This window comes from Micromonospora sp. AB353, assembly GCF_049538395.1.
Taxonomy (GTDB): Bacteria; Actinomycetota; Actinomycetes; order Mycobacteriales; family Micromonosporaceae; genus Micromonospora; species Micromonospora aurantiaca.
The window spans coordinates 1-41088 of record NZ_JBMVFV010000053.1 but is presented as its reverse complement, the minus strand read 5'-3'; the positions used below and the strand labels follow the sequence as shown (position 1 = coordinate 41088).

Below are 41088 nucleotides of genomic sequence, written 5' to 3'. Positions count from 1 at the left end.
TGGCTGGGGCACGGTCGAGCAGATCACCGACCCCGAGTACTCCACCACCGCCTTCCTGAAGGGCCTCAAGCAGGTCGACGGCTGGCGCGACATGCCCCTGACCAAGGCAGCCCAGACCGTCCAGGTGTCCGCTTACCCGGACCACTACGCCCAGTGGGAGCAGCAGGCCGCCGACCTGGTGGCCGAGCACTGGAACAGCTGAGACAAGCGAAAGGCCGGCACCCGAACAGCGGGGTGCCGGCCTTTCGCACGACAGCGTCAGGTGGCGCTGATCGTGCCGGTCGCCAGCAGGCAGATCACCAGGCTGCCCAGCGCCACCCGGTACAGCACGAAGACGTACAGCGTGTGGTGGGCGACGTAGCGCAGCAGCCACGCGATGGCCGCGTAGCCGACGGCGAACGCGATGAGCGTCGCGATCACCATCTGCGCCACGCTCGGCGCGGCGGTGCCCGGTGCGGACGGCTCGAAGACGTCCGGGAGGCTGAACACGCCGGAGATCACCACGGCCGGGATGGCCAGCAGGAACGAGTAGCGGGCCGCGGTCTCCCGGGTGAGGTTGAGCAGCAGGCCCGCGGTCAGGGTGCCGCCCGAGCGGGAGACGCCGGGGACCAGCGCCGCCGCCTGGGCGAAGCCCATGATGACGCCGTCGCGCATCCGGAAGTTCTCCAGCGTACGGGTCTGCCGGCCCCAGTACTCGGCGAAGGCCAGCAGCATCGCGCCGATGATCAGCGTGCAGGAGATCAACCAGAGGTTCCGGCCGGCGGTGCGGATCTGGTCCTTGAAGATCAGTCCGAAGATGCCGATCGGGATGGTGCCGACGATGACGTACCAGCCCATCCGGTAGTCGAGGCTGGACCGCACCGAGCGGTCGACCAGGCCGACGAACCAGGTGCGGACGATCCGCCAGATGTCCTTGGCGAAGTAGATCAGGACGGCGGCCTCGGTGCCGAGCTGAGTCACCGCGGTGAACGACGCGCCCGCGTCCCGGCCGAAGAACAGCTCCGAGGTGATCCGCAGGTGCCCGGACGAGGACACCGGAAGGAACTCGGTCAGCCCCTGGACCAGGCCCAGGACGATGGCCTCGATCCAGGTCACTCCCCGACTCCGGACAGCTCCAGGGCCTCGGCGACGGTACGCAGGGTCTGCACCCCGCTGTCCCGGTCGGCCACGAACAGCGACACCGACAGCGTGGTCACGCCCGCGGCGGCGTACTCCCGCATCCGCTCGGCGATGCGCTCCTTCGGGCCGAGCAGCGAAGTGCGGTCGATGAACTCCATCGGTACGGCAGCGGCCGCGTCGCGCTGCCGCTTGGCCAGGTAGAGGTCCTGGACCTCGCGGGCCGCGTCGCCGTAGCCCATCCGGGAGGCGAGCTGGTTGTAGAAGTTCTGCTTGCGGCTGCCCATGCCGCCGACGTACAGCGCGGCGTACCAGCGCACCAGCTCGGCGCAGGTGGCGATGTCGTCGCCGACCACGACCGGCACGGACGGCACCACGTCGAAGCCGGCCAGTTCCTTGCCCGCCGCCGCCCGCCCGGCGCGCACCGAGGCGAGGTGCTCCTCGGCGAACTCCGGGGAGTAGAAGACGGCCAGCCAGCCGTCGGCGATCTCGCCGGCCAGCTCCAGGTTCTTCGGACCGACGGCGGCCAGGTAGATCGGGATGTGCTCGCGCGGCGGGTGGAAGCCCAGCCGCAGCGCCTTGCCGGGACCGTCGGGCAGCGGCAGCGTGTAGTGCTCGCCGTCGTACGCGACCTCCTTGCGGGCCACCGCCAGCTTGACGATGTCGACGTACTCCCGGGTGCGGGCCAGCGGCTTGGCGAACCGCACACCGTGCCAGCCCTCGGAGACCTGCGGGCCGGACACGCCCAGGCCGAGCCGGAACCGGCCGCCGGAGAGCGTGTCGATGGTCGCGGCGGTCATCGCGGTCATGGCGGGGGTACGGGCCGGGATCTGCATGACCGCCGAGCCCACGTCGATGCGCTCCGTCTGACCGGCGATCCAGGCCAGCATGCTCGGCGAGTCCGAGCCGTACGCCTCCGCGGCCCAGACCACCGAGTAGCCGAGCCGGTCCGCCTCCTGGGCCAGCGCCAGGTGGTCGAAGGGCGTGCTCCACGCCGTCTGGTATCCGAGGTTGAGCCCGAGTCGCACTGATCCTCCCACCGTCCGCACCACAGGTCGCATCAGGTTACGCAATGAGCGTGGCACCCTCGACGTCCGGCTCGCCCCGAACATGTCACACCGGGTGGAGGTCGCGCGGGAAGTTGACTGCGGCGAGGATATCCGTGACGCCGGGTTCGAAATAAGGTTCACGCATGCAACAGCGACCGCTCGGCCGAAGCGGGCTGGCGGTATCGCGGCTCGCGCTCGGCACCATGACCTGGGGACGGGACACCGACGCCGACGACGCGGCCGCCCAGCTGAAGAGTTACCTCGACGCGGGCGGCAACCTCGTCGACACCGCCGACGTGTACGCCGACGGCGACGCCGAGTCGGTGATCGGCTCCCTGCTGGGCAGCCTGGTGGACCGCGACGAGCTGCTGATCGCCACCAAGGCGGGCCTGCGGCCGGGCAGCCGCCGCCGGGACGGCTCGCGCGGGCACCTGCTGCGCACGCTCGACGCCTCGCTGCGCCGGCTCGGCACCGACCACGTCGACCTGTGGCAGGTGCACGGCTACGACCCGGACACCCCGCTGGAGGAGACGCTCTCCGCGCTGGACCACGCGGTGTCCAGCGGCAAGGCCCGCTACGTGGGTGTGTCGAACTTCTCCGGCTGGCAGACCGCCCGGGCCGCCGCCTGGCAGGCCGCCTGGCCGGGGCGCGCCCCGGTGGTCGCAGCGCAGGTGGAGTACTCGCTGCTGGAGCGCGGTGTGGAGCGGGAGGTGCTGCCCGCCTGCGCCGGGATGGGGCTGGGTGTGCTGCCCTGGTCGCCGCTGGGCCGGGGCGTGCTGACCGGCAAGTACCGCAACGGCCGCCCGGCCGACTCGCGGGCGGTGTCGCCGCACTTCGAGCGGTTCGTCGCCACGTACCTGGAGCCGCGCTGCTCCAGCATCGTGGAGGCGGTCGCCATCGCGGCCGGCGGGCTCGGCGTGTCGCCGCTGGAGGTGGCGCTGGCCTGGGTGCGGGACCGGCCGGGCGTGACCGCGCCGATCCTGGGCGCCCGGACCGTCGGGCAGCTGCTCGGCGCGTTGCAGGTGGAGCGGATGACGCTGCCGGAGGAGATCGTCACGGCGCTGGACGACGTGTCGGCGGTGCCGGTGGGCTACCCGGAGCGCGACGGCTGAGCCGTACGAGGGCGATCCGGGTCACCCGCAGGGGGTGGCGGAGGGCCCGCGACCTGGGCAGCATAGGGGCATGGACTACGAATACGCGCCGCTGCGGTTGCCCTCGAACGTCGATCGGCTGACCGCCGCGGCGCAGCTGGCGATCCAGGCCGAGTTCTCCGGCTGGGAGCTGGCCCGGGTGCGGCTCTACCGGGACGGCACGCGGCAGGTGGTGCTGCGGCGCCGCCTGGTCAACCAGTCGCAGCCGGGCCTGTCGTACTGACGACGGGCCCGTCCCCGGGGCCGCGCGACGCGGCGCCGCCCCGGGGACGCGCACGGCCTAGTGCGCGTGGTCGTGCTCCTCGTCGAGTTCCATGAACGGGTGCTCGTCGAGCCGGCCGACCAGCCGGTCGTCGGCGGCCGGCTGGAACGGGCCGACCGGGTCGTCGTCGTCGAACGACTCCAGGTCGACCGGGGTGCCGACCTCGCTGACCATCACCACACCGTCGAGCGGCTCCAGCTCCGGCACGTCGAGCGCGGACAGCGAGCCGTCGCCGCTCTGCAGCAGTTCCAGCACCGCCTCGCCGACCCCCTCGACCGGCGCCGGCTCGTCCTCCTCCGGGGTGCCCTCCCTGCGGGCCGCCTCGGCGGCGCGCAGCAGCGCGGCGACGCTGGGCACCCGGTAGTCGCGCCGCTGCCGCACCGAGATGACCCGCGGATGCGGGTCGGTGGGCTCGCCGCCCTCGACGGCGCCGAAGCGCTCGTCGGCCTCGTCCGGGTCGATCGACTCCACGTCCCAGGGCGTCACCTCGCCGAACGCGTCGAGCAGCTGCTCGTCGTAGGCGAACGAGGCGTTGTTCAACGCGACGTACGCCTGCCAGACGGCGTCGTCGTCGATCCGGCCCTGGGCGGCCCGGACGGCGGCCAGGTGGGCGCGGGCCGCGTCGATCACCCGCTCGAGGGCGGCGTCCAGCTCACCGTGCTGGTCGGTCATGTGTGGCAGTCCCTTCGCGATGGGGGGAGGTTCCGCGCCGGCGGCGCCGCGGCGGGCGCGGTCAGCAGGTACGGAGGAAGCGGTCCAGAACCCGCACGCCGAACTGTAGTCCGTCCAGCGGAACCCGCTCGTCGATGCCGTGGAACAGGCCGGAGAAATTGAGGTCGGCGGGCAGCCGCAGCGGCGCGAAGCCGAAGCAGCGGATGCCGAGCTGGGAGAACGCCTTGGCGTCGGTGCCGCCGGAGAGCATGTACGGCACCGGGTGCGCGCCCGGGTCCTCGGCGCGCAGCGCCTCCGACATGTGCGCCACCAGGTCACCGTCGAACGTGGTCTCCAGGGCCGGCTGGCGCTGGACGTACTCGATGGCGATGTCCGGGCCGACCAGCTCGCGCAGCTGCCGTTCCAGTTCCTCGCTCTGCCCGGGCAGGCTGCGGCAGTCGATGGTGGCGGTGGCGCGGCCGGGGATGACGTTGTCCTTGTAGCCGGCGGCCAGGCGGGTCGGGTTGGCGGTGTTGCGGACGGTCGCGCCGATGATGTTGGCGATCGGGCCGAGCTTGGCGATCGCGGTCTCCGGATCGTCCGGGTCGATCTCGATGCCGAGCACGTCGGAGACCTCGGCCAGGAACGCCCGTACGGTGTCGGTCATCACCACCGGGAAGCGGTGCCGGCCGATCCGGGCGACCGCCTCGGCGAGCGCGGTGACCGCGTTGTCGTCGTGCACCATCGAGCCGTGGCCGGGCCGGCCCTTGGCGTGCAGGCGCAGCCAGTCGATGCCCTTCTCGGCGGTCTCGATCAGGTAGAGGCGGCGCTGCTCGTCGACGGAGTAGGAGAACCCGCCGACCTCACCGATCGCCTCGGTGCAGCCGTCGAACAGGCCGCGGTGCCGCTGGGTGAGGAAGTGCGCGCCGTAGTCGCTGCCGGCTTCCTCGTCGGCGGTGAACGCGAGCACGATGTCGCGCCGGGGGCGGACGCCGGTGCGCTGCCAGTCGCGGACCACGGCGAGCACCATCGCGTCGAAGTCCTTCATGTCGATCGCGCCGCGGCCCCACAGGTAGCCGTCGCGGATCTCGCCGGAGAACGGGTGCACCGACCACTCGTCCGGGTCGGCGGGCACCACGTCGAGGTGGCCGTGCACCAGCAGCGCGTCGCGGCCGGGCTCGGTGCCGGGGATCCGGGCGACCAGGTTGGCGCGGCCGGGCGCGGATTCGTGGATCTCGGCGTCGACGCCGGCCTCGGCGAGCTTCTCCGCGACGTACTCGGCGGCGCGCCGCTCCCCCGCGCTGGTGTCGTTGTCGCCGGTGTTCGTGGTGTCGATGCGCAGCAGGTCGCGGCAGAGGTCGACGACCTCGTCGGTGGCGTCGGGTCGGGCGGGGGCGGCGTCGCTCGTCATCGCTTCCTTATACCAGCAGGTGAGGTGGTCGCGGGCCGCCGGTTGCCCGGCGGCGGTTTCGCGGCACGCCCGGCCGGGTACCGCCGGACCGCCCGGACATCGACTCCGGCCGTCACGAGGAGGGCACCATGACCGTCCCCCTGCCGCCGTTGCCGCCGGCCGCCGACGACGCGTACCGGCCGGGTGGGCGCAGCGTCGCCGACCTCGTGGACACCGAGCACCGGGCGCTGCTGGGGCTGGCCGACCGGGTCACCGACCCGGCGCTGGACGCCACCGGCCGGCGTGAGGTGCTCGACGTGCTGACCGCCGCGGTGTCCCGCCACCTGTCCGCCGAGGAGCAGTACCTGTTCCCGGCGGCCCGCGCCGCCATGCCGGACGCGGCGGAGCTGGTCGAGCGGGAGATCGAGGCCGACGCCGGGCTGCTGACCGCGCTCAAGGAACTGTCCGGCGCCGACGACCCGGCGGTCGCGGACGTGGCCGAGCGGCTACGCCGGCACGTCAGTCGCGTCGCCGCGCTGGTCACGCCGCTGCGCGAGGTGGCCAGCGACGCCGAGCTGATCCGGCTGGGCAACCGGTGGGAGATCGCGGAGGAGGCGGCGCCGACCCGGCCGCACCCCGGCACGCCCGCCACCCCGCCCTGGAACAAGATCGTCGAACCGGCCGTCGGCGTGCTGGACAAGGTGCGCGACGCGGTCTCCGGACGGCGTACCCGGCTGAGCGACCTGGAGCACCACCGCCAGGGGTGAGCCGATCGCCCCTTCCGTGTATCGGTTCGTGGTCCTACCGTCACGGTATGGATCTGGAGCTGCGACACCTGCGTGTGGTCTGCGCGATCGCGGAGACGGGGAGCGTGACCAAGGCCGCCTCGGCGCTCGGCCTGGCCCAGCCGGCGCTGACCGCCCAGCTTCAGCGGATCGAACGGGCGCTGGGCGGGCCGTTGTTCGAACGGGACCGCCGCGGCGCCCGCCCCACCGCGCTGGGCGAACTGGTGCTGGACCGGGCCCGGGTGCTGCTGCCGGCGATGAAGGGCCTGCGGGACGAGGCGGCCCGGATGGCCGGCGCGGGCGATCCGCTGCGCCGGTACCGCTTCGGCGGGGTGAACAGCCCGATCCTGGGGCGGCTGGTGCACCGGCTCGCCGCCGAGCGGCCGGACGCGCAGATCACCACGTACGGCTCCTGGTCGGTGGACGAGCTGGCGCAGATGGTGGCCGGCGGCCGGCTCGACTTCGCGCTGACCGGCGTGTGCGGTGACTCGACGCCGTCGGCCGGGTTCGGGCTGAGCTGGCGGGAGGTGGCGGTGGAGCCGGTCTGCGTGCTGCTGCCGCAGACCCACCCGCTGGCCGGCCGCGCCGACGTCGACCTGGTCGACCTGCGGCGTGAGCGGTGGGTGGCCGCGCCGGGCGACGGTTGCTTCGGCGACTGCTTCGCCGCCGCCTGCGCCCGCTCCGGCTTCACCCCGAAGAAGGTGTACGAGGCGGACGTGCGGGCCGCGCTGGACCTGGTGGACGCGGGCGAGGCGGTGGCGTTGTGCCAGGCCACGTTCCGTCCGGTGGCCGGTCTGGTGACCCGCCGGCTCGCCGGTACGCCGCTGCGCTGGCGGCTGCTGCTGGGCTGGCATCCGGACGTGCCGGCCGCGGCGGTGGCCGAGCCGGTGCTGGCGGCGGCGGTCGCGGCGTACACCGACGCGCTGGCGAACCATCCGGAGTACCTGGGCTGGCTGCTGGCGCATCCGGAGTTCGGCGTGCAGCCCAACGGCTCGGGTGGGGTGCGAATCGCCTGAACCCGGGTAACACCGGCGACATGACTGATCTGTATCCGGCCGCCGACCAGCGGGAGCTGCTGCGCCAGGCGGCCACCGCGCACACCACCGCCGCAGCCGAGGTGGAGGCGTTCCTGCGCCGGTTGCCGGAGGTGCCGGGGCCGGCCGACGTGACCGAGTACGCCAACCTGCTCAGCCGCGAGGAACGCGCCCGCGCCGACCGGCAGGCCGCGGCGGACGCGGCCGGGCTGCGGCTGCCCAGCCTGGAGTCGGAGTAGCAGCCGGCGCCCGGGCGGGTGGTCCGCCCGGGCGCCGCCGTGCCGGCTCAGCGTTCGACGAGTACGTCGTGACCGAGGTCGAGCAGGGCGTGGCGCCACTCGTCGTCGGCGTTGCCCCGGCGTGGCCGCTGCGCGGTCAGCTCCCGGATCCGGGTGATCGCCTCCCGCATCACCTCGATGTCCTCCGGCGTGAGGTCCACCTTGCGCTTGCGCAGCACGGCGAGGATCTGCCGGCCCGGCTCGGGCAGGTCCAGGTCCGGGCCCGGACCGAACGCCTCCTCCCCCGACCCGCGGGTCAGCAGCCACTGCCGCAGCGTCTCGGAGGACACGTTCACCTCGGCGTGGAAGTCGTCCCAGATCACCTCGACCTCGGGGTCGAGTCGCGCCTCGCGTACCATCACGCCTCCTCTCCCGGCGGCGGCCCGGATGCCGGCTCGCCCTCGTTGGGTGTGTGCTGCTTCAGGCCCTCCGGCGGCACCCGCACCCGGGACGGGTTCGCCGTCGGGGTCGCCTCGATCGGCTCACCGGCCCCGATGTCGTCGTCGGGGATCTCCTCGGGTTCGGTCATGTCCGCCCTCCGGTCCTTCGGTGGCGGCCCGTCCCGGCCCGGCCGGGACGGGCCCCGGCCGGTCATCGGGGATGGGACGTGGTGGCCGGCGTGTAGCCCCGCTCACCGGCGGTGACGTCGAAGACGAGCTGGTCGTCGCGGGTGTCGACGGTGACCTTCTGCCCGGGCGAGATCTCGTTCTCGAGCAGCATCCGGGACAGCCGGTTGTCGACCTCGCGCTGGATCACCCGGCGCAGCGGGCGGGCCCCGAACTCGGGCTGGTAGCCGTGCTCGGCGAGCCAGTCGACGCCGGCGGTGCTGAAGTCGACCTGGATGTCCTGGGCGTGCATGCGGCGGCGGGTCTCCTCCAGCAGCAGCCCGGTGATCTGGCGCAGCTGCTCGGCCTCCAGCCGCTGGAAGATGATCACCTCGTCGATGCGGTTGAGGAACTCCGGGCGGAAGTTCTCCTGGAGCCGGCGCATCAGCCGTTCCCGCAGCTCGTCGCTCTCCTGCTCGCCGGGCGCGCCGGTGGCGAAGCCGACGGTGCGCTGGGTGCCGGTGATCAGCTCCGAGCCGAGGTTGCTGGTCATGATCAGGACGGTGTTCTTGAAGTTCACGGTCCGGCCCTGGCTGTCGGTGAGCCGCCCGTCGTCGAGCACCTGGAGCAGGATGTTGAACACGTCCGGGTGCGCCTTCTCGATCTCGTCCAGCAGCACCACCGCGTACGGGCGGCGCCGCACCGCCTCGGTGAGCTGGCCGGCCTCCTCGTAGCCGACGTACCCGGGCGGGGCGCCGACCAGCCGGCTGACCGTGTGCCGTTCCTGGAACTCGCTCATGTCCACTCGGACCATCCGGTCCGCCTCGCCGAACAGCGCCTCGGCCAGCGCGCGGGCCAGCTCGGTCTTGCCGACGCCGGTCGGGCCGAGGAACAGGAAGCTGCCCATCGGCCGGTCCGGGTCGGCCAGGCCGGTACGGGAGCGGCGCACCGCCTCGGAGACGGCGCTGACCGCGTCGTCCTGGCCGATGATCTTCTCGTGCAGGTGCCCCTCCAGGCGCAGCAGCCGGTCGCGTTCCTCCTCGGTGAGCTGGGTGACCGGGATGCCGGTGGCCCGGGAGACCACCTCGGCGATCTCCGTCGGGCCCACCTCGGGCACGTGGTTGGGGCCCTCGTCGCCGCGGGCGCGGCGGACCTGGTCCTCCAGTTCGGCGAGCCGGTCGCGCAGCGCGGAGGCCCGCTCGTACTGCTCGTCGGCGACCGCCTGCTCCTTGTCCCGGCGCGTCTCGTCGAGCTGCTGCTCCAACTCGCGCACGTCCTCGGCCGGGGTACGGGTGCGCAGCCGTACCCGCGCGCCGGCCTGGTCGATCAGGTCGATCGCCTTGTCCGGCAGGAACCGGTCGGTGACGTACCGGTCGGACAGCTCACCGGCGGCGATCAGCGCCTCGTCGGTGAACCGGACCTGGTGGTGCGCCTCGTACCTGTCGCGCAGGCCGCGCAGGATCGCGATGGTGTCCTCCACGCTCGGCTCGGGCACCAGCACCGGCTGGAACCGGCGGGCCAGCGCGGCGTCCTTCTCGATGCTGCGCCGGTACTCGTCCAGCGTGGTCGCGCCGATCACCCGCAGCTCGCCGCGCGCCAGGGCCGGCTTGAGCATGTTCGACGCGTCCATCCCGCCCTCGCTGCCGGCGCCGCCCGCGCCGACCAGCGTGTGGATCTCGTCGAGGAAGACGATCAGCTCCTCGCGGTGGGCGCGGATCTCGTCGATCACCTTCTTCAGGCGTTCCTCGAAGTCGCCCCGGTAGCGGGTGCCGGCGACCAGGCCGGACAGGTCGAGCTGGATCACCCGCTTGCCGATCAGCGTCTGCGGCACGTCCCCGTCGCAGATCCGCTCCGCCAGGCCCTCCACGATCGCGGTCTTGCCGACACCGGCCTCGCCGATGAGCACCGGGTTGTTCTTGGTCCGCCGGGACAGGATCTCCACTGCCTGCTCGATCTCGTCGGCCCGGCCGATCACCGGGTCGATCTGGTCCATCCGGGCCAGCTCGGTGAGGTCCTGGCCGTACTGGTCGAGGGTCGGGGTGCCGCGGTCCGGTCGCGGTGCGTTCGTCGCGCCGCGCTCGGCGCTGGCCGCCTGCAACGACTCGGGCTGGATCCGGCCCGCGGCGAGCATCCGGCCGGCCGGCGACTCGGGATTCAGCGGCAGCGCCATCAGGATGTGCTCGGGACCGATGTAGTTGGCGCCCATCGCGCGGGACAACTGGTGCGCGTCGAGCAGCGCCCGCTTCGCCGCCGGGGTGAGCGACAGGTTCGGCGGCACCTCGCCGCGCGGCGCGCCCTCGCCGCGCCCGCCCAGCGCGCCCAGCAGCGCGTCCGGGTCGGCGCCGGCCCGGCGGACCAGGTCGCGCAACGGCTCACGCTGCAACGCCGCCCAGAGCAGATGGTCGGTGTCCAGGTCGTTGCTGTGCTTCTGGGCGGCGCGGCGGGCCGCGTCGGCGAGCATCTCCCGGGCGTCGGCGGTCATCAGGCGGGTGATGTCGACCCGGTGCGCCGGCCGGCGTCCCCCCTCGCCCCGGCCGAAGTATCGGGCCAGGAACTCGTCCCAGGGGTCGTTGCCGAAGTCACCCGGTCCCATCATCTCGTCCTCCGCAGTCAGTCGGCACGACCGGCACCCGGCACGCGCGGCACGGTCGGCGGTGGCTACCCGGCGGTCGGCGTGACAAACGCGACCGGATGGCAGGCTGGGGGCATGGAGAGCAGACCGCTGCTGGTCGTGGACGGCGCGAACGTGGTGGGCTCGCGCCCGGACGGCTGGTGGCGGGACCGGGCCGGCGCGGCGGCCCGTCTGCGCGACGCGCTGGCGCCCCTCGGGGACGCGGGCGTCCCGCCGGAGCTGCCGCCACCGGTGCAGGTGGTGCTGGTGGTGGAGGGCGCCGCCCGGCACGTGCCGCCCGCGCCCGGCGTGGACGTGGTCTCCGCGCCCGGCTCCGGCGACGACACGGTGGTCGATCTGGTCGCCGCCGCGCCGGAGCGGCGGCGGGTGGTGGTCACCGCCGACCGCGAACTGCGCGAGCGGGTCACCGCGCTCGGCGCGGAGGTACGCGGCCCGCGCTGGCTCGGCCGCTAGCCGCCGGTCCCGCGAGCGGGACCGCGGTGTCCGTCGGCAGGACCGCCGGCCGGGGTCTTCGCGCACGTCAACGCGGGAACCGGACACGAGGGCCGCAACCACGCGAGGGTGGATGTTCGTCCACCCGTTCCGATGGGTTGTAATGGAGATCTCTTTGCCCCCAGGAGGTCCCCGTGGCGAGCGTCGCCGAGCTGAAGGCCGCCATCGATGTCGCTCTCCAGCAGATCGGTGACGGCCAGACAGCGGTGCAGGCGGCCGGCGAGAAGCTGGCCGAGGCGCAGCAGACCCTGGCCGGCGCGCTGGAGGGCAGCGGCCACGAGACGGTCGAGGCGGCGCAGGCCTCGCTGACACAGGCCGGCCAGGAGCTGGAGGAGTGTCTGGCCGCGACACTGGTCGCGGTCGAACAGGCACAGCTCTACGTCGCGACGCTCTGAGGCCCGGCCGTGTCCATCGTCGAGGACATCGGCGCGCAGGTGCGCGCCGCCGCCGAGGAACTGCCGCTGGCGCAGCTCGCCGCCGCGCTGGAGAAGCTCGGCCAGGCGCAGGAGCGGCTGCGCTGGGTACGCCAGGAGTCGTCCGACCCGATGGGGGTGCCGGAGCTGTCCTCGGCCACCGAGCACGCCGAGACGGCCGGCTACGCGCTGCGCGTGGCGCAGGAGCAGCTCACCGCGTACCTGGCCGCGATCGGGCTGGCCCCCGACGGCGCACGGCCGGCACCGCCGGGCGAGCGGCCGCCGAAGCACGACACGCCGCGCGGCGAGGAGCCGCCCGCACCCGGCCCGGCCGCCGAGCCGGGCGAGCAACCGGCGGTACGGCGCTGGTGGGCGGTGCGGGTGGCGGAGCTGACCGGCGGCCGGGAGGGCGCGCCGGACGAGCCGGACGAGCGCGTCGTGGACTCCCACGAGCTGCTGCGCCGGGTGGCCGCCGGGGTCCGCTCCGGCGACCGGGACCGGCTGCACCGCGAGCTGCGCCGGGCGCACGCCGACGTGGGGCTGGGGCTGGCCGCGATCACCCCGCCGCTGCTGCGCGAGCTGGCCGGTGAGCTGCTCGGCCATCCGCCCCGCGCGGACGATCTGCCCCGGCTGCGCGGCGCGCTGGACTCCCGGGTCCGCGACCTGCTGCCCGGGCTGCCGCGGCCGGTGCTCGACACGCTGCTGACCCGGGTGTGCCGGATGCCCCCGCCGCGCCGCGACGACGACGCGGAGCAGCCGCACGCGGCCGACCCGGCGGTCACCGCCGGTGTGCTCACCGGCGTGCTGCTCGACCGGCTCGGCCGGGACCTGCCCAAGGACACCGACGATCGGGAGCCGTCCCGTGGCTGACGTCCGCGCTCGACTGGTGACGCGGGTCCGGGGGATGCTCTCCGAGGCCCTCGGCACCACCCGTACCCGGCTCGCCGCCGCCGAGGCCGACCTGGCCGCCGGGCGGGACCGGCTGGCCCGTACCCGCCGGGCCGCCGCGGCGGTGCCCGCCCGGGTGGGTGCCGCCCGCGACCGGCGCCTGGCCGAGATCGACGCCCGGCACACCGCCCGCCTCGCCGAGCTGGCCCGGCGGGCCGCCGCCGCGGCGCAGCGGGAGGCGCCCGGCGCGGCGTCCGCGCCGTGGGACCGCTGGCGGGCCACGCCCGCCGGCCGGTCCGAGCCGCCTGGTGCGTTGCGCGTCGGCACGGTACGCCTCGACGGTGCCGAACCGGTGCCCGCGCTCGTCCCGCTGCTCGACGCCGGGCACGCGCACCTGGCCGGCCGTGACCGGGACGGGCTGGCCGCCGTGGTGCCGGCGCTGCTGCTGCGCTCGGTCGGGCGGGCCGACCCGGGCGCGGTGCGGCTCTACGGGTACGACCCGGAGCACCTGGGCGGCGGGCTGGCCGGGTTCGCGCCGCTGGGCACGGCCGGGCTGCTCACGTTCGTCGGGCCGGGCGGGTTGGGCCGGCTGCTGGACGACCTGGTGGAGCAGATCCGCCGGATCAACGCCACGGTGCTCGCCGGTGAGTACGGCTCGCTGCGCGAGCTGGCCGCCGCCACCGGACGCCGCCCGGAGCCGTGGCGGGTGGCGGTGCTGCTCGGCGGCGACGAGCTGTCCCGGCACGAACGCGGCCAGCTCGACCGGGTGGTACGGACCGGCGCGGCCTGCGGCGTGCACCTGGTGGTCCGCGGCATCGAGCTGCCGGACGACCCGACAGTCACCCGGATCACCGTGGAGCCGGACGACGCCCGGGTGGCCGGACTGCCGGTGGTGCTGGACGCGCCGCCGCCGCCCGCCCTGGTCACCGAGACCTGCCGCACCGTCGCGTCCCGGGTGGCCGCCGGCCCGCCGCCGACGCCCTTCACCGACCTGCTCCCGCCGCCGGACGAGTACTGGCGGGAGGACTCCGCGCACGGCCTCAGCGCGCCGATCGGCGAGGGCCCGCACGGGCGGCAGGTGCTGCTCACGCTCGGCGACTACCCGCCGCACGCGCTGATCGGCGGCCCGTCCGGCACCGGCAAGACGAACCTGATCTTCGCCTGGATCGGCGCGCTCGCCGCCCGCTACTCCCCCGCCGAGCTGGAGTTCTATCTGCTGGACTTCAAGGAGGGCGTGTCCTTCGCCCGGTTCGCGCAGGGCCGGCGCGACCCGAGCTGGCTGCCGCACATGCGGCTGGTCGGCATCAACGTCAACACCGACCGGGAGTTCGGGCTGGCGCTGCTGCGCTTCCTCGCCGAGGAGCTGCGCCGGCGCGCCGACGCGGCGAAGAAGCACGAGGTCACCAAGCTGGCCGAGCTGCGCGCGGTGGACCCGGACGGGCACTGGCCGCGCATCGTGGCGGTGGTCGACGAGTTCCAGGCGCTGCTGGCCGGGCGGGACGTGGTCGCCCGGGAGGCCGCCGACCTGCTGGAGGACCTGGCCCGGCGGGGCCGGTCGCAGGGCATCCACCTGGTGCTCGCCTCGCAGGACGTGCGCGGCATCGAGGCGCTGTGGGGGCGGCCGGCGCTGGTCGCCCAGTTCACGCTGCGGATCGCGCTGCCGAAGGCGCTGCGCATCCTGGCCGAGCGCAACGACGCGGCGCAGTCGCTGCCGCGCCACCACGCGGTCGTCAACGCCGAGTCGGGCCTGGCCGAGGGGAACGAGGTGGCCCGGATCCCGTCGGCCAGCGACTGGGAGACGTGGAGCGAGCTTCAGCACCGGCTGTGGCGGATGCGCCCGCAGGACGCCGCGCCGGCCCGGCTGTTCGACGGCGACGCGATCCCGAAGCTGGCCGACGCGCCGGACTTCCGCGCACTCACCGCGCCGGAGCAGGGCGTGCCGCGCAGCCCGGTGGCGCTGCTCGGCGAGATCATCGACGTGCAGTCCCGCTCGGCGGCGCTGCGGCTGCCCCGCGCGCCGGGCCGCAACCTGGCGGTGCTGGGCACCCGGGTCGACGAGGCGTGTGCGGTGCTCGACGCCGCCGCCCGGTCGCTGGCCCGGCAGTACCGGCCCGGCACCGCCCGGTTCTCCATCGCCTGCCTGGACCCGGACGCCGACCCGGCCGCCCGCGCCCTGTACGAGGACCTGGAAGGCGACGCCTCCTGGTACGACGAGGAGACGGTGCCGGAACTGATGGCCGAGGCAGGTGACGGACTCGGCGCGCCCGGTGCGGCGCGTACCCCGCACTTCCTGCTGCTGTACGCCGTGGACGCGGCCGCCGCGGCGCTCGCCGGCAAGGCCGGTACGCGCACCGGGCTGGAGCAGTTGCGCCGGATCCTGCACGACGGGCCGGAACGGCGTACGCACGTGCTGGCGTGGTGGCGTGGCGTGGCCCGGATGCGTGTGGACCTGGGCGGCGCGGGCGCGCGCACGGATCAGATCGGCGCCTGGGTGGCGCTGGACGTGCAGGGCGGCGAGCTGGGCTCCTCGCTGTATCCGGGCAGCGGCGGGCCGGACTGGTATCCCCGGCCGTGGCGCGGTCTCTACTTCGACCGGGCGGTGCACCGCACCGGACAGGTGATCATCCCTTATGGTCCCTCCCGATGAACGAACCGGTTGCCAGTGAGACGTACAGCGCGCAGATCCGCCGGCTCGCCGAGCTGACCGCCCGGGTGGCCGCCCAACGGGCCGAGGCGCACACCTGGTACGACCAGCAGGTGGCCGCCGCCGACCGGGCGGTCGCGGAGGCCGCCGAGCAGGTGCGGCAGGCCGAGACGGAGGTGGCCGAGGCGTCCCTGCTGGTGGAGCGTGTCGACGGCGAGGTCAGTCACCTGTGGACGCAGTTGCGGGCCCGGCTCGGTGGGAGCGCGCGGCGGCTGGGTGACCCGCCCGGCCCGGTACGCGGTGCCGCCGGTGACCCGGTGCCGCTGCTGCGGGCGGTCCGGGAGCTGCTGGACCGCACCGGGACACCCGGCGAGCTGCCCGGTTCGGTGAACCCGCTGCTCGTCGCATGCGGCATCGGCGGGGCGCTGGTGGCGTACGTGCTGGGGGTGGGTGCACGGGCCCTCGCGGCCGGTTCCAGCGGCGACCTGGCGGTGGGCCTGCCGGTGCTGGCGCTGGTGGTGACGCTGCTCGGCCCGGTGATCGGGCTGGCGCCGGCGCGGCTGCTGGCCGACCGCCGCCACGCGGTGCTGACTCCGCGCCCGATGATCCTGGTGGCCGCATCCGGCCTGGTCACGACGCTGCTCCTGCTGACGGTGACGTACACCCGCTGACCGCCGCCCGGCGCGCCGGCTCTCCCGCCGTCGATCATGAGGTCGGCGGCGCGACACGCCGTCGCGCCGCCGGTCAACCTCATGATCGCCGGGGTCAGGCGGGGACCAGGACCGCCTCCTTGAGCAGGCGGCGGGTCAGCGTCAGGCGGTCGGCGTCGTCGTCGAGGCCGGGCAGGTCACCGACTCGGGTCACCTCGCCGGTGAGCAGGGCGCGCAGCGCGGCCTCGCAGGTGCCGGGCAGGGTGAGCGTGCGGTCCGGCACGCGCAGCGTGACCCGTCCGTCGGCGGCCGGGGTGAGCTGCCAGCGCAGGCCGCCGCGTACCGCCACCTCACTGGCCGCTGTGAGCCGGGCCAGCGCCTGTGCCTGGGCCAGCGGCCGGATCGGTGCCGGGCGGGCAGCCGGCCACACCCGGGCACGCAGCCGGCCGGCCACCGCCGCCGGGTCGGCCCGCAGCAGCCAGTCGCGCAGCGCCTCGACGGTCTCGGTCAGCTCCGGCTCGATCGCGTCCGGGTCGGCCAGGTCGAGACCGAACGGCAGGCTCGCGCGCAGCCGCGCGTCCTCGGCGGCGAGCGCGAGCAGCTCCTCGACCACCGCGTACCGGGTCAGCGCCCGGATGCCCACCGTCAGGTGCAGCGAGCTGGACTCCTGCGCCTGGGCGCTGTGCAGCCAGCCGCGCGGCAGGTAGAGCGCGTCGCCCGGCTCCAGCACCACGTCCAGTTCGGGGCGGCCCTCGGCGGTCGCGGAGACCTCGTCGGCCCGGCCGCCCCACGGCTGACGTTCCAGCGGGTCGGCCAGCACCGGCGGGTGGATCCGCCAGTGCTTGCGTCCGTCCACCTGGAGCACGAACACGTCGTGGGTGTCGTAGTGGGTGGCGAAGCCCTGGCTGCCGGCCGGCGTCAGGTAGGCGTTCACCTGCAACGGCTGGGCCAGCGCGGTGCCCAGGTCGCGGGCGAAGTCGACGATCGCCGGCCAGGTGCGGTGCAGGCCCTGCAGCACCAGCGTCGCGCCGTCGGCGTACAGCGCCAGCACCTTCTCGTCGAGGACCTGGTCGCCGATCTCGGCGCCCGCGCCACCGCCGCCGGTGAACCGCGCCGCCGGCACGAGCTGGCCGTCCTTCGCCACCCGCAGGAACGGGGTACGCAGACCGCGGCGGCTGAGCAGTTCGTCGGCGTCGTCGGGGCTGAGCAGGTCGGTGAAGCCGTCGGCGTTCGGCAGCTCGGCGGCGCGGGACAGCAGCGGGCTGCGCCCCCAGTGGTCGGCGGCGAACTTGGCCGGCTCCACCGCCACGCACCGGGCCAGCGCCTCGGTCGCGGAGAACGGAACCGCCGGGCGGCCGTGGCCACCCGGCGGGTCGACGTGCGTGGTGCTCATGTGTCAGGCGCTGCCGTCGGCGCCGCCGTCGTGCTGACCCGGAGTCGCGCCGCCGTCGGCCGGACCCTCCGCGCCGCCGTCCGCGCCACCGTCGTGCTGACCCGGAGTCGCGCCGCCGTCAGCGGGGCCCTCCGCGCCGCCGTCCGCGCCACCGTCGTGCTGACCCGGAGTCGCGCCGCCGTCGGCCGGACCCTCCGCGCCGCCGTCCGCGCCACCGTCGTGCTGACCCGGGGTGGCACCGCCGTCGGCCGGGCCCTCCAGGCCGCTGCCGCCGCTGCTCTGGATGTCGTCGTCGTTCAATGCCATGGGTGCTCCCTCGGTGTGCCGCCCCGCGTGGTGCCGGGGTCCGTGTGCAGCGGGTGGTACCCCACGCCCGATCTTCTCTAACCACACCGTAGACGCCCGGACGCCGCCGTACGGACGGTTCGCGGGGCAAGCGGCAGGACCGGGCGGATGCCAGGATGGCGGGAGGACGACGCGAGGAGACGCACGTGACGCAGCCGGAGCCGCTCACCCCGCTGACCGAGGACTGGCAGCGGGCGCTGGCAGTGGTGGCCCACCCCGACGACCTGGAGTTCGGCGCCGCCGCCGCGGTGGCGCGCTGGACCGGGCAGGGCAAGGAGGTCGTGTACTGCCTGCTCACCAGCGGCGAGGCGGGCATCGACGGGATGACGCCGGAACGCGCCCGGGTGGTGCGCGAGGAGGAGCAGCGGGCCTCCGCCGCCGTGGTCGGGGTGTCGGAGGTCGAGTTCCTCGGCCTGCCCGACGGGCTGCTGGAGTACGGCGTGCCGCTGCGCCGGGCCATCGCCGCCGTGGTGCGCCGGCACCGGCCGGACGTGGTGCTGACGAACAACTTCCGGGAGACGTGGGACGGGGCGTACGCGCTGAACCAGGCCGACCACATCGCCTGCGGCCGGGCCACGCTGGACGCGGTCCGCGACGCCGGCAACCGGTGGCTCTTCCCGGAACAGCTCACCGGCGGCACGCAACCGTGGTCGCGGGTCCGCGAGGTGTGGGCGGCCGGGTCGCCGGTGGCCCGGCACGGGGTGGACGTGACCGACACGTTCGACAGGGGTGTGGCGTCGCTGCGGGCGCACGGGGCGTACCTGAGCGGGCTCGGCGACGGCGGTTTCGACGCCGAGGAGTTCCTGGAGGGCATGGCCCGGCCGGCCGGCAGCCGGCTCGGCGCACGGTTCGGCGCCACGTTCGAGGTCTTCCCGATCAACCTTCAGTAGGGCACGGCGATGTTCCTGGCCGGCACGCCGGCGGCCCGCCCCGCCGAGGGGGCGGGACGGGCCGGTCCGGTGCCGGATCAGGGAATCATCTGACGCAGGTCACCCGGCATGGTGGCCTTCACGTCCTCCCACTCGCCCTGGGTGACGTGCCGCCGCAGCGTGTCCAGCACGACCTGCACCACCCGCTGCGCGCCGCCCTCGACGTCGTACGGGAAGCCCTGGCGCACCTCGTACAGGAAGTCGTCGCGGTTGAGCTTGATCGGCACGTTCTCCGGCTGCCAGCCGTCGAAGTAGATCCCGCGCACCAGCACCGGCAGCTGCTGGGCGAACTCGGCGCTCTCCTGCACCGGCAGCCGGTCCCGCAGCAGGTGCAGCACGGTACGCAGCGCGGCGTAGGACTGGTTGCGCTGTTCCTTCGGCCAGCCGTACGCGGACTCGATCTCCTTGAGGATCACGTTCGTCTTGTCCAGCGAGGACTCGAACGCGGACAACAGCTGTTCGGCCATCGGGCTCACCCCCGTACTTCGGTCTCCCAGCGTCGGTCGTCGGCGCGGCGCGGCGGACCGCTGGGGCCCCGCCACAACCGGGTCGGACTGAACCGGCCGGGCCGTTCGGCCCGCCGTGGCGCCTCGGAGCTGCCGACCACGTGCAGTACGCCACCGCGGCGCCGATCCGCCACCACCCGTACCGTCATGACCCACCTCCTCGTCGCGGCGCCCGAGCCGGCGCCCACCGTCCATGCTGCGGCGGGGGTGGGTGAGCGGGCCTCACCCGGACCGGGTGAGACGCTCAGGCGTCCAGCAGGCCCGCGAGTGTGGCGGCGTTGCGCTGCGCGTAGTCCCGATAACAGTTGTTCATCAGCACGTGCGTCCGTTCGGCCCGGCCGGCCAGCTCGCGCAGCTTCGGCGCCCAGTCGCGCAGTTCCCGCTTCGAGTAGTCGTAGCCGAACTTCTCGTGGATGTCCTTGCTGGTCCACTTGTCGCTGTGGCCGTGGAACCGGACCACCGCGAGGTCGGCGGTGGCCGCCAGCACCGGCGGTACGGACGACCTGTGTCCCTGCGGCATGTCCACGCAGACGAACGGCAGGTCGTGCTCGCGCAGGAAGCCGAGCGTCTCCTCGGCGTTGTCGCCGTCGAACCAGGAGGCGTGCCGGAACTCGACCACCGGGCGCAGCGGCGCGCACCGCCGGGCCACCTCCAGCAGGTACTGCTTGTTCGCGCGCTTGATGGTGAACCAGGGCGGGAACTGGAACAGCAGCGCGCCCAGCTTGCCGGCCTCGACGAGCGGGTCGAGGGCGGACAGGAACCGGGTCCAGACCTCCTCGTACGCCTGCGCGGGCAGGTCGTCCGGGTAGACGTTGCGCTTGTCGGTGTCCGGGCGCAGGTCCTTGTAGAGCGCGGAGACGCGGGTGGGGTGGCCGGTCAGCAGGCTGAACGCCTTGACGTTGAACGTGAACCCGGCCGGGGTGCGTTCGGCCCACAGCCGTGCGGTCCGCTCGGCCGGCGGCGAGTAGTAGGTGGCGTCCACCTCGACCAGCGGGAACTGCCGGGCGTAGTAGGAAAGCCGTTTCTCCGGGGTGTCGGCGCTCGCCGGGTACCAGCCGGAGTCGAGCAGCGTCCGGTCGGTCCACGAGGCGGTGCCCACCTTGATCTCACCCATGGTGGGAGTTCACCGCGCTGCAGGACCGACCGGCAACCGGAACGGTGTTCAGGCCGCCCGCCGCTCCCGGGTCTGCTTGCAGGCCACGCAGGAGGTCGCGGACGGGAAGATCTCCAGCCGTTCCACCGGGATCGGGGCGGTGCAGCCCTCGCAGAAGCCGTAGGTGCCCTCGTCCAGCCGGGTCAGCGCGTGCTCGAACTGGGCCCGCCGGTCCAGGATGGTGCGCAGCAGCGACTGCGCGGTGTCCCGCTCGGCGGTCTTGGTGCCGCTGTCGGCCTGGTCGTCGCCGGCGGTGTCGCCGACCTCCACCAGCCGCAGCACCTGGCTCTGCGCCATGGTGTGCTCGTACTCGGCGGTCAGCTCGTCGTACCGCGACCGCAGGGACTGCCGGATCTGGTCGACCTCCGCCTGGGAGCGGCCGGTGGCTGTCGTGTCGTGGACGAGCATCGCTGCCTGCCTTTCCTACACCCTCATACCGGACCGGGGCGGCCAGCGCCCCGGACCCGGTCCGACTGTGGATGCGCGGGCGACGAGATCACCCGTGCTCTGTGAGCCGGGCGATTACCCCCGCCCTCGGCGGGTCAAACCGGCTGTTTCCTGAGTGTTTCCGGTGAGTCCGTAGCCGCTGGTCAGGCGGCCTCGACGAGCGCCGGGCGGCGCGGGTCGTCGGCCCGGACCACGACGTCGGCGAAGGACGCCGGGTCGACCTCGCCGGCGTATCGGGCGAACGCGGGCAGGGTCCAGCGCAGCGCCGGGTCGGTGCGCCGCGCGAGCGCCGCCGGGGAGAGCACGAGGTGGACGGTGAGGTCGAACGGCAGCGTGCCGCCGAGCAGCAGCGCGCCGCTGACCACCACCACCCCGCCGGGCGGCAGATCGACGTACGCGGCGCGGCTGGCCCGGTCGGCGCGGGCGTCCCACAGCGACGGCAGCAGCCGGCCGGAGCCGTTCGGGCCGGCCGGGTCGAGCACCTCGCGGCGCAGCCCGGGTTCGTCGAGCCAGCCCTCGTAGTACGCGTCGGGGTTGGTGCGGCCGAGTTCCAGGCGTACCGAGGCGGGACGGAGGAAATCGTCGGCGCGGACGTGCAGCACCGGCCGGCCGGCGGCGCGCAGCGGGTCGACGAGTGCCTCGGCGAGCGTGTCCGGGCCGGCGGCGGGCGGGCCGTCCACGGCGACCCGCAGCCGGCCGGGCGTCCCGGTGCGGGCGAGACGCTCGGCCAGCTCGGTGACGAGCCGGTCGGGGCTGATCGGGCGCACGCGCATCGGACCATCGTGCCGCGCGGGCGGGCGGGTCACCACATGATCGGTCCGGGCGGTCGGGGCTCCGTCCGGCGCCGATCGGCGGGTGGTGGTCCCGGACGGTCAGCCGGTGCGGTCGATGGTGACGCGGGCGTCGTCGGCGAGCCGGTAGCCGACGCCGTAGACGGTGGTGACGAGCGGGACGTCCACGCCGACCTTGCCGCGCAGCCGGCGTACGTGCACGTCGACGGTGCGGACGCCGGCGTGCTCGTACCCCCAGACCGCGTTGAGCAGTTGCAGGCGGGTGAACACCCGGCGCGGGTGGGCGACCAGGTGCAGCAGCAGGTCGAACTCCAGGCGGGTCAGCGGCAGCGGCTCGCCGTCGCGCAGCACCGACCGGGACGACGCGAGGATGTGCAGGGTGGGGATGGTCGGGGCGAGCGGGCGGGCCGGAGCGCGGCCGGCCGGCACGGTGTCGGGCCGGCGCTCGGACGGGACCGTGCCCGCGCTGACCACCGCGTCGCCGCGTTCGAGCATCTCGCGGGCGGCGTCGAGCAGCCGGCGGGCGGCCGGGGTGAGCGACTCCTCGCAGGCCAGGGGGATGGTGAGGGTGACGGTGAGCATGGGCGCGGCGGCCGTGTTCGCGGGACGACGCTGGCCGCCTGGGGGGCGACCGGGGACCGCGGGTTGGGACGTATGCCATCCGGCGCGCGACGAGGCGGGGCTGACCGACATGGTCCTCCTTGGGCTGGTCCGGGTATCTCCCCACGGCCCGGGACGCCGCTTCATCGATGCTTCCCGGCGTCTCTGCGAGGGTCAAGGGGCGGCCGCGTTGCATGAATGTGACATTTGACGAACACATCGCAGCCGTGCGCTCGCTCTGCGTGCGAGGCCCGTTGATTACAGCAGAGCACCGATTCGGCATGGTACGGGGGGTCTCCCCGGGGGTTCACAATGGCGGATCAGCGGCGAACGTGAACGCGGCGCACCCGATCCCGGGGTGCGCCGCGTGCCGTCCGGGCCGGGGTCAGGCGTCGCGGTCCACGACGATGGCGGCGTCGTCGGCGAGGCGGTAGCCCACGCCGTACACGGTGGTCACCAGCGGCGTGTCCGGCCCGAACTTGGCCCGCAGCCGGCGCACGTGCACGTCGACGGTGCGCGCCACGGCGTGCTCGTAGCCCCAGACGTTCGCGAGAAGTTGCAGGCGGGTGAACACGCGGCGGGGATGTTCGGCGAGGAACAGCAGCAGGTCGTACTCGATGCGGGTCAGCGGGATCTCGGCGCCGCCGTGCCGGACCCGCCGGGTCCCGGTGAGGATGCGCACGGCGACGGGCGCCGCCGGGGCGGCGGCGTCGGCGCGGCGCAGGTCGAGCACGGTACGGCCGGCCGGCCCCTCCCCGGAGGCGGCCAGTCCCTCGCCGGAGGCGGCCAGTTCGTCGAGCAGGTCGACCAGGCGCGCGAGACCCGGCGTGAGCGGCCCGGCGCCCAGGTCGAGCGTGATGGTGAGCGTCGGTGCGGTACGCGGCCGGGGCGGCACGGCCCGGTCGGGGCGGCCCGAGCGGGCCGGACGGGTGGTGAGGGCGACGACGGACATGGGAGCCTCCTGTGCGGGCGATCGCCCCGCCCCGCCGGGTGCGGCGGGACGGTCAGCGGAGCGCCCCGCCGGCGGTGACCGGGGGCGCGGCGGACGAGGGTCGGGTCGGCGGGGTGGGACCGAGGGTGGGCAGGCCGGCGATCTGCCAGGCGGCGAAGCCGCCGGCGACGTCGGTGGCCCGGTGCAGGCCGATGTCGTGGAGCGCGGCGGCGGCCAGCGACGAGGTGTAGCCCTCCTGGCAGAGCACGATCACCGGGACGTCGTAGCCGGTCGCCTGCGGCAGCCGGGCGGCGCAGCGCGGGTCGAAGCGCCACTCCAGCACGTTGCGTTCGACCACGAGCGAGCCGGGCACCGTGCCCTGCGCGGCGCGTTGTGCGGCCGGGCGGATGTCTACGAGCAGCGCTCCGCCCCGGCACGCCAGGTGTGCCTGCTCCGGGTCGAGGCGGCGCAGGCGGGCCCGGGCGGCGGCGAGGATCTCGTCGATGCCCCGCGAGCCGGGCGGCGGGACCGGACAGCGCTCGGTACGGGTGGGGGTCTGCGCCATCGTGGCGTCCTTCCGTTCGTCGGGGTTGCGGGTGCGGCTCACCAGGCCACACCGGCTCGGGCCACCTCGGCGACCCGGAGCCGGCCGGCGACGAGGTGGTAGCGGGTCATCCGGATCAGCGCCGGCCGGTACACGTGCACGCTGACGGCGGGCTCGTCGCCGTGGTCGGTGACCTGATGCACGTGCCGGGCGCCGAAGCGCCGGCCGGCTCCCGCGGCGAGCCGGTGCGGGCGCAGCCGCCCGCCGCTCACCGTCTCCTCGGTGAGCACGCCGGCCACGACCAGGAACGCGCCGGACGAGCCGCCGTGGTCGTGCAGGCCGGTGCCCTGTCCGGGCAGCCAGCTCAGCGCCCACACCTCGTACGCGTCGCCGGCGTCCAGCCGGGCGTACCAGCGCTCGGGCGCCTCGAACCGCAGCGGCACCGGCCAGCCGTCCGGGTCGGCCCAGCGGGCGGCGACGGCGAGCAGGTCGGCGGGAACGGTGCTGGTCATCGGCGGTGCGTCCTCACGGTGCGGAGCGGATGTGCTCCCCCAGCTTAGACGGTAAAGCCTATCGGTTTAGTAGGTAATACCGGATGCTGGGACGCCGGGCGCGGCTCAGCGCAGGATCGGCGGACCCACCCGGTAACCCGGCACCGACGGCCAGCGGACGGTGAGCACCGTGGACTCCCGCTCGGCGTACCAGGAGTGGTCCACGCCCCGGCCCCACACCACGTAGTCACCGGGCGCGCGCAGCACCACCGTCCGGTCCGGCAACTCGATCCGGAACGCGCCGCTGATCAGCACCAGCAGGGCGGTACGCCGCTCGCCGGTGGCCCACCGGGACCGGGTCTCCCCCGCCGGGTGCACGCCCCACTTCACCTCCACGTCGGTGCTGTGCCGCACGTCCCCGGCCGGTTTGAAGTGGCCCAGCAGCCAGCCCGCGTCGGCCGCGCCGTCCACCGCCGCGTTGCCCACGTACACCCGATCGTCCATGTGCGCGCCTCCCGTGCCCGGCTGCGCAAGCTACCAGGCGCGTCCGGCCGTGACGCCATAGCCTGGGCGGATGCCCGACGAACTCGACGACGAGACCATCGCCTTCGCCCACCGGATGTTCGACCTGGCGCGGGCCGGCGCCACCGAGGAGCTGGCGGCCAACGTGGACGCCGGGCTGCCGGTCAACCTCACCAACGCCAAGGGCGACACGCTGCTGATCCTCGCCGCGTACCACGCCCACCCGGACACGGTGGCCGCGCTGCTGGCCCGGGGCGCCGACCCGGCCCGGGTGAACGACAGGGGGCAGACCGCGCTCGCCGCGGCGGTGTTCCGGCGCCAGGAGGCGGCGGTCCGCGCACTGCTCGACGCCGGCGCCGACCCGGACCACGGCGGCCCGTCCGCGGTCGAGACCGCCCGGTTCTTCGAGTTGCCCGACATGCTGGCGCTGCTCGGCCGCGCGTGACCGGCGGGCGGTATACAGGGACAGTGGAGGATCCCGTACCCGAGCAGATGCGCACGGCCGCCGCGGCGTTCCTGGCCGCGCTGGACGAACCGGCCCGCGACGCCGCCCGGCACGCCTTCGACGACGAGCCGGCCCGGCGGTGGCTGGAGTACCGGCCACGGCCCCGGCCCGGCGTCGCGCTCGCCGGCCTGGACGTCGACGCCCGCAAGGCCGCCCACCGGCTGCTCGCCACCGCGCTCAGCCCTGCCGCGTACGCGCAGGCCATGACCGTGATGGCCCTGGAGGAGGTGCTGGACCGGGCCGAGGACTGGCGACGCGGCCGGCACAGCGGCGACTACTGGGTGGCCGTCTTCGGCGACCCGGACCGCGACGACGACTGGGCCTGGCGGTTCGAGGGACACCACCTGTCGGTGAGCATGACGGTCGCCGACGACCGGGTCTCCCCCGCGCCGGTCTTCCTCGGCGCCAACCCGGCCACCGTCCGGCACGCCGGCCGCCCGGTCTCCCGGCCCCTGGGCCCCGAGGAGGACCTGGCCCGCGAACTGCTCGACGCGCTCGGACCGGCCGGCCGGTCCGCCGCGATCATCGCCGACGAGGCGCCCGCCGACATCATCAGCGCCACCCGGGCCACCGCGCCGGGACGGCTCGACCCGCTCGGCGTACCCCGGGGGCGGCTGCGGCCCACCGGCCGGGCGCTGCTCGACCGGCTGGTCGCGCTCTACCTGGACCGGCTCCCGCCGGAGCTGGCGGCCCGGGAGGCCGACCGGCTCGACGGCGGCGAGCTGCACTTCGCCTGGGCCGGCCCGGTCGAGCCGGGCCGGCGGCACTACTACCGGGTGCAGGGCGACGACCTGCTGATCGAGTACGACAACACCACCGACGACGGCAACCACGCGCACACGGTGCTGCGCCGCCCGGCCGGTGACTTCGGCGCCGACGTGCTGGCCGCGCACCACGCCGCCGCCCACCGGCCCGGCCCGCTCAGCCCCGGCGCGCCTCGATGAGGAAACGGCGGGCGTACGCGACGAACGGTCCCTCGGCGCGGATCCGCTCGTCCAGGCGGCGCAGCTCGTCGGTGTAGCGGCCCACCGTGAAGCCGGGCACCGTCCAGACCACCTTGCGCAGGAACCAGACCACCGCGCCGATGTCGTGGAAGACGGTACGCAGCGCGGCCTCGCGCAGGTCGACGACCGTCAGCCCGGCGGCCCGCGCGTCGGCGACCGCCTTCTCCGGGTGGCGGTGCTCCGGCGGCGGCAGCGGCAACGCATTTCGGCAGCGGTCAGAACGGGCGCGGGCGGGCGATCTCGACAGTGGACCCGGCGGGCACCTCGCCGAACGTCTCGAAGCCGCCCGGCTCGGCGGCCCGGTCGAACTGCTGCATCAGCCGCGCGCCCAGGGCCACCCCGACCGCGCCGACGGCCAGCGCGACGAGTTCGGCGGCGAGCAGGGCACCGTTCGCGCCCCGCTGCGGCGCGTTCGCCCGGATCAGGCAGGACAGCAGGAACAGCCCCGCCATCACGGCGTTGACCAGGTTGAACGTCAGCACGGTCCGGCTGGTCCGCCCGGCGCGGACGTCCCACAGGTCGACCAGGCCGGCGACTGTGGTGAGCCCGGCGGCGACGAGCGCGGCCACGGCGGTCCAGTAGCCCACCTCGCCGAGGAACGCCGGACCGCCGGCCACGTCGGCCAGGTCGAAGACCGCGGCGCAGACGAACAGGCCGAACGGGAACGTGACAAGCATCGGTTGAATGGGATGCCCCTGCACCCGCAGTCGGCTCTGCATCGCTTCCTCCCCAGGTCGGCGCAGCTCACCAGTCCAGAGTGCTACCCGAGGCGCCGCGGGGTGAAACGACTGTCGCTCAGTTGTCCCGGGGCCGGGAGACGGTCAGCACGAGCCGTTCGGCCACCTCGCGCAGCGGGATGTCCAGCGAGGACGCGGCGCTGCGCAGCACCCGCAGCGCCTCCGGGGCGGGACAGCCGCGCTGCGTCATGATCACGCCGACGGCCTGCCCGACCACGCCCTCGGCCAGCAGCGAGTCGTCGACCTCGCCGGCCCGGGAGGCGGCCCGCTCGCGGTCGCGGGCGGCGGCCAGCAGCAGGCCGGCGTGCTCGGCGAGCAGCATCGCGGTGAGCTGGTGGCGGGGGGTGAGCGCGTCGGGCGCCTCGGCGTACAGGTTGATCGCGCCGATGACCTGCTCGTCCACGTCGACCGGGGCGGAGATCACGCCGTGCACGCCCAGCGCGCGGGCCCGCTCGCTCCAGGCAGGCCAGCGCGTCTCGTCGGACAACCCGCCCGCGATGATCATCTCCCGGCGGTGGATCGCCGTCATCGCCGGCGTGTCCGGGCCGTACCGCAGGTCGTCCAGCTCGGCGCGGTCCGGGTCGGAGGCGGCCACCCCGGCGGGCTCACCGGCGCGTAGCGCGGTGAAACCGCAGCAGTCCACGCCCGGCACGGCGTCGCGGGCGATCCGGACCAGGCGGTCGAGCGCCTCGTCGAACCCGGCCGCACCGATCAGGCCGGCGGTCAGCTCGCGCAGCAGCGCGGCCGTCTCCAGCACACCGAGGTTGTCGATCATGGGTTGGCGCGTGTCGAGGTTCACCGGGCCGGGGCCTCCACCGTCCCCGCGTCCGTCCACGCGGTCTCCCCGTCCGGCACCGTTGCCTGTCCCATGTCCGTCCCTCCTGTGGCCGGGCCCCGGCCTACTACCCTCGCAGACCGCGGGCGAAACCGCGCAAAAAGGCCCCTCCCGGTCGCACCGGAAGGGGCCTTCGACGCGGGTCAGCGCGACCCGGAGATGAGCCGCCGGCCCACCGAGGCGATCAGCCGGTCCAGCTCCGAGCCGAACGGGTTGTCGTGCACCAGGTACGTCCAGGTGGCGGTCGGGCGCACCAGCTTCGACGAGTCCGGCTCCCAGTCCTCGTCGAACTCGGTCTCCTCGAACGTGGCCACGGTCCGCGTCTCGATCTCGGGCACCAGCGCGTTGAACGCCGGCACCGCGCTGCGGTGGAACTCGTCGAGCGGGTCGAGCCGGCCCAGCGCCCGCAGGTGCACGCCCTCGCGTACCTCGGACAGCTCGGCCAGGTGATCGGCCCAGAGCCGGTCCAGGTGGTAGAGCGCGATCTTGCGGGCCACGTCGGCGAGCAGGTCCTCGTCCATGTCGCCGGCCTTCTCCGGCACCCGCTCCAGCAGCATCAGCGCGGCGATGTCGCTGGTCAGCAGCCGCTCCCGGCGCTCGGCGAGGGCCTTGCGCTGCTGCTCGATCACCTGGCTGTAGCGCCACGTGTTGCGGTGGATCTCGTGGTTGACGCCCTCGGCGACCCGCTGGGCGTGCTCCACCGCGTAGTCTACCTGCGGGTCGGTGACCAGGCCGTCGGCGTTCATCCGGGGCGAGGCCGGCACGGTGTCGCCGGCGTGCCGGACCACCAGGTCGTCCTCCAGGCTGACGAAGAAGACCGACCCGCCCGGGTCGCCCTGCCGGCCGGCCCGGCCGCGGAGCTGGTCGTCGACCCGGCGGCTGTCGTGCCGGCCGCTGCCGATCACGTACAGGCCGCCCAGCTCCGCCACCCGGTCCCGGTCGGCCTGGTCGCTGCCGCCCAGCCGGATGTCGACGCCCCGGCCGGCCATCTGGGTGGAGACCGTCACCGCGCCGTACGCGCCGGCCTCCGCGATGATGCCGGCCTCCTCGTCGTCGTTCTTGGCGTTGAGCACCACGCACGACACCCCGGCGGCGTTGAGCGCGGCGGCCAGCCCCTCGGACTCCTTGACGTCGAGCGTGCCGACCAGCACCGGCCGCCCCGCCTCGTGGCAGCGCGTGATCTCGTCGACCAGCGCCTCCTCCTTCTCGGCGCGGGTGGCGTAGATCCGGTCCGGCTCGTCCTCGCGGACGCAGGGGGTGTTCGGCGGGATCACCGCGACCTCGAGGCCGAAGAACTCGCGGAGCTGGTCGCCGACGAGCACCGCGGTCGCGGTCATGCCGCAGACCGTCGGGTAGAGCGCGATGTACGCCTGCACGGTGATCGTGCCCAGCACCTCACCCTCGGCGGTGGCGTCCAGGCCCTCCTTCGCCTCGACCGCGGCCTGTAGGCCGTCCGGCCAGCGGCGGCGCTGCGCGACCCGGCCGCGCATCTCGTCGATCAGCTCGACCGAGTCGTCCCGGACGATGTAGTCCACGTCGCGGTGCAGCAGGGCGTGCGCGTGCAGCGCCACGTTCACCGCGGAGAGCTGCCCGACGTGCTCCTCGTCGTACAGGTCGATGCCGCCGAGCTTGGCCTCGACGGTGGCCAGGCCGACCGAGGTGAAGGCGACGCTACGGCCGTCCTCGGCGATCGTGTAGTGCTTGCCCTTGCGCAGCCCGCGCACCAGCGCGGCGGCCGCGTGCACCGGATCCTGCTCGCCGCCGACCGCGCCGGCCAGCACCATCGGCACCCGGGCCTCGTCGATCAGGATCGAGTCGGCCTCGTCCACGATCGCGGTCTTCAGCGCCGGCTGCACCCGGTCGGCCAGGTCGGTGACGAGCTGGTCGCGCAGGAAGTCGAAGCCGGCCTCGCTGACCGACACGTAGGTGACGTCGCAGCCGTACGCGGCGCGCCGCTCGTCGGGCGTGGACGCCTCGTTGACCCAGCCGACGGTCAGGCCGAGCAGGTCGTAGACGGGTGTCATCCACTCGGCGTCGCGGCGGGCCAGGTAGTCGTTGACGGTCAGCACGTGCACCGGGCCGTTGCCCAGCCGCACGTGGCCGTACGCGGCGACAGTGGCGGTGAGCGTCTTGCCCTCACCGGTGGCCATCTCGGCGACCTTGCCGGACAGCAGCGCCATCGCGCCGAGCAGCTGCACGTCGTAGGGGCGCTGGTCGAGCCCGCGCCGGGCCGCCTCGCGGCCGATCGCGCAGATCTCCTCGTACCCCGTGGCCTGGCCGGCGGCCTCGGTCAGCTCGGCGTCGGAGAGCTGCTCCAGGTCCGCCTCGCGCGCCTCGATCGCCGGCAGCAGCTTCTCCAGCGGCGCCAGGTCGACTGTCGTCCCCGGGCGCTGGAGGAACCGGCGGAACCTGGTCTTCAACCGTTGCGACACACCCATGAGCCGCAACGGTACGCGAACCGGAGCCGATTGTGACCCCCGCCCACCGCGCGCCGCATTCCCCCGCCCACCCGCTCCCCCGCCCGCTTCCGTCGATCATGAGGTTGACGGCATGTCGTGTCCGTTTTGTCGCCGTCAACCTCATGATCGACGCGTTCGGGGCGGAGGCGCGTCAGGGGGTGAGGACCACCTGGAGTTCGCTGCGGCGGCGGTCGGCCAGGTCGGTCAGCAGGGTGGGGGCATCGTCCAGCGGGACCACTGCCGAGATCAGGTGCTTGCGGATCACGTCGCCGTACTGGCGCAGCAACTCCACCGTCTCCGCCGACAGCCGCTCCCGGTCCCAGGTGGGGGCCAGACCGCGCGGCACCCGGCCGATCTGCGCGCAGCGCAGCGACAGCCCGTTGTGGTGGAACTCCTCGCCGAGCCGGACCGCGTCCGCGCCCGCCTGGTAGAACGCCAGGTCGATCACCGTGCCCTGGGGGCGCAGCAGGCGTAGCGCGAGCTGCAACGCCCAGTCCTGGCCGCGGCACTGGAAGACCACGTCGGCGCCCCGGTCCCCGGCCGCGTGGTTCCACCGCGTCTTGAGCACCACCGCCGGGTCGTCCGCGTCCGGGTCGAGCGTGTCCAGGCCGAGCGCCTCGGCCACCTGCCGCCGGGCCGGCGTCGGGTCGACCACGACCACCGAGGCGGCGCCGTGCCGGCGGGCGAACAGCGCGGTCAGCAGCGCCACCACACCGCCGCCGACCACCGCCACCCGGCGACCGCGTACGCCGTCGCCGAGCGTGCGCACGTCGGCGCCGCACAGGTCGGCGGCGGCGTGCAGCAGCCCGTTGGCGCAGATCGGGCCCATGTGCGCGACGTACACGCCGAGCAGCGGATCCAGGTCGTCGGGCAGCGGCACGAACCGCTCGGTGAGCGGGTCGGCCACCCAGCCGCTGCGGTGGCCGTACGTCATGGCCCCGACCTCGCCCACCGCGACGGCCGGGGTACGGCTCGCCACCACGCGCCCGACCTGCATGTAGCCGAGCCGGGTCACCGGGTACGGCGTGCTCGCCTCCCCCGGCCGGAACAGCCCGAGCGCGGCGTCCCAGGTGACGTGCAGATAGGGGTTGGTGCCCTTGACGAAGCTCAGCTCGGTGCCGGCCGAGACGCCGCTGTAGAGCGTCTCCACCCGGAACGTGCCCTCGCGCAGCTCCGGCGCGTCCAGTTCGGCCAGCTCCACCCGGCCGGGTCCGCCGACCACCACCACCCGGTCACGCATCGACGCCCACCCCCGCGTCCGCGACCGCCGCGGTGAGCCGGGCCGCCGGCCCGGTCGGCAGCGCCACCGGCCGTCCGGTACGCGCCGACTCGGCCACCGCGAGGGCCAGCCGATGGGTACGCAGCGCCTCGGCGTACGGCACCCGCACGTCGTCGCCTAGACCGCACACGGCGTCGACGAAGGCCCGGTCGACGGCGACCCGCGCGCCGTCCGGGTCGGCGGGAACGTGCCGCTCGCCGTCGGCGTCACGCACGGTCAGGCCGTCCTCGGCCAGCCACAGCGCCAGCCCGTCGGCGAGGATCTCCACGCCGGCCCGGTGCTTCCAGCCGAGCACGCAGGACGCGGCGAGCGTGCCGACCGCACCGGAGCCGAACCGCAGCGTGGCGGCGGTCACCGAGTCGATGTCGGCGCCGTCGACCGGCGGCGGGCTGCCGTCGCCGTAGGCGGTCACCTCGACCGCCTCGCCGGCCAGCAGCCGGACCAGGTCCAGCACGTGCGCGGCCTGCTCGACCACCGGGCCGCCGGAGCGGTCCCGCCGCGCCCACCACGCCACCGGCGGCACCTTGTCCAGCCAGGCGCCGTTGACCATCCGGACCGGGCGGCCGGCGAGCAGCCGCCGCGCCTCCTCCACCACGTGCAGGTAACGCCAGTGGTGCCCGACGCCGGTGAGCAGCCCGCGCTGCTCCACCAGTGCCGCGACCCGCTCGGCGGTCTCCAGGTCCAGCGCCACCGGCTTCTCCACGAACATCGGCACCCCGGCGGCGACCACCGCCTCCTCGACCGGCCCGTGGGCGAACGGCGGCACGCAGACGTACACCGCGTCCGGGCCGGCGGCGAGCAGCTCGTCCACGTCGCGGAACACCCGGCCGCCGTAGGTGCCGGCGAGCACCTCCGCCGCGCCCGGCGCGACGTCGGTCACACCGAGCAGCTCCACGTCCTCGAAGCCCGTGAGCACCCGGGCGTGGCGTTGCGCCACCCCGCCGGCTCCGACTAGTCCCACCCGGCAGGTACGCATCCGACAAACCCTCTCGCCACGACTGGAAGACTTCGGTCACCACTCCCCCCGGCGGCCGCGCGCGAAACGCCACCGGGGGGCGCAACGCAACGTTCATCTGCCCGGAACCGCCCGGTACGCACCTGGTGATCAGGTTGTTAGGCAAGATCCGGTTAGTGCAGATGCGGGATTGGGAAAACCATGGTTCGCGATTCCACCACTAATGGGGGGTGCCCGTGCGGGAATCAGATTCGACCGTCTCACCTGTGGTGGAGGCGTGGGCCACGTACCGCACCAGCACCGCCGCCGACTGGCCGGCGCGACGACTGGTCCGGGCCAAGGGCGCGAGCCGGGTCAGCGTGGTGCTGCCGGCCCGCAACGAGGAGGCGACGGTCGGCGCGATCGTGTCGACCGTCCGGGAACACCTGATGGACCGCGTGCCGCTGGTCGACGAGCTGATCGTGGTGGACTCCCGGTCCACCGACCGGACCGCGCAGGTGGCGCGCGCGGCCGGCGCCGAGGTGGTCAGCCAGGACGCGATGACGCGCGGGCTGCCCCGGCTGACCGGCAAGGGCGACGCGCTCTGGGCCGGGCTGGCCGCGGCCGAGGGGGACGTGGTCGCGTTCGTCGACGCCGACCTGCGCGAGTTCCGGCCGCACTTCGTGACCGGGCTGCTCGGGCCGCTGCTGACGGACCCGAGCGTGGAGTTCGTGAAGGGCTTCTACCACCGGCCGCTGGTCGGTGCGACAAGTGTGGAGCCCGACGGTGGCGGGCGGGTGACGGAGCTGATGGCCCGGCCGCTGCTGAACCTGTTCTGGCCGGAGCTGGCCGGTTTCGTGCAGCCGCTCGCGGGCGAGTACGCCGGCCGGCGGGAGGTGCTGGAGCGGGTGCCGTTCGTCACCGGGTACGGCGTCGAGACGGCCATGCTGATCGACCTGCTGGAACTGGTCGGGCTGGACGCGCTGGCCCAGGTCGACCTGGGTGAGCGCAAGCACCGGCACCAGGACACCGCCGCGCTGGGCCGGATGTCCGCGCAGATCATGCTGACCGCCTGGTCGCGGCTGCAACGGCGCGGGTGGGCGGCGCCCGGGGTGGCGCCGACCGCGCTGCTGACCCAGTTCCGCCGGGGCGGCTCGGAGACGCTGCCCAACCTCGACCGCGAGATCGTCGTGAACGACGTGTCGGTGCAGGAACGCCCGCCGCTGGCGCAGATGCGCAACCGCCTTCCCCGCCGCCGGGTGGCGGCCGCGTGAGCGGGGAACCCCGGAGAGAGGACAGCGCATGACGCTCACCGTGCTGATGAACGCCGGGCCGTGGCTGTCCGTGCCGCCGCCCGGCTACGGCGGGATCGAGAACGTGATCGCCACGCTGGTGCCGGAGCTGCGCCGCCTGGGCGTACGGGTGGTGCTCGCCTCGGTGGAGAGCAGCACGCTGCCGGTGGACGAGCGGATCGCGGTCTTCCCGGACGGCCAGTTCCACGCCTTGCAGCGGCCCTACAACCAGGTCTGCGGCGTCTCCCAGGCGCACCTGTCCGGGGTGGTGCGGGCGCTGCACGCCCGCGACGACATCGACCTGGTGCACGACCACGTGGAGGCGGTCGGGCTGGCCACGCTCGCCGCGATGGGCCCTGATGCCCCGCCGGTGCTGCACACCCTGCACTGGGACCTCGCCAAGCACCCGGAGCTGTACGGCAACCTCGACGGCGGCGACCGGGTACGGGTCAACGGCGTGTCCGCGTCGCAGCTGGCGCGCGCCCCGGAGGCGCTGCGCGCGCACGCGGTGGGGCACGTGCACCTGTCCACCCCGCTCGCCGTGGACGCGGACCGGCACCCGCCGGTGGCGAAGGGTGACCACGTGGTGACCCTCGGCCGGATCAACCCCGGCAAGGGGCAGGACCTGGGCGCCCGGCTCGCGCAGGAGGCCGGCTTCCGGCTGGTGCTGGCCGGTCCGGTGGGCCCGTACCACCGGCCGGAGGATCTGGCCGCGGCCGGCGACGAGGCCCGGCAGAACCCGGACGTGCGTTTCTTCCACGACCAGGTGGCCCCGTACGTCGACGGCGACCGGGTGCGCTGGGTCGGCACGGTGGCCGGGCGGGAACGCGACGACCTGGTCGCCTCGGCGCGGGCGTCGCTGTTCCCGCTGCGCTGGGAGGAGCCGGGCGGTACGGCGGTGGTCGAGTCGCTGTCGCTCGGCACACCGGTGGTGGCCACCTCCCGCGGCTGCCTGCCGGAGCTGGTCGAGCACGGCCGCACCGGTCTGCTCACCGGCGACGAGCGGGAGCTGGGTGACCTCGTTCTCGCCGCCGCCGGGCTGGAGCCGGCCGAGTGCCGGCAGGAGGCGTCCCGGCGGTTCACCCCGGCTCGGATGGCACAGCGGTACGTGGAGCTGTACGACCGGGTCCGGGCGGGCGTGCCGAAGCCGCTGCAGCCCGCCTGATCCCCCGCGAGCACGTCCACCGGCCCGGCCGCCCCGCGCGGCCGGGCCGGCGTTTGCCCCGGCCGGCCGCGGGAAACCGGCGCTTCCCGCGGTGGCGAGGAGGCCGGCGTGACGAACTCGATGGCGCACTCCCGGGCGCGGCGCAACCCGGCCGACGGGCGGGCGCCGGTACGCCGGATCGCCTCGGGGTTCGCCGTTCTCCTGCTGCTGCTCGGCGCGCTGGGTTTCGTGCCGGGCGTCACCAGCCACTTCGCGGATCTGCGCTTCGCCGGCCCGGGCTCCGGCGCCCGGCTGTTCGGTGTGTTCCAGGTCTCGGTGGTGCACAACCTGGTGCATCTGGTGCTCGGCGTGGCCGGGCTGGTGCTGGCCCGTACCGTCGCCGGGGCCCGCGCGTTCCTGGTCGGCGCCGGCGCGGTCTACCTGGCCCTGTGGCTCTACGGGCTGGCGGTCGACCGGCGCGACGCGGCGAACGCGCTCGCGGTCAACCGCGCGGATTCGTGGCTGCACCTGCTGCTGGGCGCCGCCATGCTGGCGCTGGGGCTGCTCGCGGCGCGGCGCGGGGACCGCCGCTGACCTGCGCCCCGGCGGCCCCGATGCCCGGTTTCGCCGGTCCGGGGCCCGGGTACGTCCGTAGTCCTCCGGCTGTGGGAGGCGGCGACCGCCCCGGCCGGGGCGACCCTCCCGACGAGGGCGGCCCTCCCCGACGAGAAGGAAACGAGGCGGCGATGGTGACCCGGATCAGGTGCGAGGTCCGTGACGAGTCGCCGGTCACTGTCGTACGGCTGGCCGGAGCGCTCGACCTGGGCACGATGCGCGCGGTGCACGAGGTGCTCGACAGCTGCCTCGCCGCGCAGCCGGACGCCCTGGTGGTCGACCTGGAGGAGATCGAGGTCGGCGAGCCGCTGGCACTGTCCGTGTTCGCCGCCGCCGCCCGCCGGGCCGCCGACTGGCCGGCGGTGCCGATGGTGCTCGCCGCTCCCTGCGCCGAGACGGCGGCCTGGCTGAACGAGACCACCGCCTGCCGGGTCGTGCCGGTGCGCCGGGACTGCGCCGAGGCCACCGCGCTGGCCGGTGCGGCGGCGTCGCCCCGGCTGCGGGCCCGGCTGGAGCCGGTCGCCGGTGCCTGCCGCCGGGCCCGGGAGCTGGTCACCGAGGCGTGCGGCAGGTGGAACGTGCCGGAGCTGGCCGGCCCGGCGTCGCTGGTGCTCAGCGAGCTGGTCGGCAACGTGGTGCGGCATGCCGGCACCCCGATGCAGGTGACGCTGACGCTGCGCCGGCCGTACCTGCGGGTCGCGGTGATGGACGGCAGCCCGGCCGACGCGCGCGCCGCGAGCAGCCGCGACCCGCGTGCCGAGGGTGGCCGCGGGCTGATGCTGGTCCGCGAGCTGACCCAGCGCTGGGGCAGCACTCCGGTCGGCGCCGGCAAGGTCGTCTGGGCCATGCTCCCGGCTAATTGACCGAATTCTCCGCTCTCGCCTGGTTACATGGGCAGAGGGCCGGGTACGCCCGCCCGTCCTGTCTGTCGTCACACGGGGTGAGATGCCATGCCCAAGCGGGTAGTCACGGAACCGGCACGAGACCGGGGGCCCGCGATCCTCGCGCCGGCCCGGTTCGGGGGATTCCCCGGGCCCGTACGGGAGGCGGTGAAGGGCAACGCGCTGTGGCGGTTGCTGCGCACCACCGACGCCAAGCAGATCGGCCTGCTCTACCTCGTCACGTCGTTCGGGTACTTCATCGTCGGCGGGATCCTCGCGTTGATCATCCGGGCGGAGCTGGCCCGGCCGGGGATGCAGATCGTCTCGCCCGAGCAGTACAACCAGATGTTCACCATGCACGGCACGGTGATGCTGCTGCTGTTCGCCACCCCGCTGTTCTTCGGGTTCGCCAACTACCTGGTGCCGCTGCAGATCGGCGCCGCCGACGTGGCGTTCCCCCGGCTGAACGCGTTCGCGTACTGGCTCTACTTCCTGGGCGCGCTGATGGTCGTGGGCGGGTTCGCCACCCCGGCCGGCGCGGCTGACTTCGGCTGGACCGCGTACACGCCGCTGAGCACCTCGCAGCACTCCCCCGGCGTCGGCGGGAACCTGTGGGTGGTCGGCCTGGCCGTGTCCGGCCTGGGCACGATCCTCGGCGCGGTCAACCTGATCACCACGATCGTGACGCTGCGCGCACCGGGCATGACCATGTTCCGGATGCCGATCTTCACCTGGAACGCGCTGCTCACCAGCGTCCTGGTGATCTTCGTGTTCCCGCTGCTGGCGGCCGCGCTGATGGCGCTGGCCTCGGACCGGCTGCTGCACTCGCACGTGTACGACTCGACGACCGGCGGGCCGATGCTCTGGCAGCACCTGTTCTGGTTCTTCGGTCACCCCGAGGTGTACATCATCGCGCTGCCGTTCTTCGGCATCATCACCGAGATCATCCCGGTGTTCTCCCGCAAGCCGATCTTCGGTTACACCGGCCTGGTGCTCGCCACCATCGCCATCACGGTGCTGTCGATGACGGTGTGGGCGCACCACATGTTCGCCACCGGCCAGGTGCTGCTGCCGTTCTTCAGCATCCTGAGCTTCCTGATCGCGGTGCCGACCGGGGTGAAGTTCTTCAACTGGATCGGCACCATGTGGAAGGGACAGATCACCTTCGAGACGCCGATGCTGTTCGCCGTCGGCTTCCTGGTGACGTTCCTGCTCGGCGGCCTGACCGGCGTGCTGCTGGCCAGCCCGCCGGTGGACTGGCACGTCACCGACACCTACTTCGTGGTGGCGCACTTCCACTACGTGATGTTCGGGACCATCGTGTTCGCCGCGTTCGGCGGGCTCTACTTCTGGTTCCCGAAGATGACCGGGCGGCTGCTCGACGAGCGGCTCGGCAAGATGCACTTCTGGACCATGTTCATCGGCTTCCACGCCACCTTCCTCGTACAGCACTGGCTGGGTAACGAGGGCATGCCCCGCCGGTACGCCGACTATCTGCCCGGCGACGGCTTCACCACGCTGAACACGATCTCCAGCATCGGCTCGTTCGTCCTCGGCGCGTCCACGCTGTTCGTGATCTGGAACGTCTGGAAGTCGTGGCGGTACGGCGCGATGGTCACCGTGGACGACCCCTGGGGCTTCGGCAACTCGCTGGAGTGGGCCACCACCTGCCCGCCACCGCTGCGCAACTTCGACCGGATGCCGCGCATCCGCTCCGAGCGGCCCGCGTTCGACCTCAAGTACGGCCCGCTCGTGTCCGACCTGGGCCGCGACCTGCCGCAGCGCACCACGAAGCCGCCGCAGAGCTTCAGCGAGGAGTTGCACCACGAGCGGCACGTGCCGGAGTCGCCGTCGGCCGGCGGCGCGTACGGCGCGCGCGAGGCGGTGGACTACCAGCCCGCGCCGCAGTCCGGCGCCCGCCCGGTGGAGGTGCCGGAGCCGGAGGAGGTGCGCCGGCCCAGCTTCGAGGAGACCGACGAGCCGGAGGGCAGCGCGCTCAACGCCGAGCGCGGCGACCAACCCAACGACAGGTGGCGGCACCCGCGCGGGCACGGGGACACCCCGGAGAACTGAGACACCGGACGCGGGCCGGCGCCGCCGGGCGCCGGCCCTCTCGTCGCACGCCACCGCGCCGGCGCCCCACCACGGGAGCCGGCGCGAGGCGTACGACGAGAGGGCCGGCAGTCCGGCCGCGGCCAGCGATCGGCGCACCGCCGGCTGCACCCGGGTCAGCCGCAGCGGCACCCCGGTACGCGCGGCGGCCTCCCGGCCGGCCATCAGCGCGGCGATCCCGCCGGCGTCGAAGCCACCGGCCCCGACCAGGTCGACCACCACCTCGCGGGGCTGCCCGGTGACCGCCTGGAGCACCGCGCGGCGCAACTGGTCCGCGCCGGCCCGGTCCACCTCGCCGCCGACCTCGACGACCACCCGGTCGCCGTTCTGCTTCACCGAGATCCGCGCCTTGGCCGGCTCGGCCTCGGCCGCGCCGTTCTGCCACGGCGGCGGCGCGTCGGCGAGCATCGCCTGACGCAGCCAGGTCAGCGCCCGCGACAGCAGCCGGGACACGTGCATCTGCGAGATGCCGAACCGGGCGGCGATCTCCGCCTGGGTCTGGTTGCCGTAGAAGCGCATCGCCAGGATGCGACGCTCCCGCCAGGGCAGCCGGTGCAGCAGGCCGCTCACAGTGACCCGGTCGTCGACGGACTCCAGCGCGTGGTCGGACTCGCCGACCAGGTCGCCGAACTCGGCCGAGCTCTCCCCGCCCACCGGCGCGTTCAGCGACGCCGGGCTGTAGCCGGCGGCCGACTCCAGCGCGGCGAGGATCTCCTCCTCCGGCGTCTCCAGCCGGGCGGACAACTCGGCCACCGTGGGCGCGCGGGACAGCTCGCTGGTCAGCGTCGCCGTCGCCTGTCCCACCTCGAGGATCAGGTCCCGCAGCCGGCGCGGCACGTGCACACCCCAGGTGCGGTCGCGGAAGTGCCGTTTGATCTCGCCGACGATGGTGATGGCCGCGTACGCGGTGAACGAACCGCGTTCCGGGTCGTACCTGTCGACGGCGTTGACCAGGCCGAGACGGGCCACCTGCTCCAGATCCTCCAGCGGCTCACCGCGCCCGCGGTACCGGCGGGCGAGCCGGCCGGCGAACGGCAGCGCGAACCGGACCAGGTCGTCCCGTGCCTCCTGCCGCCGCTCCGGTGGCAGGCCCTCGATCCGGGCCGCGTACGCGAGCGCCGCCGCGTCCAGGTCCTCCAGACCCCGGTCGGTGGTCGGTGGTGTGGGTGTGGTGGTCTGTCCGAACATCCGCGCCCCCTCGCCGAAGAGCCCCCGCCCGGTCGGAACCGGTCGTGCGCGTGGTCGGACCACGCACCGGGTGAGGAAGTTGGGTTACGTGACGGATACGTCGAAAGCGGTGGCTGCCCGCCGCACGGCGTCGTGGGCCGTTTCGCGGCGAGCGGTCTTCCCGCTCCGTAGGTACTCAATCACGGACCGCAGGATCGCGAGGAAGTTTCGCCAGGTTGGCCGGCAGGCCGGTCCCGGCGGCGGTTTTCAGGAGACCAGCAGGCCCTGGTGCGCGCCCGCGTCACGCAACGCGGTGAGGGCCTCGGCCATCCGCAGCGGCGGTGGCGCGGGCAGGTCGCAGGGCTGGTTGCGCAACACCTCCGTGGCACGTCGGGTGGGTACCGAGGCGACCGGGTAGCCGCGCGCGGCGCCCCGGTCCAGGGCCCGCCGCTTGCGCCCGAAGCCGGCCACCGCCAGCCACTGGGGCAGCCCCGCGGACGCGGGCGAGCGCAGGCCGGGCGGCTCGGGCAGCACGTCCACCGAGCTGAACGGCTCACTGCCGGCCAACCACCACTCGACGCCGGCGACCCGGCGCGCGGTGGCGTTCTCGCACCAGTACGGCACCAGGCCGGCCCGCAGCACCTGCGCCGGGTCGAGCAGGCGGCCGCACTCCACCACCAGCCGGTTGCCGGTCTTGCCGGCCCGCCGCAGCCAGCGCCGGTACAGGTCGGCGGTCACCGCGCTCAGCGCGTCCGGCTGCGGCACGACCACCCGGTGCAGCGGATGCCCGTGCCGGTCGCCGAGGGAGCGGGCGTCGTGCTCGAAACCGGACTCCACGCCGTGCTCGGCGAACGCGCCCGCCACCGTGACCTCCGGCACCGCCCAGCGCGTCTCCTCGCCGCCGGCGGCGCGCAGCACCTGACCGAGCGCGCGGGCGTCCGGGTGGAAGTCGACCGGGTCGAGGCCGCCGGCCGGGCAGCCGGCCTGGAAGCTGTGCCCGTCGCCGCCGTCTCGGACCGGCCAGGTGCGGGCGTCGTGCAGCAGCAGCACCGGCGCGGCCGGTTCCAGCCGGTCGGCCAGGAAGCGGGCGTACGCCTCCGGCAGGGTGCGCCAGCGCACCGCGAACGTCACCGCCGCGCCGGCCGCCGCGCCCCGGCTGGCCGGGCAGTGCACCTGGCGGACGTGCACGCGCGGGTTGCCGTCGAGCAGCCGGGCGGCCAGCGTGGCGCCGTGCGCGTACGCGGCGTCGGGGCGGTCCACCGCCCCCCGGGTCCACTGGCCGGCCAGTTCGAACCCGGCCGGGAGCCAGGGCACGCCCAGCGCCACCGCGAGGTGGGCGGCGGCGCCGTGCGGCGAGCCGAGGATCACGCCGGGGAAGCGCCGGTCCGGGTACTGCCCGGCGAACCATCCGGCGATCCGCTCGACGTCCACGGCGGCGATCTGGTCGGCGGTGAGCGCGGCCCGCCCGGCGGCCCGGACGGCGGCGGCGCGG

At 74.4% G+C, this 41088-nt stretch carries 43 protein-coding genes and 2 pseudogenes; 19 read left to right on the top strand and 26 right to left on the bottom strand.

Features of this window, described 5'->3' with window-relative positions:
• Positions 1–202, top strand: a pseudogene (locus ACPCK6_RS20615) (hypothetical protein); the annotation flags it as partial.
• 56 nt (positions 203–258) lie between these two features.
• Here ACPCK6_RS20615 and ACPCK6_RS20610 read toward each other — a convergent pair.
• Entirely contained in the window at positions 259–1095 is an 837-nt protein-coding gene (locus ACPCK6_RS20610) for an undecaprenyl-diphosphate phosphatase (protein ID WP_318333917.1), read from the bottom strand.
• On the bottom strand, positions 1092–2144 hold the full coding sequence (locus ACPCK6_RS20605; RefSeq protein WP_423481923.1) for an LLM class F420-dependent oxidoreductase: 1053 nt from the start codon (positions 2142–2144) through the stop codon (positions 1092–1094). Before ACPCK6_RS20605 ends, ACPCK6_RS20610 begins: the two co-directional genes overlap by 4 nt.
• A gap of 164 nt (positions 2145–2308) precedes the next feature.
• Here ACPCK6_RS20605 and ACPCK6_RS20600 point away from each other — a divergent pair, with 164 nt between their 5' ends.
• A complete protein-coding gene (locus ACPCK6_RS20600; protein WP_013286071.1) occupies positions 2309–3277 on the top strand; it encodes an aldo/keto reductase in 969 nt (322 codons plus the stop codon).
• Positions 3278–3347: 70 nt separating this feature from the next.
• Positions 3348–3539, top strand: coding sequence for a DUF5703 family protein (locus tag ACPCK6_RS20595; RefSeq protein ID WP_030274256.1), 192 nt, complete (start codon positions 3348–3350; stop codon positions 3537–3539).
• Between the two features lie 57 nt (positions 3540–3596).
• Here ACPCK6_RS20595 and ACPCK6_RS20590 read toward each other — a convergent pair whose 3' ends face one another.
• Positions 3597–4250, bottom strand: a complete 654-nt coding sequence (locus ACPCK6_RS20590; RefSeq protein ID WP_013286069.1) for a hypothetical protein — start codon at positions 4248–4250, stop codon at positions 3597–3599.
• Between the two features lie 61 nt (positions 4251–4311).
• Positions 4312–5640 carry a M20/M25/M40 family metallo-hydrolase gene (locus tag ACPCK6_RS20585; protein ID WP_423481922.1) on the bottom strand — a complete coding sequence of 443 codons (1329 nt, stop codon included), beginning with the start codon at positions 5638–5640 and terminating at the stop codon, positions 4312–4314.
• A gap of 128 nt (positions 5641–5768) precedes the next feature.
• On the opposite strand from ACPCK6_RS20585, the gene ACPCK6_RS20580 reads away from it, so the two are divergent.
• The 3 genes from ACPCK6_RS20580 to ACPCK6_RS20570 are packed head-to-tail and all read left to right on the top strand — an operon-like array spanning position 5769 to position 7677.
• Positions 5769–6386, top strand: a complete 618-nt coding sequence (locus tag ACPCK6_RS20580; protein ID WP_423481921.1) for a hemerythrin domain-containing protein — start codon at positions 5769–5771, stop codon at positions 6384–6386.
• 47 nt (positions 6387–6433) lie between these two features.
• Entirely contained in the window at positions 6434–7420 is a 987-nt protein-coding gene (locus tag ACPCK6_RS20575; protein ID WP_423481920.1) for a LysR family transcriptional regulator, read from the top strand.
• A 20-nt stretch (positions 7421–7440) separates the two neighbouring features.
• Positions 7441–7677 carry a hypothetical protein gene (locus ACPCK6_RS20570; protein ID WP_013286065.1) on the top strand — a complete coding sequence of 79 codons (237 nt, stop codon included), beginning with the start codon at positions 7441–7443 and terminating at the stop codon, positions 7675–7677.
• A gap of 47 nt (positions 7678–7724) precedes the next feature.
• Here ACPCK6_RS20570 and ACPCK6_RS20565 read toward each other — a convergent pair whose 3' ends face one another.
• The 3 genes from ACPCK6_RS20565 to ACPCK6_RS20555 form a co-directional block, all read right to left on the bottom strand.
• A complete protein-coding gene (locus ACPCK6_RS20565; RefSeq protein WP_135239924.1) occupies positions 7725–8075 on the bottom strand; it encodes a DUF3140 domain-containing protein in 351 nt (116 codons plus the stop codon).
• Positions 8075–8245, bottom strand: a complete 171-nt coding sequence (locus tag ACPCK6_RS20560) for a hypothetical protein (protein ID WP_396883234.1) — start codon at positions 8243–8245, stop codon at positions 8075–8077. Before ACPCK6_RS20560 ends, ACPCK6_RS20565 begins: the two co-directional genes overlap by 1 nt.
• A 62-nt stretch (positions 8246–8307) precedes the next feature.
• A complete protein-coding gene (locus ACPCK6_RS20555; RefSeq protein ID WP_396883232.1) occupies positions 8308–10857 on the bottom strand; it encodes an ATP-dependent Clp protease ATP-binding subunit in 2550 nt (849 codons plus the stop codon).
• Positions 10858–10968: 111 nt separating this feature from the next.
• Here ACPCK6_RS20555 and ACPCK6_RS20550 point away from each other — a divergent pair, with 111 nt between their 5' ends.
• From ACPCK6_RS20550 to ACPCK6_RS20530, 5 genes are all read left to right on the top strand, one after another.
• Positions 10969–11346 carry a hypothetical protein gene (locus ACPCK6_RS20550; protein WP_396883231.1) on the top strand — a complete coding sequence of 126 codons (378 nt, stop codon included), beginning with the start codon at positions 10969–10971 and terminating at the stop codon, positions 11344–11346.
• A 173-nt stretch (positions 11347–11519) separates the two neighbouring features.
• On the top strand, positions 11520–11780 hold the full coding sequence (locus ACPCK6_RS20545; protein ID WP_013286060.1) for a hypothetical protein: 261 nt from the start codon (positions 11520–11522) through the stop codon (positions 11778–11780).
• A gap of 9 nt (positions 11781–11789) precedes the next feature.
• The gene (locus ACPCK6_RS20540) at positions 11790–12668 is read left to right on the top strand and encodes a hypothetical protein (RefSeq protein ID WP_135239921.1); all 879 of its coding nucleotides are present in this window, start codon (positions 11790–11792) and stop codon (positions 12666–12668) included.
• On the top strand, positions 12661–15333 hold the full coding sequence (locus tag ACPCK6_RS20535) for an FtsK/SpoIIIE domain-containing protein (RefSeq protein ID WP_396883229.1): 2673 nt from the start codon (positions 12661–12663) through the stop codon (positions 15331–15333). Before ACPCK6_RS20540 ends, ACPCK6_RS20535 begins: the two co-directional genes overlap by 8 nt.
• Positions 15330–16001: a hypothetical protein gene (locus ACPCK6_RS20530; protein WP_423481919.1), complete on the top strand. Its 672-nt coding sequence runs from the start codon at positions 15330–15332 to the stop codon at positions 15999–16001. Before ACPCK6_RS20535 ends, ACPCK6_RS20530 begins: the two co-directional genes overlap by 4 nt.
• Before the next feature lie 94 nt (positions 16002–16095).
• Here ACPCK6_RS20530 and ACPCK6_RS20525 read toward each other — a convergent pair whose 3' ends face one another.
• Together ACPCK6_RS20525 and ACPCK6_RS20520 are read right to left on the bottom strand one after the other, a co-directional pair.
• Complete coding sequence (locus ACPCK6_RS20525; RefSeq protein WP_423481918.1) at positions 16096–17373, bottom strand: cupin domain-containing protein; 1278 nt, start codon at positions 17371–17373, stop codon at positions 16096–16098.
• Positions 17374–17376: 3 nt separating this feature from the next.
• Positions 17377–17679 carry a hypothetical protein gene (locus ACPCK6_RS20520; RefSeq protein ID WP_073829703.1) on the bottom strand — a complete coding sequence of 101 codons (303 nt, stop codon included), beginning with the start codon at positions 17677–17679 and terminating at the stop codon, positions 17377–17379.
• A 185-nt stretch (positions 17680–17864) separates the two neighbouring features.
• Between ACPCK6_RS20520 and ACPCK6_RS20515 the strand changes: the two genes are divergently transcribed.
• Positions 17865–18608 (top strand): PIG-L deacetylase family protein, encoded by a 744-nt coding sequence (locus ACPCK6_RS20515; RefSeq protein WP_396883225.1) that lies wholly within the window; start codon positions 17865–17867, stop codon positions 18606–18608.
• A gap of 77 nt (positions 18609–18685) precedes the next feature.
• On the opposite strand, the gene ACPCK6_RS20510 is transcribed toward ACPCK6_RS20515, so the two are convergent.
• The 9 genes from ACPCK6_RS20510 to ACPCK6_RS20470 all read right to left on the bottom strand — a co-directional run bounded on the left by ACPCK6_RS20510 (position 18686) and on the right by ACPCK6_RS20470 (position 24614).
• Entirely contained in the window at positions 18686–19114 is a 429-nt protein-coding gene (locus ACPCK6_RS20510) for a DUF2267 domain-containing protein (RefSeq protein WP_194801626.1), read from the bottom strand.
• Between the two features lie 283 nt (positions 19115–19397).
• Positions 19398–20267 (bottom strand): DUF72 domain-containing protein, encoded by an 870-nt coding sequence (locus ACPCK6_RS20505; protein WP_423481917.1) that lies wholly within the window; start codon positions 20265–20267, stop codon positions 19398–19400.
• Between the two features lie 48 nt (positions 20268–20315).
• Positions 20316–20714 (bottom strand): TraR/DksA family transcriptional regulator, encoded by a 399-nt coding sequence (locus tag ACPCK6_RS20500; protein ID WP_269706492.1) that lies wholly within the window; start codon positions 20712–20714, stop codon positions 20316–20318.
• A 182-nt stretch (positions 20715–20896) separates the two neighbouring features.
• Positions 20897–21526, bottom strand: coding sequence for a nucleoside/nucleotide kinase family protein (locus ACPCK6_RS20495; protein ID WP_396883221.1), 630 nt, complete (start codon positions 21524–21526; stop codon positions 20897–20899).
• 99 nt (positions 21527–21625) lie between these two features.
• Positions 21626–22237: a winged helix-turn-helix domain-containing protein gene (locus ACPCK6_RS20490; RefSeq protein WP_396883220.1), complete on the bottom strand. Its 612-nt coding sequence runs from the start codon at positions 22235–22237 to the stop codon at positions 21626–21628.
• Between the two features lie 292 nt (positions 22238–22529).
• On the bottom strand, positions 22530–23096 hold the full coding sequence (locus tag ACPCK6_RS20485) for a winged helix-turn-helix domain-containing protein (protein ID WP_396883219.1): 567 nt from the start codon (positions 23094–23096) through the stop codon (positions 22530–22532).
• Positions 23097–23148: 52 nt separating this feature from the next.
• Positions 23149–23640, bottom strand: a complete 492-nt coding sequence (locus ACPCK6_RS20480; protein WP_396883218.1) for a rhodanese-like domain-containing protein — start codon at positions 23638–23640, stop codon at positions 23149–23151.
• Positions 23641–23678: 38 nt separating this feature from the next.
• A complete protein-coding gene (locus tag ACPCK6_RS20475) occupies positions 23679–24131 on the bottom strand; it encodes a cysteine dioxygenase (RefSeq protein WP_423481916.1) in 453 nt (150 codons plus the stop codon).
• A 105-nt stretch (positions 24132–24236) separates the two neighbouring features.
• Entirely contained in the window at positions 24237–24614 is a 378-nt protein-coding gene (locus ACPCK6_RS20470; protein ID WP_396883215.1) for a cupin domain-containing protein, read from the bottom strand.
• A 70-nt stretch (positions 24615–24684) separates the two neighbouring features.
• Here ACPCK6_RS20470 and ACPCK6_RS20465 point away from each other — a divergent pair, with 70 nt between their 5' ends.
• Together ACPCK6_RS20465 and ACPCK6_RS20460 are read left to right on the top strand one after the other, a co-directional pair.
• A complete protein-coding gene (locus ACPCK6_RS20465; RefSeq protein WP_013476997.1) occupies positions 24685–25077 on the top strand; it encodes an ankyrin repeat domain-containing protein in 393 nt (130 codons plus the stop codon).
• Between the two features lie 23 nt (positions 25078–25100).
• Positions 25101–26081 carry a DUF3500 domain-containing protein gene (locus tag ACPCK6_RS20460; protein ID WP_423481915.1) on the top strand — a complete coding sequence of 327 codons (981 nt, stop codon included), beginning with the start codon at positions 25101–25103 and terminating at the stop codon, positions 26079–26081.
• Here the strand turns inward: ACPCK6_RS20460 and ACPCK6_RS20455 are convergent.
• From ACPCK6_RS20455 to ACPCK6_RS20430, 6 genes are all read right to left on the bottom strand, one after another.
• Positions 26059–26340 carry a hypothetical protein gene (locus ACPCK6_RS20455; protein ID WP_423481914.1) on the bottom strand — a complete coding sequence of 94 codons (282 nt, stop codon included), beginning with the start codon at positions 26338–26340 and terminating at the stop codon, positions 26059–26061. The two genes, ACPCK6_RS20460 and ACPCK6_RS20455, sit on opposite strands and share 23 nt — an antisense overlap.
• A 16-nt stretch (positions 26341–26356) precedes the next feature.
• Positions 26357–26860: a DUF2231 domain-containing protein gene (locus ACPCK6_RS20450; RefSeq protein WP_396883211.1), complete on the bottom strand. Its 504-nt coding sequence runs from the start codon at positions 26858–26860 to the stop codon at positions 26357–26359.
• A gap of 76 nt (positions 26861–26936) precedes the next feature.
• Positions 26937–27653: a GAF and ANTAR domain-containing protein gene (locus ACPCK6_RS20445; RefSeq protein ID WP_396883307.1), complete on the bottom strand. Its 717-nt coding sequence runs from the start codon at positions 27651–27653 to the stop codon at positions 26937–26939.
• Between the two features lie 203 nt (positions 27654–27856).
• On the bottom strand, positions 27857–30151 hold the full coding sequence (secA2, locus tag ACPCK6_RS20440) for an accessory Sec system translocase SecA2 (protein ID WP_423481913.1): 2295 nt from the start codon (positions 30149–30151) through the stop codon (positions 27857–27859).
• A 172-nt stretch (positions 30152–30323) separates the two neighbouring features.
• Positions 30324–31412, bottom strand: a complete 1089-nt coding sequence (locus tag ACPCK6_RS20435; RefSeq protein WP_423481912.1) for a zinc-dependent alcohol dehydrogenase — start codon at positions 31410–31412, stop codon at positions 30324–30326.
• The gene (locus ACPCK6_RS20430) at positions 31405–32427 is read right to left on the bottom strand and encodes a Gfo/Idh/MocA family protein (RefSeq protein WP_423481911.1); all 1023 of its coding nucleotides are present in this window, start codon (positions 32425–32427) and stop codon (positions 31405–31407) included. Before ACPCK6_RS20430 ends, ACPCK6_RS20435 begins: the two co-directional genes overlap by 8 nt.
• A gap of 248 nt (positions 32428–32675) precedes the next feature.
• Between ACPCK6_RS20430 and ACPCK6_RS20425 the strand changes: the two genes are divergently transcribed.
• The 5 genes from ACPCK6_RS20425 to ctaD all read left to right on the top strand — a co-directional run bounded on the left by ACPCK6_RS20425 (position 32676) and on the right by ctaD (position 38390).
• On the top strand, positions 32676–33659 hold the full coding sequence (locus ACPCK6_RS20425) for a glucosyl-3-phosphoglycerate synthase (protein ID WP_396883306.1): 984 nt from the start codon (positions 32676–32678) through the stop codon (positions 33657–33659).
• A 28-nt stretch (positions 33660–33687) separates the two neighbouring features.
• On the top strand, positions 33688–34842 hold the full coding sequence (locus tag ACPCK6_RS20420; protein WP_423481910.1) for a glycosyltransferase: 1155 nt from the start codon (positions 33688–33690) through the stop codon (positions 34840–34842).
• A 120-nt stretch (positions 34843–34962) separates the two neighbouring features.
• On the top strand, positions 34963–35415 hold the full coding sequence (locus tag ACPCK6_RS20415; RefSeq protein ID WP_282314171.1) for a DUF4383 domain-containing protein: 453 nt from the start codon (positions 34963–34965) through the stop codon (positions 35413–35415).
• 152 nt (positions 35416–35567) lie between these two features.
• Entirely contained in the window at positions 35568–36299 is a 732-nt protein-coding gene (locus tag ACPCK6_RS20410) for an ATP-binding protein (protein ID WP_135239900.1), read from the top strand.
• An 87-nt stretch (positions 36300–36386) separates the two neighbouring features.
• The gene (ctaD, locus tag ACPCK6_RS20405; RefSeq protein WP_396883205.1) at positions 36387–38390 is read left to right on the top strand and encodes an aa3-type cytochrome oxidase subunit I; all 2004 of its coding nucleotides are present in this window, start codon (positions 36387–36389) and stop codon (positions 38388–38390) included.
• Between the two features lie 108 nt (positions 38391–38498).
• Here the strand turns inward: ctaD and ACPCK6_RS20400 are convergent.
• Positions 38499–39617 (bottom strand): annotated as a pseudogene (locus ACPCK6_RS20400) (SigB/SigF/SigG family RNA polymerase sigma factor); the annotation flags it as partial.
• 246 nt (positions 39618–39863) lie between these two features.
• Positions 39864–41088 (bottom strand): hypothetical protein (locus tag ACPCK6_RS20395; RefSeq protein ID WP_423481909.1); only part of this gene is annotated, 1225 nt, incomplete at its 5' end.

Excerpts from the sequence above, each read along its gene's own strand:
- ACPCK6_RS20495 (WP_396883221.1), bottom strand. The coding sequence starts at position 21,526 with ATGCGCGTGCGCCCGATCAGCCCCGACCGGCTCGTCACCGAGCTGGCC.
- ACPCK6_RS20450 (WP_396883211.1), bottom strand. The coding sequence starts at position 26,860 with ATGCAGAGCCGACTGCGGGTGCAGGGGCATCCCATTCAACCGATGCTT.
- ACPCK6_RS20585 (WP_423481922.1), bottom strand. The coding sequence starts at position 5,640 with ATGACGAGCGACGCCGCCCCCGCCCGACCCGACGCCACCGACGAGGTC.
- ACPCK6_RS20570 (WP_013286065.1), top strand. The coding sequence starts at position 7,441 with ATGACTGATCTGTATCCGGCCGCCGACCAGCGGGAGCTGCTGCGCCAG.
- ACPCK6_RS20505 (WP_423481917.1), bottom strand. The coding sequence starts at position 20,267 with ATGGGTGAGATCAAGGTGGGCACCGCCTCGTGGACCGACCGGACGCTG.
- ACPCK6_RS20510 (WP_194801626.1), bottom strand. The coding sequence starts at position 19,114 with ATGGCCGAACAGCTGTTGTCCGCGTTCGAGTCCTCGCTGGACAAGACG.
- ACPCK6_RS20415 (WP_282314171.1), top strand. The coding sequence starts at position 34,963 with ATGGCGCACTCCCGGGCGCGGCGCAACCCGGCCGACGGGCGGGCGCCG.
- ACPCK6_RS20525 (WP_423481918.1), bottom strand. The coding sequence starts at position 17,373 with ATGAGCACCACGCACGTCGACCCGCCGGGTGGCCACGGCCGCCCGGCG.
- ACPCK6_RS20600 (WP_013286071.1), top strand. The coding sequence starts at position 2,309 with ATGCAACAGCGACCGCTCGGCCGAAGCGGGCTGGCGGTATCGCGGCTC.
- ACPCK6_RS20550 (WP_396883231.1), top strand. The coding sequence starts at position 10,969 with ATGGAGAGCAGACCGCTGCTGGTCGTGGACGGCGCGAACGTGGTGGGC.
- ACPCK6_RS20590 (WP_013286069.1), bottom strand. The coding sequence starts at position 4,250 with ATGACCGACCAGCACGGTGAGCTGGACGCCGCCCTCGAGCGGGTGATC.
- ACPCK6_RS20565 (WP_135239924.1), bottom strand. The coding sequence starts at position 8,075 with ATGGTACGCGAGGCGCGACTCGACCCCGAGGTCGAGGTGATCTGGGAC.
- ACPCK6_RS20575 (WP_423481920.1), top strand. The coding sequence starts at position 6,434 with ATGGATCTGGAGCTGCGACACCTGCGTGTGGTCTGCGCGATCGCGGAG.
- ACPCK6_RS20420 (WP_423481910.1), top strand. The coding sequence starts at position 33,688 with ATGACGCTCACCGTGCTGATGAACGCCGGGCCGTGGCTGTCCGTGCCG.
- ACPCK6_RS20490 (WP_396883220.1), bottom strand. The coding sequence starts at position 22,237 with ATGTCGGTCAGCCCCGCCTCGTCGCGCGCCGGATGGCATACGTCCCAA.
- ACPCK6_RS20475 (WP_423481916.1), bottom strand. The coding sequence starts at position 24,131 with ATGACCAGCACCGTTCCCGCCGACCTGCTCGCCGTCGCCGCCCGCTGG.
- ACPCK6_RS20435 (WP_423481912.1), bottom strand. The coding sequence starts at position 31,412 with ATGCGTGACCGGGTGGTGGTGGTCGGCGGACCCGGCCGGGTGGAGCTG.
- ACPCK6_RS20560 (WP_396883234.1), bottom strand. The coding sequence starts at position 8,245 with ATGACCGAACCCGAGGAGATCCCCGACGACGACATCGGGGCCGGTGAG.
- ACPCK6_RS20430 (WP_423481911.1), bottom strand. The coding sequence starts at position 32,427 with ATGCGTACCTGCCGGGTGGGACTAGTCGGAGCCGGCGGGGTGGCGCAA.
- ACPCK6_RS20410 (WP_135239900.1), top strand. The coding sequence starts at position 35,568 with ATGGTGACCCGGATCAGGTGCGAGGTCCGTGACGAGTCGCCGGTCACT.
- secA2 (WP_423481913.1), bottom strand. The coding sequence starts at position 30,151 with ATGGGTGTGTCGCAACGGTTGAAGACCAGGTTCCGCCGGTTCCTCCAG.
- ACPCK6_RS20595 (WP_030274256.1), top strand. The coding sequence starts at position 3,348 with ATGGACTACGAATACGCGCCGCTGCGGTTGCCCTCGAACGTCGATCGG.
- ACPCK6_RS20480 (WP_396883218.1), bottom strand. The coding sequence starts at position 23,640 with ATGGCGCAGACCCCCACCCGTACCGAGCGCTGTCCGGTCCCGCCGCCC.
- ACPCK6_RS20470 (WP_396883215.1), bottom strand. The coding sequence starts at position 24,614 with ATGGACGATCGGGTGTACGTGGGCAACGCGGCGGTGGACGGCGCGGCC.
- ACPCK6_RS20520 (WP_073829703.1), bottom strand. The coding sequence starts at position 17,679 with ATGGCATTGAACGACGACGACATCCAGAGCAGCGGCGGCAGCGGCCTG.
- ACPCK6_RS20555 (WP_396883232.1), bottom strand. The coding sequence starts at position 10,857 with ATGATGGGACCGGGTGACTTCGGCAACGACCCCTGGGACGAGTTCCTG.
- ACPCK6_RS20580 (WP_423481921.1), top strand. The coding sequence starts at position 5,769 with ATGACCGTCCCCCTGCCGCCGTTGCCGCCGGCCGCCGACGACGCGTAC.
- ACPCK6_RS20485 (WP_396883219.1), bottom strand. The coding sequence starts at position 23,096 with ATGTCCGTCGTCGCCCTCACCACCCGTCCGGCCCGCTCGGGCCGCCCC.
- ctaD (WP_396883205.1), top strand. The coding sequence starts at position 36,387 with ATGCCCAAGCGGGTAGTCACGGAACCGGCACGAGACCGGGGGCCCGCG.
- ACPCK6_RS20500 (WP_269706492.1), bottom strand. The coding sequence starts at position 20,714 with ATGCTCGTCCACGACACGACAGCCACCGGCCGCTCCCAGGCGGAGGTC.
- ACPCK6_RS20445 (WP_396883307.1), bottom strand. The coding sequence starts at position 27,653 with ATGATCGACAACCTCGGTGTGCTGGAGACGGCCGCGCTGCTGCGCGAG.
- ACPCK6_RS20465 (WP_013476997.1), top strand. The coding sequence starts at position 24,685 with ATGCCCGACGAACTCGACGACGAGACCATCGCCTTCGCCCACCGGATG.
- ACPCK6_RS20530 (WP_423481919.1), top strand. The coding sequence starts at position 15,330 with ATGAACGAACCGGTTGCCAGTGAGACGTACAGCGCGCAGATCCGCCGG.